Consider the following 57,671-nt stretch of genomic DNA (forward strand, 5'->3'; position numbering starts at 1 on the left):
CCTTAACGCCGTATAGGCGGTTTAGAAAATAGTGTCATCAGTGTATGTAACTAGATTAATCCTTAACGCCGTATAGGCGGTTTAGAAAAAATCGACGAGTAATTACTCGTGAAGCCGGGTCCTTAACGCCGTATAGGCGGTTTAGAAATTTCCAGTTAAAACGCTCTAACAGAGACCACGCCTTAACGCGCGCAGGCGTTTAATTAAAATAAATCATATAATTATAAAAAACATAATATCTTCCAAAAAAGATGGTTGTGTTGTTTGTTTTATTCCGGCGTCAGAATGTGCCGACAACAGAGCGAGGTTAGCACGCCAAACAGGGATGTTTGGCGAGTTTGTGCTGCGTCTGGAACGCATCACAAACGGTGCGTCAAGACCGAGCGACGGCGGACAAATTTGTCTGGAACAAATTTGAACACCTGAGCATAGTGAAGGTGGCCTCGAAGAGGCGAGTATCAGGATGATACGAGTAGCGTAGCCGCAGGCCACATTCTGCAGCCAAAGCGCGGGATTGCTAAGGGAATTCGCTTTAATTCCCTTAGCTCGGACGTGGTCACTGTAGCTATTTTATTCACCTAAGCTCAAAACGTCCGAAACCACCGCACCTAATTCATTCTATCCACCAACCCAAAAAAAGACCTGATTTTCCGCCAAAAATCGGTCAGAAAAGGTATTGATTTTATTAAAGTTTTTTGAGCTATTTTTTAACAAAAACCGCCTAATAAAAACACAACAACCCATCCCAAAAACGATAGTTATGTTGTTTGTCCTATTACGGTGCGAATAATTCCCTTAGCTCGGACGTGGTCACTGTAGCTATTTTATTCACCTAAGCTCAAAACGTCCGAAACCACCGCACCCAATCCATCCTATACACCAAAACAAAAAAAAGGCCTGATTTTCCTCCCAAAAATCGTTCAGAAAAGGTATTGATTTTATTAAAGTTTTTATTTAGTGGTTTTTCGTCAAAAACCATTCCCCAAAACAGACCAACGTAAGCTGACTCAAACCTTAACAAAACTTTATAAAATTTTAACAAAAAAACTAGCGCATTATTATTCAAGCGACTATAATTCAACCGCTTTTAAAGCAAAATAATGCTAGTCAGTTGAGCAGTTAATTATAAAAAATCCAAATAAAACAAAAAATTACTTGACAGGATAATCGAAATGCGCTATCATCTTTGGCATATGGCATATGGCATATGGCCTGCCAAACCTATGCCCTAAATTTTTTTCATTTTCACCGTAGCCCAAAACCGGCTCTATTCACTTTTTTATTACCTAGTCTAGCAAAATTGTCCGATTTATCGGCAATATTCTCGTCGAGAACGAGGCACTTATCCAAGTTGCTGTTAGCTTTTGCGCCATTGCTTTTACTGCCGTACTCGGGGAGTTTGCAGGCGTTGTCAGTCCAGTCCCAGCAGGTCATTCAAGGCTCCGCACCATATTTAAGTATTGATGGTGTAACTAAAGTTGCTAGTATGGAGGACTTATTGGGAATAAGACTGCCAAATATCAGCTATATTCCTCAGGGAGCAAATAGTGCACTTTATCCTAATGCAACAATAGATCAATCTAACGTTAATGCACCGATTGAGATGTCAAATATAACGGATACATTTGCCGATATACAAACAATAGTGCCATTGGTAAATTACCCTGAAATTCAATTAAATGACTTAGTTGTTTCACCTTATAATTATGGTCATGACGATGATGGCGATGATAATATAAATGCAACAGGACAGTTAACCATAAAATGGCAAGATAAAAATGGTATAGATATTACAGGAGAGGTTAAAGCCAATCCGAATAAACGGTTTAATCTTTGTGATGGGCCTTATAAACTTACCTTAACAGCAACTGCAGGCACTTTATCGACGCAATATGGTGTTCCCAATAGTAGCACTTTTGCGGGTAATGCCCACAGTTACTATATTAATGGCAATATGAATAGGCCAGTTGCTTGCTATGCGCAACCAAATTTAGCTTATGATGACCATGCTTTTGGTACCACCATTTGGGATATGGATGGTCCAAATTGGGTTTCGTTAAAAGGGTTTGCAGTCACAAATAATAGTAATATAGCAGAGAACTTTCCGACGACGGGATCAGATAGGTTATATTTCTATTTATTATTGGGCGGGATCTCCCCTGAACAAGTTATAGCTGCAAATGGTACAACGGTGAGTGCGGTTAGCGGTAGTGGTGTATCATTATCGTTAAGCAAAGAGAATACACAACACTGGGCTATTGACATGGAGAGGATATGTAGAACTTGTATTAGAGGTGGTAACCTTTATCCAGGTGGCGATGAAGCATTGAAGATTGTATTAAAAGGTCCTTCGATAAATTCAAGTAATAAGGCTTTTTCTCCTTCGTTATTTAAGCTTTATTCTGATGTAAATCATACAAAATTACTGTATAGCTTTAAGATAGAGCGTTGGTATATCTCTCAACCAGGATCGACAGTAAAATATGGGTATGCGGATGCTCAAAACTTTTGCCGTAGTTTAGGAAATGGTTATCGAATTCCCGATATAAATGACTATACCAATGGAAATGGAGCAGGCTGGACTGAAGGTTTACCAGGAAGAAGTATTAATAACTGTCAACGAAAAGTCAGTTATAAAGATATTAGCGGTAAATGGGTTGGGGGATTATTTAACGAGTGGGGGTTTACTGCCAATACTATGAATAATTTTTATGAAGGTAGTGATTGGAATCTTAGTATTGGTAACAATTGGGCTAATGATACAGGATATTGGGCTAATTCATATAATGGCAGTCTATATAGTGTTTATTCAGCCGATGGAGGTATTGACCTGCAGAGTACAGCTAATAGTCGCTTTATGGCTTGTGTTGCCCCTTAAATCTATGTGTGCTTTTTTGTCAAACGCGATATTGTTTTAATGCAATGATGAGAATGCACCTATTTGTAGGCCTTAATCTTAAACCTAGACCGGATTTGCGCTTTTGTTGTTAAACAGCAGAAGCGCTTTTTTCTCAAAGTAAGTTAAATTTCTAAGCAGAATTTTGGTGAAGAATGATTGTTTTTAGTTCATGGTAAAAAACATCCAGTTCCTTCAGTATTGGTTTAAGGTTGTTGTTTTTATTGTGTTTTTTCAAGAAATCTTCTCTTTCAAAACATCCTGCCTTTACAACAACCGCTTAATAATTCTATCCACTTTAATGCGGCTTAGCCGCTTTATTAATTTATGGACTTGGGTAGGATAAAATTGGCTCGCTTGGATTTGTTGAAAGTGTGTAACCAACGTTGTTTTTTGACGAATCGTGTTAAGTTCTTGATTGAACTTATCTCTTAATTCTTGTTTTGGATCGTGCACTAGTATACCGTTTTCAAGGTCAAGGCGCCACGCTCGTGGGTTTAGGTTGTTGCCGGTTATGAGTGCCCAATTGTCATCTGCCCAGATGCCTTTTAGGTGATAGGTTTGAGATTCGTCTTTCCATAATCTTATTGTGAGTTGCTCTTTATCAATAAAATTTTGTAGGCGTTCAATAAAGTGTCTTAAGTTGATTTCGTATAAATAAGGCAGTCCGCCCGATATGTTAAAGGGTTGGTCGGGAGGGATATAGAAGTCGTTGGCTTCTTTGTCGCCAATGATTAATTCAACTTGACGTCCTTTGCGTAGTAAGCGAATGATGTCGCGTACTAAAATATTAGGCAAATTAAAGTAAGGCGTGCAAAAAATGATTTTTTGTTCGGTTATATTTATTAGGTGATGGATAATTTTATTGAGTGAGTTGTTACGCCCAAGCCCCATTATTGGCGCAACCGATAATGTTTCGTTGTCGGCATTGCCGTTGTATTGGTAGCTAGCATCCATTAGGTGTTGGCGCAGGGTTTTTATTTCGGATTTGATTTGTTTGCGTGTTTTGTGTACGCCTGTATTGAGTAGTTGTAAAGCCTCATACGGCATAAAGTGGTCGTTGATGAACTGCACCATGCTATCGGCTAATAGTGGATTGGTAATTAAGTGGTAGCGGTCATAACGGTATTTTTCAAGTTTATGTAAATAGACGTTGTTGATGCTTGCACCGCTGTATATGACAGTATTATCAATAATAAAACCTTTTAGGTGCAGTACGCCAAGCACTTCTCGACGGTTTACGGGTACACCATAAATAGGGATGTCGATGTCAGGGTGTTGTTGTTTGAGCTGGTAGTAATAGTTGGCGTTGGTGTGGGCTTTGTCTTCACCAATTCGCCCCCGCTGTGCGCGGTGCCAGTCAACAAATATTTTGATATCTAAATTTGGACGCTGTTGTTTGATTTGATACAGTTCGTTAAGAATTTCTTTGCCAGCTTCATCTTGTTCTAGATAGAGCGCAACAATATAAATGCGATTTTGTGCTTGTTTTATGCTTTCAATTAAAGCAAGTCGATATGCTTTAGGATCATATAAAATTTGGTATTGGTCAGCATTTTGTTGAATTTTGGCTAATTCATCAAGATGCTTGTGATGATTGTATTTTATAAATGGTATTCGCATAATCTATTTATCGTTATAACTGACCAGTTACGTTAGGATTTTATCTAAGGTAATTTAAATAAGGCCAGTAAGAATAACACTCCTTTTTATTTGTGTGCATTTTTGCTAAGTTGCTTTAGGTTAGTGTACTACGTTATACCTTTAGCAACCTGTTTATGCTTTATTGTTGGTGATAATAAATGGTTTAAGATTGTTCATCAACCCATGTTTGAATTATTTTATAAGTTAATGCTAGTACCACTGGACCAATAAATAACCCCATTATACCAAAGCCAAGTAATCCGCCAATGACGCCAAATAATATGAGTAAAAACGGTAAGTCAGCCCCTTTTTTTATTAAGTAGGCTCGCATTACGCTATCTAATGTCGTTAATATGATCGCAACAACAATTAAGACGATACCTGCAATGGTATTGCCAGCCCAAAATTGCCAAAAAATGCACCCTAGCATCACAATCACAGGGCCAATTTGTGCCACACAGCAAATAAATAAGATTAGCGTTAGTACACCAGGCAATGGCATTTCGGTTAATAGAAAACTTAATCCGCCAATTAGGGCTAAGGTGATAGCAGTAACCACAACCCCAAGTGCTACTGCGCGAATAGATTGTCCTGCAAGAGTGACGGTGGTTGTGCCGTATTGTTTTGATAGTCGATTAGCAAGTAAGTAGACGTATTTTGTGATACTTTCGCCTTTTAAAAAAAGAAGTAAGCTAAATATAATCATGACGCCAGCATGAAAGATGAATATGCCAATGTTGGTGACTTGTTCAAGTAGCCAACCTATCATGGTGCCAATATAAGGTTGTATGCTTGAGACTAAGTCAGAACCATCAGTTTGAATCAGGTTTAACCATTTTTGGTGTAGTTCAGGACCAAAAGCGGGAATGTTATTTAGCCAGTCTAACTTTGGCAACTCTTGATGTGAAAGTGATTTTGCCCATTCAATAAGGTGGTGACCATTTTGGGCTACCGAGCTAATAATTAATATAAACGGTATAATGCAAACAAGTGCTAATATGAGTGCCATTATTAGTAACGATAACCAGCGTTTGTTAAATAGCTTTTGTTGAATTTTTATCATTAGTGGCCAAGTGGCAATGACTACCATTACCGCCCAGAAGAATCCAAATAAGAATGCTTCAATAACACGATAGGTAATAATGATTAGCAACCCGATGATTAACAGGTTTAAAATCAACTTGAGTAAATCAGTAGTGTTTTTTTCTGCTGGCATTTTTTTACCATATTTATTAATCTTGATGGCGTCATTATACGCATTATCACTTCAAATTAATACGATGGTGTTTATAATTAATTATTTTAATGGAGATTTTAAAATGAAAAAATTACTGTTATTAACATTATTAGGTGTTGCGTTAACCGCGTGTGCAAATTCCCCAAAAGTGAAGCCTGTTGCGCAAAATGCCAATGATACAGCGCCATTTCCTGCAGCTCAAGTTGGCTTTACGCGTTATGCTATCCATTTGCCTGCTATTGCTAATGAGAACAATACAAAAGTTGAAGTGATCATTGGTAAAGAGATGAATGTTGATTGTAATTTCCATAATTTAGGTGGCGTAGTTAAGCAAGAAGAGCTTAAAGGTTGGGGATACTCTTATTATGTGGTTGAAAAGACCGTTGGTAACCTGTCAACCTTAATGGCTTGCCCAGAAGGTTCTAATAAAAATCAATTTGTGACAATTAACCATAATTTAGGTTTATTGAATTATAACAGTAGTTTACCGTTAGTTTTTTATGTGCCAAACGATTTGCAAGTTAAATACCGCGTTTGGCAACCTAATACCAAAATCATGCAAGCTACTGCCGAATAATAGCGGTTAATTAATTGCTAAATGGTGGTCAATTACCCCTTGAGTGGTTAAAACATAGCCACTCAGTTGCGAAAGTTTTAATATTTGATTTTTTAAGTAGACATCTTGAAAAAAAAAGGTATTTTATCCCTCGTAATGCAAGGTTAGCTCTACTCGTTCATTTATTTTATTAATGACTTGTGATTGCCTGATTACCTCGGTTTCGCTCGGCGATTGTGATATTGGTTATTTATATCATTGTTAACATCGTCGATAGCAAAATTTGGGGGTCCGTTGTGTCTTTGCAATGGGCTTGTGTCTAACATGTAATATCCCTACAACTAGAGGAGAAGTGGTGAGCATGTTTACTCAACGTAAAACAATTCTTTCAATCGTGGCTGGTGTTTCACTAGCGTTATCTCAATCTGCTATTGCTAAAGATCGCGTTGTGCATTTTTACAATTGGGCAGGTCAAATTGGTTCTAATACTATTTCGGATTTTGAAAAGGCGACTGGCATCAAGCTTGTGTATGATGTGTACGATTCAAACGAAATCCTTGAAGGTAAATTGATGGCGGGCCATTCTGGTTTTGATGTGGTTTCTCCTTCTGATAGCTTTTTAGCTAAACAAATTAAATCAGGTGTTTATTTACCGTTAGATAAAAGCAAGTTACCAAATTGGAAAAATCTTGATCCAAATTTAATGAGATTAATGGCAACGCATGATCCCGACAATAAATATGCTATCCCTTATGTTTGGATGACAACAGGTATCGGCTATAACATTGATAAAGTGAAAGAGCGCTTGGGCGAAAACGCGCCAGTTGATAGCTGGGATTTAGTCTTTAAACCAGAAAATATGGAAAAACTAAAAGATTGCGGTGTGGCATTTTTAGATGCACCAACCGAGATCTTTGCAAGTGCACTTCAATATTTAGGTAAAAATCCTAACAGTACTGACGTTAAAGATTACACTGGTGCGGCTTATGAGTTGTTAGAAAAGGTAAGACCAAATATTCGTTACTTCCATTCTTCACAATATATTACCGATTTAGCAAATGGCGATATTTGTGTGATTTTAGGTTGGTCAGGTGATATTTTACAATCACGTGATAGAGCAAACGAAGCGAAAAATGGTGTGCATATTGGTTATCAAATACCAAAAGAAGGCGCATTAGTCTTTTTTGATACCTTTGCGATTCCAAAAGATTCAGACAACCCTGACGAAGCTCATGAGTTTTTAAATTTTGTTATGAAACCTGAAATTGCCGCACAAGTCACTAACGATGTGAACTTTGCTAGCGCTAATAAAGAAGCAAATGACAAATTTGTAAAACCAGCAGTGAAAAACGATCCAGCGGTTTATCCAAAACCAGAAGTGATGGAAAAACTATTCACTTTGCAAGTTAAAGATCCTAAACTTGAGCGCGTAATTACTCGTACGTGGACTAAACTCAAGACTGGTAAATAGTTGATATTTTGCATATCGCGTTAAAATGATAATTCTAGACGGATGGGCTATTGAGTCTTTCCGTCTCGTTTTTTTTGGCTTGTTGTTATGAGGAAAATAGAGTGAACAATAAAACAACAAATCAGGTACAGCCTAAAAAAAAGATGATAACTCCACTATTGGAGATCAAAAATTTAACCAAAGTTTTTAATGATGATTATTATGCCGTTGATGATGTTAATTTGACTATCTATACTGGCGAAATTTTTGCTTTATTAGGTGCGTCAGGCAGTGGTAAATCTACGTTATTACGAATGCTTGCCGGTTTTGAACAGCCTACGTCGGGGCAGATTATTCTTGATGGTAAAGATTTATCGCAAGTTCCACCTTATGATCGTCCAATTAATATGATGTTTCAATCGTATGCTCTGTTTCCTCACATGACGGTTGAGCAGAATATTGCCTTTGGTTTAAAACAAGACAAATTAAATAAAGCCGAAATCAAACAACGCGTTGACGAAATGTTAGCCCTTGTGCATATGGAGCAATTTGGTAAGCGTAAACCGCATCAATTATCTGGCGGTCAAAGACAACGTGTGGCTTTAGCCAGAAGTTTAGCCAAACGTCCAAAATTATTGTTGCTTGATGAGCCAATGGGTGCGTTAGATAAACAACTTCGCGATCGTATGCAACTTGAAGTAGTGAGCATTTTAGAACAGGTGGGCGCAACGTGTGTGATGGTAACTCATGACCAAGAAGAGGCCATGACCATGGCAGGGCGCATTGCGATTATGAATAAAGGCCAATTTGTACAAATCGGCGAGCCTGAAGAGATTTATGAACACCCAAATTGCCGTTATAGTGCTGAGTTTATTGGTTCGGTAAATGTTTTTGATGGTATTTTGCAAGAGACGCAAGAAGATGGTTTGATCATTAGCTGCCCTATGATTAAGCATCCATTAAAAGTCGATTATGATTCGCCTGCAGTTGAAGGTGTGCCAACACAAGTCGCACTACGTCCAGAAAAAATTAAACTATGCGACGAAATCCCAGAAGATGGCTACAATGTGGCAACTGGTGAAGTCGTTGAAATCGCTTACCTTGGGGATCTGTCGATTTATCACGTTAAATTACCAAGTGGACAAATTATCATTGCACAGCTACAAAATGAGCATCGCTATCGCAAAGGCATGCCAACTTGGGGTGACATAGTTAACTTAAGTTGGGAAGTAGATAGTTGTGTTGTGCTTACTGAATAAACATAAGAGGATATCATAATGCGATCCATTGTATTAGGATTGTTGTTAAATGCATTTGTGTTGCTCAATGTTTATTTGCGTTTTGCAACAACAGGGGCGTTTGATAACTTATTTTTAGATGCGCTATTTACCGCAATGACATTGAGCTTTTTATTGTCATGCTTGGGGTTATATTTAGTAAATTATAAACCATCTAGGTTTGCTTATAGGCTGATTATTGCTGGCAGTATATTATTTGTTCCTGCGGGGCTTGTGGCAATCTATTTTGCTTATAAAAAAATGCAACAACAACGCTCAGAAGCCGATCTAATGACTCTTTATGGACGGTTAATTGTTATTGCCATTCCTTATTTATGGATGCTTTTGCTCTTTTTATTGCCATTTTTAATTGTATTTAGGATTAGTTTTTCTGAAAAAATCTTTACGATTCCGCCTTATACTGATTTGTTTAGTTTCGATGACGGATTGCTAAATATTGCTTTGAACTTTGGTTATTATATTAACTTAGTTACTGATAATATTTATATTGAGTCTTATTTAGAATCATTAAAAATTGCGGCTATTTCAACCATATTATGTATTTTAATTGGTTACCCATTAGCATGGGCAATTTCAAAATGTAAACAATCTACACGTAATATTCTATTATTGTTGATTATTTTGCCGTCTTGGACATCATTTTTAATTCGAGTTTATGCGTGGATTGGTATTTTAAATCAAGAAGGCTTGTTAAATCACTTTTTAATGTGGTTAGGGGTTATTGATCAGCCGCTGGTGATTATAAAGACTTATTTGGCAGTTTATATTGGTATTGTGTATTCTTATTTACCGTTTGTTGTGTTACCTATTTATACTTCATTAAGTAAAGTGGATTCGACGTTAATTGAAGCCGCATTAGATTTAGGTTGTAAACCAATAAGGACCTTTTTCAAAATTATTGTGCCACTTACCAAAAATGGCATTATTGCAGGCGGTATGCTGGTGTTTATTCCGGCCGTTGGTGAATATGTGATACCTGAATTATTAGGACCATCTCAAAGTATCATGATTGGTACGCAAATTTGGACTATATTCTCTCGGGATACTGATTGGCCGGCAGCATCTGCTGTTGCGACAGTTATGTTGTTGATTTTAATAGTGCCAATTTACTATTTCAATAAGTTTCAAAGCCGACAAATGGAGGGTAAATAGATGAATGATTTACCTGTTATTTTGCGATCTTCTGTGATTGTATTTATCTCATTGTTATTGGGTTCGTTAGTACTATCGATATTGATTAGTTCGGCTGGGTTAAATCTGCTTAGCAATATGAGCTTATATGTTAACTGTTTGATCTTTAGTTTTATTGTGACAGTGATTGTGACATTATCGCTCATTTTTCGATGTCTTAAAGGACTTATTTTATTGGTGGTATTTTCTTTTTTATATATCCCAATGATTATTTTAATTGTTTATTCATTTAATAGTTCTCGCTTAGTTACGGTGTGGGCTGAATTTTCAACTAAATGGTACTTTGAGCTAATGCATAATGAAGAGCTATTTAAAGCTGTTGGCCTGAGTTTAGCAATTGCCGCATGTGCAGCAACTTTTGCAACAATTTTAGGTACGCTTGCTTCTTATGCTGTTGTTCGCTTTAAACGATTTAAAGGGGCAAACCTGTTTTCATTTATGACAACAGCACCGCTTGTTATGCCTGATATTATTACAGGATTGGCATTATTGCTTTTATTTGTCGGTATGGGACAAATTCTTGGATGGCCAAAAGACCGTGGCGCAATTACTATTTGGATGGCGCATACGACCTTCTGTATGGCTTATGTAACAGTGGTGATTAGTGCAAGGCTCCGTGAACTTGATAAATCAATTGAAGAAGCCGCTTTAGATTTAGGTGCTAATCCATTGAAAGTGTTCTTTATTATTACATTGCCAATGATTGCACCGGCATTAGTTTCTGGTTGGTTATTAGCCTTTACTTTGTCTCTTGATGATGTGGTGATTGCTAATTTCGTAACGGGGCCAGGAGCAATGACCTTACCGAAGTTGATCTTTGCAAAAGTGAAATTAGGCGTCGATCCGCAAGTTAATGCGCTTGCAACTATTATTTTATTGATAGTTGGTATTATCGGGTTTATTTCATGGTTATGGATGCGTCAAGCTGAACGACGTCGAATAAATGAATCTCGTATGCATTAATACACACCGTACTTTCTATGATTGCCGCGCTTTGCGGCAATATTTCGTTTTAAAATCTCCGTGTTTTTTTTATCATTTTGTATTATAGTGTGACTTGTCAATCTTTTTGGCAAAATTCTCAGGGCGGGGTGTAAGTCCCCACCGGTGGTATAGCCCACGAGCGCTTAATTTGTCTTGTTAACTGTGGTGATTTTTTTATTGTTCAGTTAATTTTGACGGGTTAAGGTCAAGCAGATTTGGTGAAATTCCAAAGCCGACAGTTAAAGTCTGGATAAAAGAGAGTTGCTTATCTTTCCAATATTTGCTGAAAGGCAAAACCATGCTAGTCGAGCACTGCCCTGATTCTGGTATTTTATTTATTTGTACTTAATTAATTTAATGGCTAAATAGATCATCGTTAAATGGTTATTTAAAGTTGATTAAGTAAATAATGAAATGAGCAAGTGAAAATATATAGGTATTTACCATGAATCAGTTTAATTTAAATGAGTTTGGCACGCCCATCGAACGTGTCAAAAAAGCGATCGCATCAATTCAAGCCGGTCAAGGTGTGTTGGTTTTAGACGATGAAGACCGTGAAAATGAAGGCGATATTATTTGGGCTGCTGAGTCTATCACTAGCCAGCAAATGGCGCTGACGATTCGTTACGGGAGTGGCATTGTTTGTTTATGTTTGCCACAAAAACGTTGTGACGAGTTACATTTGCCAATGATGGTGGCAAATAATACTAGCAAAAATAATACAGCATTTACTATTTCGATTGAAGCCGCTAATGGAGTTACAACCGGTGTATCAGCGGCTGATCGCGTTACAACTATTAAGGCGGCGGTGAATGACAATGCTAAGCCGAGCGATCTGAATCATCCAGGGCATGTGTTTCCTTTAGTTGCTAAAGAGGGCGGTGTTCTAGTTCGCCGAGGCCATACTGAAGCGTCGATTGATTTAGTGACATTAGCAGGTTTAAAACCTGCCGCAGTTCTGTGTGAGTTAACCAACGATGATGGTACTATGGCAAGAGCACCTGAAGTGGTTATGTTTGCTAAACAATATCATATGCCCGTTGTGACCATTGAAGATATTGTTGAGTATCGTAAATCAATGTAATACAACTGTACAATAGCAAATAGTACAGCGGTATAAATAGCTTAATAATATTATTGAACATCGCCATATTCTGCTGAATTGTAGGGGGAATATGGCTAGTTATTTAAGATTAAAAAAACGCTAGTTAATATAATAACTGTCATATAAAACTACGATTAATTGCATTGTTAATGTACAATTGTTAATAATTCTCATTATTAATTTAGGATGATGATGCAACGTTTGTTTCTTATCAATTTGTTTGCTTTTTTATTGCTTACTGCTTGTCAAGCAAACTCATCAAAATTTAATCCTCTTGTTATACAAAATGTAAGCGTGGAGAGATTTCATTCCAAATATATTGGTGATTATAAAATTACTATCTATTCACCAAATAAACCTATACCTAAAGATGGATGGCCTATTATTTATCTGTTAGATGGCGATAGTTACTTTTTAACGGCGAATAATATATTAACAACTCAAACGTGTGAACGCTGTATTATTCAAGATGGCATTATTGTTGCTATTGATTATTTTGGTGAAAGTAGACGAGCGCTTGATGATTTACCCAAACCAGAAGTATATACTTTAGAAGTGCTCCCAAATAAAGAAATCAACTTTCCTAAGCAGTATGGCGGTGCTGATGCTTTTTTTAGTTTTATTTCGCAAGAGCTCAAACCTGCTATGGAAAAAAGATTTGCTATTAATCCCCATAAACAATCTATTTTTGGACATTCATACGGTGGGTTATTTGCATTGTATTGTTTTTTTACCAAACCACCTGTTTTCAACACTTATGTCGTATCAAGTCCTTCGTTGTGGTTTAGTGGAGGATATCTTTTTGATACGCTTGATCAATTCATTAAGAATCCAAATAGCCATGTTTTAAAACAACCTACTAATCTATTAATCTCTGTAGGTGGTAGTGAACAATCTCTGAGTGAAGTTGAAAAAAGCCTATCCAAAATAAAACAAGAAGAATTATTAAAGCATCGACAAAACCGTAAAATGGTTGATTCTATAACAAAGTTATTTGAAAAACTAAAACAGGCTAATATTTCAAATTTACGTCTCAGTTATGTCGTTTATCCAAATCAAACACATAAAACTTCAGCGATGATTGCTTTACAAGATGGTATCCAAATTGGATTTCAACGTTAATTAGGTTTCAATCCTTTACAAAATTGATAATGATAATTATTATTAATTAAAGATGTGTTGAATCTTATTATAGGGAAATGTAATGTTAAAATATAAACAGACTTGTCTTTTATCCTTTTTAATTAGCTTAGTGTGTCATTGCGCTTATGCTGATGAACAAAAATCTTCAACGGATAAAATGGTTGATTCTGATGATGTTATGGTTATTACTGCCGCAGAACAAACAAGACAAGCGCTTGGTACTTCAATTATTACTCAGCAAGATATCAAAAAAGTGCCGCCAAAGAATGATCTTTCAGAAATTATCCGTACTATGCCCGGAGTTAATTTAACGGGTAATTCAACGAGTGGTCAACGAGGTAATAATCGTCAGATTGATATTCGTGGTATGGGCCCAGAAAATACACTTATTTTAATTGATGGTAAACCGGTAAAAAGCCGTATGTCTGTTCGATATGGATGGAGAGGTGAACGAGATACCCGAGGTGATAGTAACTGGGTTCCTGCTGATATTATCGAGCGTATTGATGTGATTCGAGGCCCTGCTGCTGCTCGTTATGGTGATGGAGCTGCGGGTGGGGTGATTAATATTATTACTAAACAACCTACAAATATATGGCATGGTTCATTAAATAGTTATATTAGTTTGCCTGTTCACAGTGAAGAAGGGAATTCTAAGAGAACTGATTTTTTATTAACTGGTGGATTGACTGATAATTTGAGTATGCGTTTATATGGTAATATTAATAAAACAGATGCAGATGATTGGGATATAAATCAAAAATATCAAATTAATCCAACATCAGTAAGTGCAGGTCGAGAAGGAGTTCGTAATAAAGATCTTAACGGGCTATTTCGCTGGGATATTACCGATAAACAATCTTTAGAGTTTGAAGCTGGTATTAGTCGGCAAGGTAATATTTATGCTGGTGATACGCAAAATAATAATCCAGATCAGTTAGTCAGTCGTCTATACAATCATGAAACCAATAGAATGTATCGTCAAAACTATGCTCTTACCCATCGAGGATATTGGGATAGTGGTATCAGTATGTTGTCTTATATTCAAAGCGAAAAAACGCGAAATAGTCGTTTAAACGAAGGATTAGCGGGTGGAACAGAAGGGCGATTTAGTGATAATGAATTTTCAACAATTAAATATAATAATGTCACCTTACATCATGAAACCAATTTGCCGTTAACTATTGTTGTACCTCAAACGGTGACTGTTGGTGCTGAATATAATCATCAACGTATGAAAGATCCAAGCTCAAACACGCAAGAAGTTAAAGAAGGTGGTCGTATTCCTTGGATTAAAGAAGTTGAACGTAGTGAATATTCTTCTGCAAATTTGTGGGGAGTATTTATTGAAAATAATATTGAGCTAACATCATCTACCATCTTAACTCCTGCATTAAGATTTAATTATCACAGTCAATCAGGTCGTAACTGGAGTCCTGCTTTAAATTTGGTGCAAGAATTAAATGATTATTTGTCGTTAAAGTTAGGGATTGCTAGAGCTTATAAGGCACCTAATTTGTATCAATCTAATCCTAATTATTTACTCTATAGCCGTGGACAAGGTTGTTATGGCGCTGGTGGTAGCTGTTATTTAATTGGTAATGACCATTTAAAAGCCGAAACAAGTGTTAATAAAGAAATTGGTTTAGAATTTCATGATAATAAGGGGATAATTGCCGGTGTGACTTACTTCCGTAATGATTATCGGAATAAAATCGAATCAGGAATAACCCCTATTGGACATGCAATAGGTGGTGATAAAAAATTTAGAGAATCAAATATATTTCAATGGCAAAATGTTCCTAAATCTGTTGTTGACGGGGTTGAAGGAAGTTTAACTGTACCTGTTACGAATAAAATTAATTGGCGTAATAATTTAACTTGGATGTTGCAGTCAAAAAACAAACAAACAGGTGATTATTTATCGATTATTCCCAAATATACTTTAAATTCATCATTTGATTGGCAAGTGACAGATAAACTATCATTTTTAACATCTGTCACGTGGTACGGTAAACAAAGACCTAAGAAATATGATTATTTTGGTGAAAAGGCGACTAATAGCTCAACGCATCAACTTAGCCCATATTCCATTTTAAATTTTAGTAGTCAATATCAATTTAATCAAAATGCTTCGTTGACATTAGGTGTCGATAATTTATTGAATAAACGTTTATTCCGTGAAGGAAATACTTCATCGCTCAAACATCCAAAAACAGGGAAAATTACGGTATCTGGTGCCGGTGCTGCAACTTATAATGAACCGGGTCGCACATTTTTTGTTAGTACCAGTATTTCATTTTAAGTTTATTTGAATCAAAAAATAAGCCGCCATGTAAAATAATTACTTGGCGGATATTTTAGAAGTTCCTTTTAAATCTATCTACAAAATAATTTCAATATATACAAAACGAAATATCGAGTACCTGTATAATTTGTATAGATGTTAGCTTTAGTTAACAAACTCCATCAGTTATTTGGTAAAGTAAAGATTATTTACCCAAAACTTTTAATGCACAGGCTTTTGTTATTTTGACGCCGTTTTCTAATGCTGAAGTGTCAAACTTCATTTCTGGATGATGTAATCCTGGGGTTAAATCAGCACCTAATCCCCAAAAGCCAGCTTTGACATTGCGTTGACATGGATAGTTGAAAAAATCTTCTCCACCTGGAGTAAAGATTGGATCTTTTAAACCTTCTTTTCCAAGTACATCAACAATTGCTTCGGCAATAATTTTGGTGACATCGTTATCAATTTCAGCAGCTGGGATCTCTTTAGTGACATTGATATCCACTTTGCCACCGATAGATTCAACACTGAGTTTTATTGCATTTAGAGTTTTGGCTTTGAGCTCATTCATAGCTGGGTTTGTTGAGGTTCTTAGATCCCAACATACATACGCTTCAGATGGAATGGCATTAGTTACTCCTGCATCACAAATACAACGTGTTGCTTTGACGCTATAAGTTAAACTTGGTGCAAGGTGAATGGTGTTAACCGCTTGAATGGCAAGTGTTGCTGCATCAAGTGCATTAATACCTAAATGTGGGCGAGCACCATGCGCAGGTATTCCATGAATACTTGCTTCAACGGTAGTGGATGCCGAATAGTACATGGCTGCTGAGGCAAAGTCTTTAGGACATTCATCTTTAGGGCGTAAATGTAAGCCGATAATCATGTCAACATCGTCAATAACGCCACCTTCAATCATGGCTAAAGCGCCTGAACCAAGCTCTTCAGCTGGTTGGAAGATCAGTTTTAATCGTCCTTTTTTGATGTTGTTTTCTTTTATTAGTTCTTGTGCCGCAGTTAATAATATTGATGAGTGGCCATCATGACCACATGTGTGCCTTGCACAATGCTTACCATCAATGATATGACCCAATGCATCCATATCAGCTCGTAAAGCCAGAACAGGACCCGGTTTTCCGCTATCATATTGGGCAACTATGCCAGTTGTGTTATTAACATTGCGAGTTACTGTATAGCCGGCTTGTTCAAGCTGCTGTGCAATATATGCCGATGTTTTGTGTTCTTCAAATCCTAATTCAGGAATTTGATGTAAATATTGATAATGTTCTAATACATTAGACATTGAGATCTCCTTTATCAAACAATAAATCGCATAATAACCATTGCAATTAGTGCATTAAAAATACTGTTTAACATGAGTAAAGGCCAGTATTTTTTAGGTACATCTGCAACGCCTAATAATCGTCCCATATATTGCAATTGTGAGCCCATTAAGAAAATAGCAGGAGCAAGAATGGTTATTGCTGTCGCATTGAGTGTGCCACTAGTAAATAAGTTAACGGCAACACCAGTTCCCGCTGATGCTGATAACCATGCGGTCAATAGTACGGTAATGGCTTCGCCTGGTAGGCCAAAAATTTCCATGACTGGTGCGCAATAAGTTCCAATAAATTGCATTATACCTAAACGTTTTAGAATTTCGGTGATAACAAATGCCATTAAGATGTTTGGCATTAAATTGTTAATGGCGATATTGAATCCTTTGCGTGCACCAATAACAAAGATATCTAAAGGGTTATTTGTTTGTTTTTGTGAATTACTCATTGATAAAATCCTTTTTATAAATTGAATTTAATACCAAGCGGACAAGTATAGCGCCAACAAATTTAAGCACTAACATAATGACAAGAGGAATAAAAATAGCCACGGTCATTGAGGCAAATAATGCTGAACCAATCGAAAAGTAGTTATTGATTAAACCTGCACCAGAATATTGCCAAGCACTAATGATGATTAGATCCTTTTTGGTAATTTGCTTTTCGTCATATAATTCTTTGGTTAATACTGCACCTGCATCAGTACTTTGTAGATCGGTAATTAATGCAAGTCCAGTTTTGCCCGGAACACCTAAGATTGGTTTTAATAATGGTGTTAACAATTTGTGTGCTGCACGGATTGTGCCGTAATGGGTAAAGATTTCTAACACGCCTAAAGCTAACATAACCGTTGGTATAAGAGATAAAGCAAAAATAAAGCCAGCTCTAGCACTGTTACCCCCTTCACCTACAAAGGTGTTCTTTTCAGGATGAAGCATGGTGCCAAATTTACCGCTTAAGCTAGTAAAATCAAATGCACCTAGCCATTCTTTTCCCTCTACATTAAAAAACAACCCCGAAAAAAACAAAATTGCCACTACCAGTGACACATAGGCTTTTATACCCACTTTGAACTCATTGTCCGATTTTTTTGACATGCTATCTTCCTTTTCATTTGATTTAAACTACTGATATATCCTATAAATGGTGATATTTTAGAAGTGTAAAAAAACGTCTACTTCATGTTTTACTTATAAAATAGCCCAAAAGTGCTATTTTATTATTCTATAACGATTCTAAATTAAATTGAAAAAGATATAACTATTTTTATTTTTTTCTAACAATTCATCTGTTTCGTTTATATCTTGCAAAAAAATCGGCCTATAAAGGTGGCAGAGGAGAGTTTGTATAAATGGTAAAATGTTGAATTATACAATTTTGTCCTTGCCATTTGTAATTCTTCATTATAGAATCATTTACTTATTTGAAAAATAAGAATAAAAATTGTTAAGATGTTTCATAAACGTTAAGCGATTTTGGTTTAATCGTTAGGAGTATATAACAATTGACATCTTTTGGTGGCAGATCCTTTTATTTGCGAACCATCTTTTGTTTTGTCATTGCTTATCAGCAATAGAGCATAATCAAGCATTATACTTAAAATAGATTGCAGTAAAAAAATAGATTGCTACGGCAAAAATAAAATAACGAAGCGAGGTAGCTATGTTTAGCGTGAATAGAGAGTGGGCATTTGTGATGCTGACCTGCTTTTTTGAATTATGTTGGATTCTAGGATTTAGTATCGCAACCGAGCTTTGGCAATGGGGTATTATTGTGTTTCTCATTGTTGTGGATTTTACGTTTTTGACTAATGCTTGTAAGACAATCCCTACAGGTACGGTTTATGCCATATTTTCGGGAGTTGGTGCAATTGGAGCAACTGCAATTGATATGTTGCTTTTTGGAAAAGAGATTAAATTAATTCAACTTTTTTTTGTAGCACTAATTATTATTGGTGTTATACAACTCAAACGAGCCGATAGTTAATATTATAATAAAGGACAATTTTAATCATGGGATGGCTGTTGATATTGATCGCTTCAGTTTTTGAAGTTGCTGGTGCGATTGGCCTTAAGTTATATGCTGAGCAAAAAAATTTGTTTAGACTTGCGTTATATTGGGGGGGATTTTTTGTTTCTTTTGTCCTTTTTTATTTTTCGCTTCATTATCTTGATTTAAGTATTGTATATCCTGTTTGGGTGGGGCTTGGTACATCGGGTGCTGTGTTAGCTAATATGTTGTTGTTTAATGAGCCTAGAAACTTTCCTCGTTTGTGTGGGCTTTCTATTATTATTATTGGTGTTGTGGGTTTACATGTTACTTTATGATTATTTTCTATTAATTTTTTGAGGATAAAAAAAAAACCGGAGATAAACTCCGGCAATGTAAAATGTAAATGAAGATCATTGGATGAATAAACAGAAATTAGATTTCGTTAGCATGCTCTTTTAAGAAACTAGCAACGCCGTTTGGATTCGCTTTCATGCCTTTTTTACCTTTTGTCCATTGCGCAGGACATACTTCGCCGTGCTCTTCATGGAATTGAAGTGCATCAACAATACGAATCATTTCGTCAATGTTGCGACCAATAGGTAAATCGTTAATAGTTTCATGACGTACAATACCTTCTTTATCAATAAAGAATGAAGCACGTAATGCAACACCGGCTTCAGGATGTTCAATACCATAAGCTTGCATAATTGAGTGTTTAACATCGGCAACAATTGGGAATTTTACTTCGCCAATACCGCCTTTATCTTGTGGGGTATTACGCCATGCATTGTGCACGTATTCTGAGTCCATTGAAACACCAATTACTTCAACTCCTCGTTTTTTAAATTCTTCTAGGCGGTGATCAAATGCAATAATTTCTGATGGGCAAACAAAAGTGAAGTCCATTGGCCAAAAGAATACAACAGCATATTTACCTTGAATATGTTGTGATAAATTGAAGTTGTTAACTATTTCACCAGAACCTAAAACAGCTGCTGATGTGAAATCTGGTGCTTTACGAGTGACTAATGTCATGCGTTTTTTCTCCTATGTATTAGTGCAAATTTGTTTCTACGTATTATAGCGATTTAAACTTATTGTCCAAGTTGTTATAAACAATTGATACCATAACTTTAAACTATTAATGTGTGAGTTATTGTTAGGCATTAATTATTGATTTTTTGGGTTTGCCTTTATTTTTGGTATCTCGATGGCGTTGCTTTACTTTTTTCTTTTTGACATCTTCTTTTTTGTTGGCGTTTTTTAATTTTGCCTTTTGTGAAGGCTTTTTCTTAGTTGCTGGTTTTGGCGCTTTTGTTTTAGGACGCAATTCGTCAATTGTTCTTAATTTGATCGGTTCTTGAATGTAACGCTCAATTTTTTGTAGTAATTCGTTATCATGTGCTTCGACTAGTGTTATTGCAGTACCTTTTTTCCCAGCGCGAGCTGTGCGACCAATGCGGTGCAAGTAAATATCGGCGGTTTTCGGGGCATCAAAATTAATAACGTGGGTTATATCGTCAATATCAATCCCACGCGCTGCAACATCAGTTGCAACCAGTACATTAACGGTATTATTACTAATTCTTTTGATTGCTTCGTTGCGTTTTGCTTGTACCATTTCGCCTTCTAAGTAGCAACTATGTATACCTGCTTGATGCAGCATGCTAACTAATTCGTGCACACGTTCACGTTTACGAACAAATACAATTGTTTTTTTAAATTCTTCTTGTTTTAACAAATGAGTAAGCAGTGCTACTTTGTGAGTGAGATCGTCAGCACGATAATAAAATTGTAAGATCTTTTTGCGTTCTTTACGCGACGGGTCGGCGTTGATTTCGATTGGTGCATTCAAAATTCGACTAGCAAAATTATGTAGTCCTTCGCCTTCAAGTGTCGCTGAGAATAATAAGGTTTGCTTACGCCAGCGAGTTTCGGCTGATATGGTTTCAACATCTTGCGAAAAGCCCATGTCTAGCATGCGATCCGCTTCATCTAAAATCAACATTTCAACAGCTCGACAATCAAAATTTTCTTCTTTTATATACTGTAATAAACGACCGGTTGTAGCAATAACAATATCTTGATTTTTGCTAAATACTTCGGCGTGATTCATATACGCAACACCGCCGGTAATAGTTGCAATGCTTAAATGTGTCGATTCTGTTAATAATTTGGCTTGTTCAGCAATTTGCATAGCAAGCTCACGTGTTGGTGTTAATATCAAAATGCGTGGTGGACCAGGTTTACGTCGTGGAAAATCCAATAAATGTTGTACAGCAGGAATTAAAAAAGCCAGTGTTTTACCGGTCCCAGTGGGAGCGGAACCTAAAATATCTTTGCCATCTAAAGCAACGGGAATGGTTTGCGCTTGTATAACTGTTGGAGTATTTATATTTTGTGCTTGAAGATTGTGAATTAATATATCATCTAATTCTAAATCAGAAAAAGTGTGTGCTGTCATAGTGTTCTTGTTATCTAAAATTATAGGGCACATTATAACGGCAATTGTTATAACTACAATCAATAAAAGTGTGATGGATTATTATTCGTTCTTTGTGAGGTGTTTAATTGCTGGTAATTTTTTGTGATTTAACAGTCTGTCTGTATGTCTGATAATTATGCGCTTTATTTCAGCAAAACTTATCATCATTGGTTATTTATGGTAAGATTAAGGCGTGGTTATGCCATACGAAATGATTATTTGTTTACACTGTAGACATTAAATTAATTTAAATAGTTTGGTGTTTAACCATTTTATAAGCTAACGCAAATTAATTTGGAATTTCATATTAAATAGTACTCCTATAATCACTACCAGATAATGACTATGACTGAATGTTTTTCGAATGATAACTATAATCAACAATTAGAAAAAAAAGTAGATAATTTAAAGGCATTGTTATCAGACTTTTCACTTCCCAAATTAGCAGTCTATTCATCGCCTATTAGCCATTATCGTATGCGTGCTGAGTTTAGAATCTGGCATGATGGCGAAGATCTTTATCATGTTATGTATGATAAAAAAACAAAAAAAAGGATTAGGGTCGATGAATTTCCTATCGCAACTAAACTCATTAATCGAGCCATGCAAGCTATTTTGCCTTTGTTGCAACATAATCAGTTACTTCGCCATTTATTATTTCAAATTGATTATTTTTCGACGTTAAGTGGTCAGCTATTAATTACGCTTTTGTATCATAAAAAGTTAAATGATGCATGGATTATTGAAGCAAAAAAATTAAAAATGCAATTAGCTGAGCAGGGGATAGATGTTCATATCGTTGGGCGAGCAAGTAATCAAAAAATTACCATAGATGTCGATTATGTTGATGAAGTTTTGCCTGTAATGGATAAAGTGTTCGTTTATCGTCAAGTCGAAAATAGTTTTACTCAGCCTAACGCTGCGGTAAATATTAAAATGCTACAGTGGGCTATATCAGTCACTAAAAACTCGTTAGGTGATTTACTTGAGTTTTATTGCGGTAATGGTAACTTTTCAATAGCACTGGCACAAAATTTTCGCAAAGTATTGGCTACCGAAATAGCTAAAGCATCGGTTTATTCAGCTCAGTATAATATTGCAGTTAATCATATTGATAACCTAATTATTGTACGATTGTCGGCCGAAGAATTTACTTGCGCAATTAAAAAAGAACGCGAGTTTAATCGTTTAAAAGGGATTAATTTAGATGATTATCAGTGTGATACGGTACTTGTTGATCCTCCCCGCAGTGGATTGGATTTAAATACCATTGATATATTGAAATCCTATAAAACTATTATTTATATTTCGTGTAATCCTTATACACTGCGCGACAATTTGCAGCTACTGACTAAGACTCATTCAATCCAACATTTTGCTATGTTTGATCAGTTTCCTTATACCGATCATATTGAAACAGGTATTGTGTTGTGTAAAAAGTAAAAGAAAGTAAAAGAATGTAGAATATAGAGTATTATTTGCTAAAATACTCCGACATCTATACCTAATTGCTTGCTGTTTCCAGTTTATATGCAAACTTTTACATCAATTTAGAATAAAAAAAAACCCTAGATAAACTAGGGTGCATTAAATTGCAAGGAATGGATGAAAGGAAATAAAACAATGAAACAGTAATGTCTAGCTTCATGAATCATTGTGTGGCTACTATAACAAAGAAAAACCAACTAGTTGATGACATTATTATTACAAAATAGTCATAAATTTATCATGGTTGGTTTAGCGTCTGTCATTTATTCTATAGCATTGTTATGCAATTTCGGCAATCAGATAAATAACAAAGGAAGTATTCAAATATGAAATTGTTAGTAGTTGAAGATGAGCAAAAAACAGGTGAATATCTTCGCCAAGGTTTAGTTGAATCTGGATTTGTTGTTGATCTAACAAATAATGGCCTTGATGGCTATCATCGAGCCATGACTGAAGACTATGATTTAATCATTTTAGATGTCATGTTGCCAGATATTGTTGGTTGGAAAATTGTTCAGTCATTGCGTGAAGCAGGTAAAGATGTCCAAATTATGTTGCTCACAGCTATGGGTAGTGTGGATGATAAAGTAAAAGGTCTTAACTTAGGTGCAGATGATTATTTAGTAAAACCTTTTTCGTTTGCCGAATTATTAGCACGAGTTAAATCTCTGCTTCGTCGTAATGTTCCTCAGGTCAATAATTCTCAATTGAGTATTGCTGATTTGGTCATGGATCTTCATAAACGAACAGTAACTCGTGGAGATAAACGTATCGATTTAACTAATAAAGAATTTTTATTGTTAGAGTATTTTTTACGGTATCCAGGAGAGGTGTTGCCTCGTTCCTTAATTGCGTCTCAAGTTTGGGATATGAATTTTGATAGCGACACTAATGTGATTGATGTCGCGATTCGACGATTACGTAATAAAATTGATGCCGATTTTGAACCAAAGTTAATTCATACAGTTCGTGGAATGGGGTATAAGTTAGATGTCTTGGATGAAAACGAGTAAGTTAATCTCATTTCGTTTGCCGCTTGCTGTTTGTTTGTTAACAAGTGGTCTGCTTTATTGTTTCAGTTTTTTAATTGAACACTCTTTTGAAAAAATATCAATTCAACACAATGTCTCCGAACTTAATTCGGTTATTGATTCTATTGAACGCGAGCTTGTTTACTATTCTCCAGATGAGAATCGTGATGAGTTTATTCAGAATTTATTACTAATTTTAACTGGTCATCATCGTTTGTTTGTTTATGTTATTGATGATACAGGTAAAATTGTTTATCGAACCCGTGGTCCAAATTTAGCCTTTGCTAAAACTCAAATTGATTTTGATGCTATTATTAAAAATCACAGCACAGCTATTTGGAATCAAGATAAAGCATCGTATCGGGTTGCTGCGTCAAGCGTTGTTATTGAAAATGGTAAAAAATATACTACTATAGCTGCTGTTGGTCGTGACTTATATATTGAATTTATTCATCGATTACACGATGGTTTAGGATTACTTATTGGTATTGCTTGTATTTTGGCATTAATTGGTTCTTTTATTAGTATCTATTTTACTCAAAAACCCATAAATCGATTGATTAAAAAGATCGAGAAAATTAATCTTAAAAGCTTGAATTACCGTATTCCTACATCTTTGGTTCCCATTAAATACGTTAGCTTAGTGAAAGCATTTAATCATATGCTTAATCGTATGGAGGATGTGTTTCAGCGTCAACGAAATTTTACGGCAGATATTGCCCATGAAATGCGAACACCTATTACCAATCTAACAACACAAACACAAATTGTGCTTAGTAATGCTCGATCGACTAACGAATACCGTGAGATTTTATATTCTAATTTAGAAGAATACGAAAAAATGTCGCAGATGATTTCTGATATGCTATTTTTAGCACAAGCAGATAATCGTCAATTGGTACCCAATTTAATTGATATTGATTTACATAATATGATCACAATGATGTGTGAGTATTTTGAACCACTGGCTGATGAGAAAAATATCGTCTTTAACCTTGAAGGTAACTGTTCCCATATTCAAGGGGACAAGATGATGTTAGGGCGAGCAATTAGTAATATTTTATCCAATGCAATTCGTTATACACCAGAAAACCAAATTATCACAATAACTTTAAGTCAAGTCAGCGAAAAACGCATTAGGATCATTATTGCTAATCCGGGTAAAAAAATTGATAGTAAACATTTACCACATCTTTTTGATCGGTTTTATCGGGTTGATGAGTCACGCCATCGTAATGGTAATGATAGTTCGGGTACAGGCATAGGGCTTGCGATCGTAAAATCCATTGTTGAAACGCATAAAGGCTCGATTTATGCTGAATCCGATGAGCAATCTACGAGATTTATTATTAGTTTACCAGCGACTATTTAACATCAAAGTCGCTGATCAATAAATTAGCTGCTGCATAAGCAGCTTTATCTTTTAGTTCTTGCGGTACGTGATCGTTACGAACAATGTCATCCAAAACTTGCATAACAGCCCCTAAGGCATCTTCAATGTAACCTAGATCATTACTGCCAATTTGTGCGTATTTTTCGCAAATAAGTTCGCTATATTTATTCATTGCATACTTTCCTTTTGGTTAACTTATAAAAAATTAGCTAATTGTTGATAAACTTGTTCGGCTTGAATGGTTTGCATGCTTTTTTCGTTTGAGATAATGCTGAATTGATTTTTTCCATATCCTCCGATTAGTTTAGGATCTGTTTTGCCAAATAAAGTAATATTGGGACGATCTAATGCAGCAGTTAGGTGACTTAGTCCTGTATCAACCGAAACAACCGCTTTTGCTCCAGCAATAATGGTTGCTATGTCAGAAAGTGGACATTTTGGAAGTACTTCGACATGTTGAAATCCCTGAGCTAGGCGAATTGCGCGTGCTTGTTCATGTGGTGCCCCCCAAGGTAGCTTTATTCTTAATCCTGTCGGTTCAACTAATTTAATTAATTTTCGCCAAGCGTCTTCACTCCAATGTTTTTCATCGCGGGTTGTTGCGTGTAAAAAAATTAGATACTGTTGATTATCGCTAGGTAGTGAAGATAAAAAGTGGCGTGCAATGGCATAATCACCCATTGAATTAGGTAGTTGGTACTGTAGACTTTGCGCAAACAGCAATCTAATGCGCTCAATGGCATGCATCTGTTTGGGTACATTGTGTTTTACATCATAAAACCAACTGGCAATGGGCTCTTTGATGCTTTTTCGATCCAAACCGTGCTTAATGCCTTGAGCTTTACGAGTAATAAGAAATGCACTTTTAATAAGTCCTTGCGCATCAATAATCACATCATATTGTTGTTGCCTTAAGGTTTGAATAAAGTCATGACGTTCTTGGCGAGTTGTTTTGGCAAACCAGCTTTTTCGCCAGCGTCTTATTGCAACAGGGATCACTTTATTTACTGCATAGTGCCAACTGGGTATTTGGGCAAAATTTTCTTCTACTACCCAATCAAAAGTTATATTTGCTAAGTTGTTGGACGCATCAGTTAATGCTGGTAAAGTATGAAGTACATCCCCCATGGATGATGTTTTAACAACTAGTACACGCATTATCCATTACTCTTTTCACAACGCATAATGAGTTTCATTAATGTTTCAAATACGTTATCAGGTTTAATATCAATTAAGCTTTGATGATAGCCCTGTTCAGCATCCCCCTGGCGCACACGTTGGTAGCCAGTAATTAGACGAATAACTTCGGCTTTATTTGATAATGGTGGTGTGAAATCAGGGCTACTTGGTCCATAAAGTGCCACCAGTGGTCTATCTAATGCAGCAGCAACATGCATTAATCCCGAATCATTAGTAACAATCGCTTTACAAGCGGCAATTAAACTCACTGCTTGTTCTAATTGGGTTTGTCCAGCTAAGTTAATACATTGATCGCCATGTGTCATTTTTGCAATAATCTGTTCACCAACGTTGCGATCTTTTACGGAACCCAAAATAATAATTTTAGCATGTTGTTGAACTAGCATATCGGCAAGAGCTGCGTAATGATAATCTGGCCAACGTTTTGCTGGGCCAAATTCAGCACCTGGGCAAAAACCAATTAATGGTTTATCTTGTGCAATTGTAAAAGTTGAAAGTGCTTGCGTTATTTCATCTTGTTCAACATTGAGTTTAGGCCATAACAGAGGCTGTGGTAAGTCCGATGCCGAGTGAATTTGATCTTTAGGATAAGCAAGTGCAACATAGCGTTCAATCATTAGCGGAAAAGCCTGCTTATCAAGTTTTCGTATATCATTTAATAATCCATAACGCATTTCGCCTTTCCAACCTGTACGTTTAGATACTTTTGCAAAAAATGGGATTAATGCGGATTTAAATGAGTTAGGTAACACAATTGCTTGATCATAATGGCTATCACGTAGTGATTTTCCTATTTCGTGACGTTTTGCTAAGGCAAACTCACCATGCCCTAATGGCATTGCAATTGCTTGATTCACTTCTGGCATTTTATTTAACAGCGCTCGACACCAAGCAGGTGCTAAAACATCAATTTGGTTATTAGAATCAAGTTGTTTTAATGTACGATACAGACTTTGCGACATCATCATATCGCCAACCCATGAAGGACCAATAATGAGTGTTTTCATTTAATTAATTCCGTTTTATTGTTCATTTAACCATTTCATATATTCAGCAGTGCCTTCTGCAACGGTTTTAAATTCGATTGAACATGTTGTTTGTCTAAATTTAGTCAGATCAGCTTGGGTATAGCTTTGATAGCGTCCTTTTAGATGATCAGGGAAAGGAATATAATCAATTTCGCCTTTTTTATGGTAGTTAAGTACTGCATCAGCAACGGCTTGAAAGGATTCTGCTCGACCTGTTCCACAGTTATAAATGCCCGAGATTTTGTTTTTCCAGAACCACAAATTGACCGCAACGACATCACCAACATAAATAAAGTCACGCTTAAAATTCTCACTGCCAGCAAACAGTTTTGGTTTTTCACCTTTGTTAATCTGTTCATTTAAGTGAAATGCAACACTCGCCATGCTGCCTTTGTGCGATTCGCGAGGTCCATAGACATTAAAATAACGGAATCCACAAACTGGTGAATTAGCTTGGGGTAATACTTGTCTTACGTATTGGTCAAATAAGAATTTAGAATAACCATAAACATTTAAAGGTTTTTCGTAAGTACGATCTTCAATAAAGTTATCACTGCGTCCGCCATACGTCGCAGCTGATGATGCATATAAAAATGGAATGTTGAAGTCTAAACAATAATGCAATAAGTCCTTTGAATAGTCATAATTGTTTTCCATCATAAATTTACCATCCCATTCAGTGGTTGATGAACAAGCACCTTGGTGAAAAACAACATCAATATCAAGATCTTCATGACTAATAATAGCTGCAATAAACTCGTCTTTATCCATATAATCGGCAATATCTAGATCAGCCAAATTGGCAAATTTAGTGCCGTCGGTTAAATCATCAACAACCAAAATGTCTTTATGTCCTAGATCATTCAGACCTTTAACAATATTACTACCAATAAATCCTGCACCGCCCGTTACAACAATCATGATTATTTTCCTTAACCAATAAAACTAATCTGCTTATGATAACGATTTATGATAAATTTTTCGAGTGCTCATTTTAGTTTATATAGTTATTTTAATAAGGTTCCACTAGCATAATTTGCAAGACATTATTTTTGATAAAAATAAATTTTAATGATGAATGTCTGTAATATGCATCATCCCAAGAAAATGATTTTTATCATCAATTACAGGTAAAACAGTGATAGGTCTAGGTTTATGGTGTTCCATAACTAAAATTGCTTCACTAACATATTGATTTTCATTTATTGTTGTAGGATTGGTTATCATTATTTCTTTTACATTTTTATTTAGTAAATCGGGATAAACTTTGAGCTGTCTTCTTATGTCACCATCGGTGATGATGCCTAGTAAAATATTGTTTTTATCTATCACACCAACTGCGCCAATGCCTGAATCAGTCATTACAAAAATAGCGTTATATATATTTTTTTCTGATGTTATAAATGCTTTTCTATTCTGCATTTTAACCAAATTTTTAACCGTCTTTAATCGTATTTTCCCTAAGTTACCACCAGGATGATAAAACGCAAAGTCTTTATCGGTAAATCCTTTTGCTTGCATTATCGTTATAGCTAGTGCATCGCCTAGTGCTAATTGTACTGTGGTGCTGGTTGTTGGCGCTAAATTATGTGGACAAGCTTCTTGTTGAACTTGTGCGTTTAAATGGCAGCTAGCAAATTGAGCCAGTGTTGATGATGCATTACCACATATTGAAATTAACGGTGCACCGATTAATTTAATAGTTGGTAAAATATTAACAATTTCAGAAGTTTCACCACTATTTGATATAGCAATGATGATATCATCTTTGGTAATACTCCCTAAATCACCATGAATGGCTTCAGCTGGATGCAAATAAAATGAAGGTGTTCCAGTACTCATTAATGTTGCTGATAACTTGTGTGCAATATAACCGGGTTTGCCTATACCAGTAACAATAACTCTCCCTTTAGTTGTTAGAATTAATTCGACAGCTTTAACAAAATTTTCGTTGATCGTGCTGATAATTGATTTAATACCTTTTGCCTCTGTGTGTAAAACCTGTTTTGCTGTTTGAATGATTTCATTTTTATTTAGCATATGATTATTCCATTTCTTTATTTAAAGTATATTTTTTTGAATTATTTATATAAATGTACTGTTTACTTAGGTTTGTTTCTATAGCAGTTTCTATGAATAATTTTATGTGTAATGGTGAAAATAATCTCAATGATTAACAAAAATCTATCCATCAAAACATTAAAGTTTGACTGTGATCACAATTGTTAAATTATGGTGTGAAAGTGTTAAATGATTAACATATTTTGCATTATTAACTATTTACAATTAATCCAACTTAACAGAGAGATATCTTATGAACCAAGAATTACCAAGATATAAACGAATTCTCGAATATTTAGATGAGTATGATGTTGCTACTATTAATTTGTTATCGAATCTATTTTCGGTTTCACATATGAGTATACGTCGTGATTTAAAAATTTTGCAAGAAAAGGGGCTAGTTAGAGTTTCTTATGGTGGTGAAATAAAGCGAAGTTTTTTAAATGGTACTCCGCTTTACAATGTCAAACAAAGCCGTTTTTCAGAAAGTAAAAAAAAAGTGGGTAAAATTGCAGCCGGCTTATTACAACCTGGTATGGTTATTTTTATTGATGCGGGAACCACTATGCGAGAATTTGCTCTTAACATCAATGTTCCTATCACTGCTATTACACCTGATTTACATATTGCGATTGAATTAACTCGTCGTCCAGAGATCAATACTATTATTTGCCCAGGGGAAGTACAAAACTCCATTGTTGCAACTTATAACACTCAGACAATGAAATATTTATCTGAACAGGTTATTGATTTGGCATTTATTGGTGCTGATGGTTTTAATTTTGAAGATGGTGCACTTACTACAACACAAATTAAAGCTGATTGTAAATGGATGGCTGTATCAAGATCGATTCAATCAGCATTATTAGTTGATAGTAGCAAATTAGGATTACGTTGTCGATTTAAGATCTGTGATTTGAATCGATTTAATTATTTAATCACAGAAAAAAAATTTCCTGAAAGTTTCGAAAAAAAATTAGTGAATCAAGATATTAAGTTTATTTATTAAGGAGGGTATTAACCATATTTGAGAATACCGTTTTGTGAAGATGTATAAAAATGAGTTCATTTAATGAACTTAAGTATCGATAGGGAGTAAATATATGAAAGTAGCCGTTGTAGCCGATGATTTAACAGGCGCCAATGCCACGAGTGCATTGTTAAGCAAAAAAGGGTTCAATGCAATTACATGTTTAGAAAGTTTTAATGAAGATTTAACTAGATTTGATGTGATTTCGTTTGCAACAGACTCTCGCTCAATTCCATATAAGGAAGCTTATTCTCGTGTTGTTAATTGTATCAGTCAGTTTAAACAATATCGTCCCCTTATTAGTAAACGTATTGATTCAACATTACGTGGTAACTTAGGAGCTGAAGTCGATGCCGTCATTGATAATGATCCTGACTTAATGGCATTGGTTGTACCAGTTTATCCTTCAAGTGATAGAATTTGTGTTGGTGGTTCTCTATTAGTCAATGGCATTCCTTTACAAAATACTGCCATGCGTAATGATCCTAAAAATCCTATGACTGAATCATCTATTCTTGAATTATTTCGATGCCAGTCTCGTTATCCTATTTCACATATAGCCCTAAAAGATGTTTTAGAAGGTAAAGAAAGAATAGAGCAAAGGCTAAAGCAAGTTTATCAGCAAGGTGGACGTATTGTGATCTTTGATGCAACAACCGATACCGATATAAGTGTTATTGCGCAAGCTGCAAATAATGCCGATTTACCTGTTTTTTGTGTTGATCCTGGTCCTTTTACTGCACAATTTGCGCATTTGCGCTATTCAAGTGAGCGAAAGATGGCAAATAAAGTTTTTATTGCAATTGGTAGTGTGTCTGAATTAACCCAACGACAAATTAAAAAGTTGAAATACGATCGAAAAGTGTGGTTAGAAACAGTGTTGGTAAGTGAATTAATTGAGATATCTAAAGATACCAAAAAAGCCGAACCGATTGTAACTAGATTATTAACCAAAATAGAGCAGTTTGATGTAATTGGCATTGATACGGTCGAAACACCTGAGCAGGTCTCTAATCTGACTAGCCTTGCGGAAGGCTACAATATGAGCATAGTTGAAATAAGTAATGCATTAAATAAAGGAATTGCAGAAATTACTGCTCAAGTTTTGTTTCATCCTGAATCAATCATTCGCGGTATTTACACGAGTGGTGGAGATGTAACAGTGAATGTTGTTAATCGTTTGGGGAGTAGTGGTTTTTTGTTAAAAGATGAAATTGAACCTTTAACAGTTTATGGGCATTTGGTGGGAGGAAAATGTGATGGTTATTCAATTGTAACAAAAGGCGGATTTGTGGGTAATGACAATACTCTAGTTCACTGCATTGATTATTTAAGTACTAAGATTTCATCTCATGAAAGTCAAAAGTCTAATCCATAATTATGTAACTGATTTATTTAAAAATTATTCATTTTATTTTTTTTATTACTATTTCTAAGGAGTCGAAAAATGAGTCGTCGTTGTATGATCGGGGTACCAATGGGTGATCCTGCTGGAATAGGACCAGAAATTGTTGTTAAAAGTATCGCCGAACCAGAAACATATCAATATGGTTGTGTGGTAGTCACTGGGGATAAAAAAATTTTAGCCGATGCGTGTAACTTTTCCAAAGTTAACCTACACATCAATGTTATTAACGATTTATCGCAAGTGCGGGATGAACCAAATAATTTAAACCTTATTCAGTGTGGTGAGTTAAATTATAGTACATTCAAAAATGGAAAAATTGAAGGTCAATGTGGGAAAGCAGCATTTGATTATATCAAAAAAATTACTGAGCTAGCTATGCAAGGTAAGCTTGATGCTATAGCTACAACGCCAATTAATAAGGAATCATTAAAAGCAGGTCAAGTTAACTATATTGGTCATACTGAAATTTTAGCTGACTTAACCAATAGTCAAGATCCTTTGACTATGTTTCAGGTCAAAGATCTACGAGTGTTTTTTTTAACTCGCCATGTGTCTTTAGTTAATGCCATTCAATCTTTAACTCCTGAAAGAGTTTGTGATTATGCTGTTCGTTGTAATGATGCTTTGATCAAATTAGGTATTAAAAATCCTAAAATGACGGTAGCTGGTATTAATCCTCATTGCGGTGAACATGGTCTATTTGGTCATGAAGATGACGATATTTTGTTACCTGGTATTGAGATGGCACAGCAGAAAGGAATTAATATCAGTGGTCCTAAACCAGCTGACAGTGTTTTTTATTTTGCTATGGGGGGAGCTTATGATGCTGTTTTATCTCCTTATCATGATCAAGGTCATATTGCGACTAAAATGGTTGATTTCCATCGTACTATTTCAATTACTAATGGTATGCCAATTCTTCGGACTTCTGTTGATCACGGTACAGCAAATGATATCGCAGGAAAGGGGATTGCCAATGCAGTTAGTTTAATTGAGGCAATTCGTTTAGCTGCATTGTATGCACCAAAATTCAAATGCTAATCAATGTGGTTTCTGCTTTAGATAATTTCATATTCGATAGCATTTGTTCTCTATCGAAAGGAGAATTTATATGTCAAAAAAAAATAATCCAAAAAAGACACTTTATCCTTACGTCATGCTTAATGGTATTATTTTGCTTGTAGTGGGACTGATTGTCTTTTATCTAGGTAGTTTAGAAACTATAGAGAAAAATAGTTGGAGAATGATTGCAGGGTTATTAGTTGCCATCACGTTATTACTTTTTATGATTTTGAAAACAAGAATTCAAGCTTTCCCTGCGTTGATTATTTCAGCCTTTATTACAGGGTCACTTGGTGGTATGCCAGGTCAATTTATGATAGCTACCATTAGTAAAGGATTTGGCAATACACTAGGTAATATTGGTATTGTAATTGGTTTTGGTGTCATGATGGGGGCCATTTTACAAATGAGTGGCGCAGCACAAAAGATGGCTCAAGTCTTCATTAATTTACTAGGAAAAGGCAGAGAAGAATTAGCGCTAGTAATTATTGGCTTGTTAGTAAGTTTAGCTGTATTTTGTGATTCAGCCTTTATTGTTTTATTACCTTTAGTTAAAGCAATTTCACGGAGTACTGGTAAATCGGTTGTTGGTTTAGGATCAACATTAGCAATGGGGTTAGTTATAAGCCATAGCATGATTCCACCAGCTGTTGGCCCATTTGGTGTTGTTTCTCAATTTGGCATTGGACTTGGTGAGTACATGCTTTGGGCAATGGTACTTGCTATTCCTATTACGATTGCAGGATTTATTTACACGCGTTATGTGGGGCGTAGTATTTATCAAATTCCAACAGAAGATGGTGAAAATTTTACTCGTGAACGATTGACTATCAAACCTAATGATATCGAAGATGATCAACACTTACCCAGTGCTTTAGCATCGTTTTCTCCAATTATTACTCCTATTATTTTGATTCTAAGTGCTACATTAGTCGGTGAAATGAAATGGGATAATACCATTGCGGTTATGATAAAAACAATGGGGCATCCTATTGTCGCAGTTGGTATTGGCTTATTGATTGCAATAATGTCCTTGACAAATTCATTTCCACGTAAGGATGTTGTTCATCAAATGGAAAATTCTATACGTTCAGCAGGCATTATTCTATTAGTTATTGGTGGCGGTGGTGCTTTGGGCATGGTACTACGTGATTCTGGAACAGGCCAAATTATTGCTCAATATATTGTTCAAATTGGTGTGCCAGGTATTTTATTACCATTAACTATTTCAACTTTAATTCGCTTAATTCAAGGGTCGGGTGTTGTTGCAATGATTACCGCTGCAAGTATTACTGCACCAATGATTGGTACGTTAGGAGTTAATCCAATTATGGCGGGATTAGGTTGTTCGATAGGTTCATTTATGTTTTCACATTTCAATGATGCCTATTTTTGGGTAGTTAATCGTTCATTAGGTGTGACTGAAGTTAAAGAGCAAATTAAGGTATGGAGTATTACCTCAACAGTCCTTTGGGCTTCAGGAACGGTATCTTTGTTAATAGTGAATGCGGTATTCTTCTAAATCAATGGGATATAGCGGTTAAGGCTATATCCCATTGATTAAATCTCTAAATACAAATTTAGTTTTTTGCAGTAACTAATATATATCTTGCTAAATTAAGATAAGGTTCAGTTTGGCAATATGTTTGTTCAAGTTCTAATAGCTGTTCAAAGTGAGTTTCCGCTTTGGATTTATTGGTAAGATAATCATGAAAAATGCGAATCCCTGTTTTTTGTAAGATAGTAAAATCCAGTTGTGTAAGCCAGTGATATACGTCGGTTGGAACTCTTGGAAAATCGGGAGAAAGTGTTTTCTTTTTGCGTTTAGCTAACCCCGATTGGGTGTAACCAAAATTGCCTAATGTGACAGTTTTAAATAAAAGCGCATGATAATTATAAAACATTAACGATAAATAGCCTTCGGGTTTGAGATGTTTTTTTAATGATGCTATTAATTCAATTGGCTCTGCTACCCATTCTAATACCGCATGGCAAATGACTAAATCAAACTTTTGGTTAATTAAGTTATCAAGCTGTTGGATAGGGCAGCAAAGGCAATTTATAGTTACCTTTTCTGCTTGGGCCTTTTGTTTTGCTAGTTCTAGCATCTGTTCTGAGATATCACAAAGTGTTACCTGATGTCCAAGCTTGGCAAGCCTGCCGGCGATTTGACCTTGCCCACCACCAGCATCAAGTATGGTTAGTGGCTTATTGGTTGGATAAGTAGCTAAAATTTTTTCTAATTCTTGCCATACTATCGCTTCGCGAATTTTTCCTTTGGTTGTGCCATAAATGTTTTGTGCAAACTTATTGCTGATGTCATCAAAATTACGATCTTGTTTATTCATGAGTTATTTTTGATTATTTAACTGTTTTGCTTCATCATTTATTTGCGCTATTTTAGCAGCCATTTGGTTATAGCATTGTTCCATTAAGGTTCTAGCATCCTCTTTGCTTAGATCTTTTGTTTCTATAGGCTCTAGCATTTCAACAATAAAATGCCCATTATTTAGACGATTTAATTTGATATCATTAGTTTGCGATACACAAATTGGCACAATGGGTACTCCAGCTGCAATTGCGGCTTTAAATGCCCCAGTTTTAAACGGTAACAATCCACGTCCGCGGCTACGAGTACCTTCAGGAAACATCCAAATAGATATGCCACGTTTTTTGATTTCATTAACAACTTGTTCAATTGTATCTCGAGCTTTTGATTTATTATTACGATCAATAAGAATGTTGCCAGTAAGGTAATAAAGTTGCCCAAAAAATGGAATCCAAGCTAAACTTTTTTTACCGACGGTGACTGTTTTAGGTTGTACGACATCTGATGCTACGATGATGTCATAGTTATTTTGATGATTAGCAATATATACACAACTACCTATTTTATTAATATTAGGGTGAATGCGAGTATCAACTTTTACGCCAAATATAGGTTTAAAGAAAAAACCAAATAAATGGGCAAATCTTGCCACGTTTTTGGGATTTCTTGGATTAAATAAGCAAAAAATAGTGCCTAACACACAAATAACAAGACCAATGATAACCACACTAATTAAGCGGAAAAGAAATACCATAATTTACCTCATAAGTTAACTTAGCGTATTATATACATAATTAACATTAATATACAGTTGTTAAATATAGCTGTTTAAAGGAAATTTATGCATAAATCGACAATTATTTGGAATGAAAATCAGACGCCTATTTCTGTTCATTTTGATGATGTGTATTTTAATACGGAAGGCGCTATTGAGGAAACAAGGTATGTATTTATTGACGGTAATGATTTACCTCAGCGTTTTTTACAGCATAAGCAAGATACATTTATTGTTGGTGAAACAGGTTTTGGTTCAGGTTTAAGTTTTTTAATTTTATGGCAAACGTTTTTAAATTTTAGAAGTGAGCATCCAAATCATATACTGAAACATCTTGCCTTTTTCAGTGTCGAAAAATATCCATTATCTTTAGATGAACTAATAAAGATACATGATAATGTGGTTTCTAAAAATGAAACGTTATTTTCGTTAGCAAAACAACTTCAGGCTAGTTTGATTGATTCTACCTGCCAATTTGACAACGTTAGTTTGACAATATGCTATGATGATATTAGGCATTTTTCAGATTTTCTAGTTAAGAAAAATGTATTGATTGATGCTTGGTTTTTTGATGGTTTTTCACCGGCTAAAAATCCTGATATGTGGTCAGAATGTTTATTTAACAATTGTTTTAGCCTAACAGCCCCAGGCGGTAGTTTTGCGACTTTTACGGCTGCTGGTTTTGTTCGTCGTCATTTAATGAGTGCCGGATTTACCGTTGAAAAACGAAAAGGGTTTGGCGCAAAACGTGAAATGTTAGTAGGGTATAAGTGAGTTTGCTTTTTACCTGTATCCACTACCGTCATTTCTCAAATTACGGAAAACAAAACAAGCCATTCCCAAAATTAAGCAATTTTCTAGAAGAGATAAGCTAATTCATGTAACATATTAATCAATAATGACAATTTATTATTGATTAATATAGTTATAAAAATAAAAGTAAATTAAATAGGAGAACAAATGAAAGCCTTAAAAAACGTTTTAATTATATTAACCACCGCTATGATTTTAACGGGTTGTGAAGAAAAAAACGAAGAATATTATTTAAACAATATAGACTCAGCAAATAAAAAAGTAGAGCAATGTAATCAGGATTTAGAAAAGGCATTTATAGCAAATGATAAAGGCGGTATCGAAAAGGTAGAAAAAAATCCTGAATGTCGTGCTGCAATGTCTGCAATTGAAAAAGACAGAAAGATAAAATATGAATTAGAAAAAAAACGGAAAGAAGACGAAAAAAAACAAGCGGTAGAATCTGAAATGAGCGCCATCAGACAACAAGTTTCTGGTATGTCATGGGGCGAATCAGTTGATGAATATTTAAAGGTAGATGAGTGTAAGAGTAGTTTTTCGTTTAATAAAAGCCCGAAATGTGAAGCTTGGGAAACGGTTTATAAAGAAAAAGTAGATGAAGGCAAAAAAGAGTTAAAACAGCTATCTTTTAATGAAATTAAAGAAAAAATGCAGTCTTTATGTAAATTAGATAAAAGAACTGGCTCTAAGTGTAGTGTTGCCCAAAAAGCACTAGAAGAAAAGGCGGCTGATGAATTAGCCAATGTTGATATTCAAACCATTGAATCAAAAAAATCACTATACTGTGCAGAGGATCTGGTTTTTCAATCAGCTTGTAACGTTAGTTGGGAAAAAGCATGGAAAAAAGAAAGTGATAAGTACGTCAAATTCTATACAGAAAATAATGCGGAATTTGTTGCTACATATAACTCATGCATAGATAAATTAGAAGCCGTTAAAGCTCAGAAGTTAAACTGGAATGAAGAAAATAAATTACAAAAAGCAATAAAAGAAGGATACCCTTGTAGTCAAGTGAAAGATGCTTACACGAAAAGAGGAATGGGATATTCTTGGTTTTATCAGAAAATTGAAGAATAACCCAATTTAGTCGTGTTCTATTAGAATGGAATCAATTGTTGACAAAGAACTCGCTTTTCGCGAGTTCTTTGCGCTAATAGATTTGTAAACTTAGTAAATAAAAATTTTAATAAAATAAATGATTTTTCTTCTTTAAATCAGGTGCTGTTTTGGGGAGGGTCGATTTGGTTTTGTGTGATGGTTTCGGATGTTTTGGCTTTAAGTGATTAAAATGGCGACAGTGACCACGTCCGAGCTAAGGGAATTTGAAGCGAATTCCCTTAGCGAACTCACACTTTGTCTGCATAATGTGACCCCGCAATTACTTGTATCATCCTGACATTGCCTTTACGAGGCCATCTTCGCTTTGCTCAGACATTCAAATAGTACAGCACAAACTAGCCAAACGTTCCTGTTTGGCGTGCTAGTCTCGCTCTGTCGTGGCACATTCTGACGTCAAATAAGACAAACAACATAACCTTGGGTTAGATTTTGTGGAGGTGTTTTTGGTTAAAGAGATCTAATTACTAGCCCAAAAACAGTCAGGAAAGGTATTGATTTTATTAAAGTTTTTTTGGTGTTATGAGGTTATGTACCATTGGACAAAAATAAATGCTGATAGCACTATTTTATCACTGAAATGGCATAATCTGATATACAGCCTAACTAAAGCATCAGTTAGCACGCTTTAGCTAGGCTGGTGTTAGCATTTTACTCCATTGGGGTTCTGCATAAGGTAATGGGCATAGAGTCCTTTGGGGTAATGTTAGAAATCAAACTGATAAATCAGATCCAATGTTTGCGCTAAGCTTGATGCTGCATCTAAATAAAGATTCGGCATAAGCCTATAACGTAAAGTAAACGTTGCCAATGAATCAAAAATGCCGACACCATATTTTAGTTGTAAGTTAGGTAATATATACCCGCTAACCACAACTTTAGAATTGTTACCCGCACCTTGCGTATCAAGCGTTAGATTTTTGATACCAAATGCATTACCTATATCACCAATATATTTACCGGTTTTTGCTGTGCCAATACCAACGAGTAATGCGGTCATCATGTCACTATCACTTTGTTCCGCACTATCAAGTCCTTGACCTCGAATTAAGTAGGAAAGGGCTTCTTGCTGTGACATGGCAGGATCTGAAAACACTTCAATCTTAGGTGATTCCGACGATCCTGTAACACGAATCCCCGCCATGATGTTATTATTTTCCATTGATTCTGGATTGCGGATTGCTTCAATGTCGAGCATAGCTTGATCGGTTGCACCTGAAAATGTGATGATACCTTTGTGAATAATCAAGTCTTGCCCATAGGCATGGAATCGACCTGTTGGAATTGAAATCTCTCCATGTAGATCGAGTCCTTTATTGGTTTGTGTTGCAATTAAATTACCTTTAAGCGATGCATTTAATCCAAAGGCATCGACAGTCACTTTATCCTCAATATTAATTTCAATATGTCCATTGATTTTCATGCCAAATTCTTGGGCCTTAATTTCTTTTCGATTTGCACCAAGCATGACCTCATCTGGCGAAACATCAACGCTTGATGAGGGTAGCGATTCAACCGTTATTTTACCTTTTGGAATACTTACTTTTCCTAATAACGTTAATTCGTCTGGTGTTGCATTGATTTTAATATCAGGAATAATGGTCATAACAATCATTGGAGGCACCGAAACTTCCATGGCTGCACCATTAACTGTTAGCGAAGCTTGCCATTTATCTAAGGTATTCCAGCTGGCATTACCATTAATATTAACGTTACCTGCTTGAGTGGTTAAAACACCTTTTAATGTGGATGATTTTCCATTGAAATTGATATCAAACTTAGCTGATTTAACGTCAATGGGTAATTGGCTTGATTGTATTTCGCTATGTTTCAAGCTAATAGTACCAGTTAGCAATGGGTCATTTAGTGATCCAGAAAATTTAACCGTACCATTAATGGCACCTTTAGCATAATCTTTACTGTCTAATAATGGATTAATAATTGCTAACGCTAAATGATCGATATTTAATTGGCCACTTAATGTTTTTTGATTGGTTGGATCTGTTATCACTATATTTCCGCTAATTTTTCCTAGTTTATTTAGGCCAAAAATCCAATCTAATTTAGCTTGTTGTTCATTAAATTCTGCATCAATCTTAAAAAGATCGAAAGGCAGTGGCAACGACTGTGAGGTAACAATTTGTTGAATATAAACATCACGACTGGTTATATTCGCTTTTATTGATGGTATTTTATTGTCATTTTTAAATTGTATGATTATTTTGCCATTTACATTACCAGTAAGTTTGGTTTCACCATCGTTAGGTATTGGTAGTTTAGATAGATTAATTTCTTTTAACGTAATACTTGTATCGGTGTTTTTAGTTAGCGAAAATTGTTTATCAAGGCAAATAGTTGACTTTTCATTTATCCAGCAATGGGCATTAATGGCTGGTATTTGATTCTTTATGTCATAAGATAAGTCCAACGATTTAGTAAGTTGCCAATTATTGTTTTTGCCTAAATTAAGTAGAGCATGCGCAATGGTCCCGCTCCATTTTGTGCGATCTTTATCAAGTTGCCCTGTTAACGAAGTCGTCAATGATGCTGGATCACCATCAATATTTGCCGTTAAAGTATGGTGATTTTCACTGCCTGATAACTCAATATTTGCTTTTTTGATGATTTGGCTTGGTAGCTCTATTGTTTGACCAGTGAGCTTGATATTGCCACTTAATTGGTTTTTATACCGAACTTTGCCAACAAGATTAGCTTTAGCCACTTTGATTGTGTCAAAAGAAAATGAGTTAACCGATAAATTGGTATCAATAGCGGCATTGTTAGCAGTACCGTTGAGTTTAATATTACCTGCAACAGATCCTTGCATGCCATCAATCAATAACGATAGTGATTCGAAATTTAAGTTCGCAAGTAAATTGCCACTTTCACTTGAGCCATTTAAATTTAGCTGATTTTTCCCCCATTTAATCGCAAAATCATCTGCAGTGGCTTTATTTTCAGAGTTAACAGATAGATTACCTGATGCAAAAAAATCGGCGTGATTGATATTACCTTTTAATTGTAAACCGGACAAATTAAACGCCCATTTATCACTTTCTAGCGAGCCTGTTGTTTTCAATTGACCGTTTAATCGAACTGGATAATTTGGCAATTCTTTGGTGATATCAACGTTATTGAGTTTTATGTTGGTATCCCATTGCAGGGCTTGTTGCCAATTTGCAGTTCCTGCTATGTTAATTTCACCTTGGGGTAATTTAATTATTCCATGGTCGATCATTGCACCTTGATTGGTGCCTGTACCGGCAATATCAAACATCGTGTTGGCTAATTCATCTCCTTTTATATGGCCTTTAGCTGACATTTGATACTGCTGCACGTTACCCTCTATTGATGCAGAAAAATCATTTAATTCATATTGCGCTTGTCCTTCAATTGGCCATTGAATATGCTTACCTTCGAGGTGAGTCATGATAGGCAAGTATTTTTCTATAAAATTGATGCGCCCATTTATTTTTATTTGATTCAAGCCATCAAGAGTTGCGTTAGTTAATAGCTCTCCAAGCAATTTACCTGAAAATTGTGCATCGAATTGGTTTTGTTCGGTATTTGCTTTCACTAATGCTAATACTGGCCAGTCGTCATGTAATGTAATTTCGCCCGAAACCGAAGCATGTCCGCTTGCGTAAGGGGTGGTAGCATCTGTATCGACTTGTTTTACAATGATACGACTATTGACGATATTAGTCTGAATTATAACATTATTGAATCGATAATCTTGCCCTCCCATATGTAATAACCAGTTATTACCGGTTAAACTTGTTACATTAATATTTAATGGAATATTAACTTGAGGTAACGAATCAATCAGTGGTTGATTAAAAAGTTGGCTGATTTTTTCATTAAGAGCGATATCTTCGTTTGTTGCTTCAACAGGTAAATTGGTTGTTTTATTATCCGCAAAAATAGCGCTTAAATCTGTTGCTACAGCTGGATAAACATAAATTTGATTATTAATCCACGTTGCTTTACCAGTAAAGTCGGACATACCAAATTGCATATCATCAACGGTGACTTTTATATCTGTTAAGTGGGTATTTTTAAGATCTATAGGTAACGGTGTTGTGAGTTCAAAACGTTTTTCTGTGCTGGGCTCTTCGCTAGGCGAACTATCTATTTGTCCAGTATTAATTGAAACTTTTACACCATCGGCATTAAATTGACTTACACAGACTTGGGCTTTTAATAAACAATGTCCAGCTAATGAAAATGAAGCATCATTAACTTGAACATTAACATTCGGTAATTCAAGCGAAAGTCCTTGTATATGCAGATTATGTAATGTGCCTTCAATTTGAGCTATCTTTAGCTCAGGTAGAAATTTATTTAAAACATAGGTAGTTAGTTTTACACCAAGACTGGTATATATAAACAAGATAACAAAAACAATTAGAAAGCCGATAACAGATAAAATGGCTATGCTTCGCTTTTTCCATTTACGTATCTGTTTTAATTTTTTTACTTTTTTTATTCTAACTAAATTTTTAGCCATATTATAACTCGCTTCCTAGACCAATATATAGGTGAATAGAACCGGTGTTTTTGTTTAATGGTGTTGCTAAATCGATTTTTATTGGCCCAACAGGCGAAGCCCAACGAATGCCAAATCCTGTTCCTGTGTAAAATTTGGTTGTATCAACTTTGTCTATGGCTTCGCCAGTATCAACAAAGGCAGCTCCCCACCATGGACCTGATAAATTATACTGGTATTCAATTGAACCAGTGATGAGTTTAGAGGCACCTTTTAATTTGCCTTTTTTATCTTTAGGTGAAATAGACTGATAGCTATAACCACGAATACTGCGCTCACCACCCGCAAAAAATCTAAAAGATGGTGGAACTCGATCAAAATTGCTCGCTTGTATAATACCGAAATTACCACGAGCAATAAATCGATGTGACTTATGTAGTGAACGAATCCAAGCTTGTTGAGCTTGAAAGCGAACTAAATTAATATCTGACCCTAATGATTCTCCAGCGGCTTCGACAGAATAACGTTGGGAATCCCCCCACATTGCTAATAAATCACCATCAGAGCGGATTCTTGATAAGCTAAGTGATGGATAATACAAAAATGTTTTGAAACTTGCATCACCTTGAGTAAAATCATCACGTAACAGATTAAAACCTAGTGCCGTTTGCCATCCATAAAAGTTATCCCAGTTGCGCAATGCTCCAAACGTATAAGAACGTGAGTAGGTGTCGTTATTATCTATTTTTTTATAACCACTTTGAATGGTATAATACTGCTCAAGAGGCGATTTTTTTAATGGAATTTTGTAACTCATAGTGACCAGTTGTTCTGGTGAAGATAGCGATAAGTTACTTTGAAAACTTTGTCCTCGGCTATTAATCCAAGGTTTGTTCCAACCAATTTTCCCATGTACACCGTTATCTGTTGAAAAGCCTAAACCTAAGTCCATATTATTTTTTTTGCGAGGCGAGGTTTCAACATCAATAGGTAAAACTTTGTCTTTTGTTAAATGTGGAAAGTCAGGTACAACAACCACTGAATTAAACCAGTTTGTTGAGGTAAGGCGTCTATTTAATAATGACAATTGTTCGGCTGTATATTCCTCACCATCTTTAAATGGCACAATATTTGCTAAATAATCGTCGCGGATTTGGGCGTTATGAAAAGTGACTTTACCTAATCGATAACGTTTACCTGTAGTGTAATCAATATTCCAAAAGGCTTTATTTTCATCTGTCGAAACAGCTAATTGATGTTTAGGCATATCGGCATCAAAGTAACCTTTTCTTAGTGATAAATTTTGCAGGCTTTTCTTAAATGACTCATAAATGCCATGATTTAACACATCGCCAATTTTGGGTAAATTATTTTTTAGCAAATATTCAAAATCGGGATCTTTTTGTCCATCCCCTGTAATATTGACATTGAGCTGCTCAACTAATACGGGATCCCCTGGTGATATGTTAACGACAAGGACTTTGGGATCTTGTGCATTATATTCAAAAGTTGGCGAATAGTAACCTAATGCGCGTAGTGCTTTTTGTACCTCACTTTCAAAATACCGCTTAAAAGCGGGCGTATCAACCACTTTATTGGGGGAAATTAATGAAACACGTGTATTGACATTGTCAGCTAATTCTCCTGATAATCCTTTAATGGATAATTTCATGTCAGCGTAACTTGATGTTACTGTCATCACTAACAGTAGACCTAATGAACAGGAAAATCGCGACACATACACCTCGTATAATATTAAGATTCAAGTAAAGTGACATGACCAATATAAGGTAAGTGACGGTAGTGTTGAGCATAGTCAATACCATAACCCACGACAAATTCGTCAGGAATCGAAAATCCGATATATTTCACTGGAACGTTCACTTCGCGCCGTGAAGGCTTATCTAGTAGTGTACAAATTTCAATACTACGAGGATGGCGTAATTTTAAAATAGCCATAACTTTGCTAAGTGTATTACCCGTATCTATAATATCTTCGATAATCAATACATCTTTATCACGGATATCTTCGTCTAAATCTTTTAATATTTTAACATCACGGTTACTAATAACAGCATTACCATAGCTTGACGCTGTCATAAAATCAACCTCGTGTCCAACGGTAATTGCTCTGCTCAAATCGGCCATAAAAATGAAAGAGCCACGTAAAAGACCAACTAAAATAAGTTCATTTTGGCTATGTTGATAATCTTGACTAATTTGTTGACCTAGTTCAATCACGCGCTTTTGGATATCATCAGTAGATATCATCATTTCTAATGTGTGTTTTTTCATTAATAATGCTCAAATTAAATTTTTAAAAAATTAAATGAGATTCTAGCAATTTTCCTTGGTAAAAAGAATAAGCGAACCCATTTTTTATTAAACTAACATGGGAATAGATTTTCGTATTTTATACTCAAACACCTAGTTACCTGAAACTTTTTGACAACAATTTTTAGTCACTTTTTTTTGTAAGCGCCGTTTTTTAAAAAAATCACTCAAAATAGTACTACATTCGTTAGCTAGTACTCCGCCTGTCACTTCTGCATAATGGTTGATGCCTTGCTGAGCAAGAATATCGATAAAAGAACCTGCTGCGCCAGTTTTGTAATCACGTGCACCATATACTACACGTTTAATACGGCTATGAATAATGGCACCAGCACACATAATACAAGGTTCAAGAGTGACATATAAGGTTGTATTAATTATGCGATAGTTATTCAAAAATTTACCCGCTTGTTCAATAGCTAGTATTTCGGCGTGAGCAGTGGGATTATGCTTACTAATGGGTTGATTAAAGCCTTCACCAATAATTTGATTATTTTCATCAACAATCACCGCACCGACCGGGATCTCTCCTATCGATTCGGCACGATTAGCAAGCATTAATGCACGGCGCATCCAAATTTCATCTGACATTTTCAAATTACAAATTATTGAGATTTAGGACATCACGCATGTCGTATAAACCAACAGGTTGTTTGGCAAGCCAGAGTGAAGCTCGTACAGCACCATTAGCGAATGTCATACGGCTGGATGCTTTATGACTAATTTCAACACGTTCACCAATATCGGCAAAAATAGCGGTATGTTCTCCTACTATATCCCCAGCTCGGATAGTTGCAAAGCCGATAGCGCCTTGTGGTCTTTCCCCTGTGTGACCTTCGCGACAGTAAACTGCACGCTCTTTTAAGTTGCAATCAAGTGCATCTGCTATTGCTTCACCCATGGCTAATGCTGTACCAGACGGCGCATCAACCTTGTGACGATGATGCGCTTCAATAATTTCGATATCAGTATAACTGCCCATAATTTTGGTGGCTTTTTCCAATAATTTCAGCACTAAGTTAACACCGACACTGAAGTTTGCGGCAAATACAATGGCAATGTTTTTAGCTGCATCAGCAATAGCTTGTTTACCTGCATCATCAAAACCAGTTGTGCCAATGATTATCATTTTTTTATTTTCAACACAAAAAGCTAAGTGTTCAAGGGTGCCTTCAGGTCGGGTAAAATCGATCAGTACGTCAAATAGGTCTTTAGCTTGTGCTAGATTATCGGTGACTTTAATGCCACACATACCGATCCCTGCAAGTTCACCAGCATCACTACCAATTAATGATGAACCTGCTCGTTCAAATGCTGCACCTAAGGTAACCCCTTCGATTTGCGAAACAGCTTGGATAAGTTGCCGTCCCATTTTGCCACCAGCGCCAGTTATCGCAATACGAATCATGTTTGTTGACATATAACTTTCCTTAACTTTTTGTGAATGTAGATAAATAAATATTATAGCGGAAAATAAATAACTTATACACATCAGCTAAACTTAAATGCTACAATTTTTGATCCGTTTTCTATAAAAAATAAACAGGAGTTATTATGCGATCTCCGTGGTATTTTGGTTGGAATATCGTTATTGCAGCATCTTTTCTCACTTTGCTTTCTAGTGGGTTGAGAATGAGTATGGGTGTTTTTTTCCTCCCCATTGCAAATGATCTTGGGTTTAGTCGTAGCGTCCTTTCTGGCATTATTGCTATAGGCATGCTTTTTTCAGGTATCGCAATGCCAATAGCCGGATATTTAGTGGGCAAATATAGCACTCGTTTTGTCCTAATATTAGGCACGATCATTATTATTCTCTCGACAGTTTGGTCAGCTAACTCAACTGATTATTGGAGCTTTTTACTATCTTTCGGTATTGCATTATCTTTTGGTACTTCTTTTGTGGGGTCAGTTAGCTTTACGCCTATTGTAGCGCGTTGGTTTATTAAACGCAGAGGATTGGCCTTATTTATTTTATCAACAGGAAGTATGGCAGGTATTGCTGTGATGTTACCTGTTTTTGCATTCTTCATTCCTATTTATGGATGGCAAACAACGCTAATTTCGTTTGCTGTGATTTTTATGATTATCGCCTTGCCTATTGCTTTGTTTATTATGAAAGATAATCAATCTGAGATCGAAAATTCTAGTATAGAGCCTGTTATCAATCAAAAAATAGAGCCTAGTATCAAACTTATAGATGTGTTAAAAACACGTCCATTTTGGCAACTGAGTTTTGGGCTTTTTACCTGTGGCTTTAGTATGAATTTATTAGGAACACACGGTGTCCCAATGCTTATCGATCATGGATTTGATCCTATCACCAGTTCTAATGGTATTGGTTTGATTGGTTTAGTCGCTATTTTTAGTACCTTAGTTTTGGGTTATCTATCTGATATAGTACAACGAAAAAACATTTTGATGATGGTTTATTTAATACGAGGCTTAGGTTTTATTGCTCTTGTTTTAGCATCAACTAAATGGCAGCTTTTTACTATTGCAGCAGTGGGTGGTTTGGTTTGGGCTGGCGCTCTGTCAATGTCTGGGGCCATTACAGCAGATATTTATGGTGTAAAAATCGTAGGATTACTTTCTGGATTAACCTATTTTGGGCATCAAATTGGTGCGATGATTGGTTCATGGTTAGGAGGATGGGCTTACGATCATTTACACACTCATTTAGTTGCGTTTGGTACGGCAAGTATTTTATTGTTACTGGCGGCATTTAGCTCCTATCTTCTTCCTAAACAATAATAGTTTAAAACAAATGGACGCCAAGTAGCGTCCATTATTACTTATAAAACCTTTATTAATTCAACATCAAATATTAATGCACTGTATGGTGGAATTGATGCACCAGCACCTTGAGCACCATAGGCTAACTCTTGAGGAATATATAAACGCCATTTTGAACCTGCAGGCATCAGTTGGAGCGCTTCAACCCAGCCTTGAATTACGCCATTGACAGGAAACTCAGCCGGTTGTCCACGCTCTACTGAGCTATCAAATACTGTGCCATCAATTAATTGACCCGTATAATGGACTTGAACGCGATCTGTTGCTTTAGGTAAAGCGCCATCACCTTGTTTGATGATTTCATACTGTAAACCAGATTCAGTCGATTTAATGCCATCTTTATCAAGGTTTTTGGCAAGAAAATCTTTACCTGCTTGAGCAATTTTTTCTGCTTGTTTGGCTTTTTCTTTTGTTGCTTGTTCGTGTACATGACGTAGTGCATCATGTAATTCTTGCAAGGGTAGTGCAGGCGGATTACCGGCTAAAACATCTTCCATTGCTTGTTTTAATGCATTGAGTTCTAAATTATTTAAGCCTGATTCTTTCAATTGTTGCCCAATTTGTAATCCAATGGCATAACTTGCTTTTTGATCTATTGTTTCTAGTTTCATTTTGTACCTTAATTGTTTAAAAAAAGCGTCTATCATGACTGTATTAAGTTGGTGGATACAAGGGTAAAAGTCAAGTGATAATTCGTATCATTACTTGATGGTAATTTGATTATTAGCTAATTGCTAAAGAATTTATCAATTTGGCTAGCACTCAGGCAAAATATCAGCGATAATATAGCCTATTATTTTTTTAATGGATAAAGTTAGATGCTGTTTCGTAAATTTACCGCCTTTGCAATTGTAACGAGTGTTTTACTAACTGGTTGTTCGGTTGTTGAGCATTGGATATATAGACCGGATATCAACCAAGGTAATTATGTGACACAAGATGCTCTTGATCTATTAAAAGTAGGTCAAAGTAAAGAACAAGTTGTGTTTATTATGGGGTCACCAATGTTAACTTCTGTTTTTGGTGATAATGTTTGGTATTATGTTTTTCGCCAACAACCTCAGCATGGTGACGTTAGCCAAAGAAGTTATGCTGTTTATTTTGATGAAATGGGCCTAGTAAAAGATATTAAAGCATCAGAACTAGACGGTTCCAAATCATTAGAAGAAATGAATAAACAAGGTATATCAGACCCGATTGATAAAAAATCTGATGATGATAATCCTGACTCAGACTCTTAATCAAAAACCTCGTTATTTAACGAGGTTTTTGATTTTTGTTTACCTATTTTAATTTTATACATATAAAAGGTAATAAGTTGTAACGATTATTAGTAATAACTACCGTATAAAGTAATAATAATTGGCATGGTATTATAAAAAGTAGTATTGAAGCGACAGATGTAATTAAAAATATTTAAAATAGCCGTATATTGAGATACTTGTTTGGTTTGTATCCATTCTTATTGTTTATATTGTGGTTTTATTTGAAAACGTCGAGTAAAATAACAAATTTTTAATTGATGTCGAGGTTTTTTTGCATAATAGTTCAAGTCTAAATCGTTTTTCCATTGCCCCTATGCTTGATTGGACCGATAAGCATTGCCGCTATTTTCATAGAATTTTAACTAAACAAACATTACTCTATACCGAAATGGTGACCACTGGCGCGATTTTATTTGGAAAAGGGGATTATTTAGCTTTCAATAATGAAGAGCATCCAGTCAGCTTACAACTAGGTGGTAGCGATCCTAAAGCATTAGCACAATGTTCAAAATTAGCACAAGAACGTGGTTATGACGAAATAAATTTAAATGTAGGTTGCCCATCCGATCGTGTACAAAATGGCATGTTTGGTGCTTGTTTAATGGGAAAAGCCGATTTAGTTGCAGACTGTGTTGCACAAATGCAAGATCAGGTTGATATTCCCGTCACAGTAAAAACCCGAATTGGCATTGATAATTTCGATAGCTATGCATTTTTATGTCAATTTATTGAAAAAGTCATGCCCTATACTAATACATTCATTGTGCATGCACGTAAAGCATGGTTATCAGGGTTAAGCCCAAAGGAAAACCGAGAAGTCCCTCCGCTCGATTATGAGCGTGTTTACCAACTTAAACAAGATTATCCCGACTTAACTATCGCGATTAACGGTGGTATTAAAACCATTGACGAAATAAAGTACCATCTACAGTATGTTGATGGTGTAATGGTTGGGCGAGAAGCTTATCAAAACCCACTATTACTGACTCAAATAGATGCACAAATTTTTGGATTAAACTCTCCAACAATCGAACCTAAATCAGCAATTCGGGCACTTTATCCTTATATTGAACAGCAATTGACACAAGGTGTACAGCTAAATCATATCATGCGCCACACCTTAGGGTTATTTAATGGACGCAAAGGTGCAAGGCAATGGAGACGTTATTTGAGCGAAAATTCCCACAAAAAAGGTGCGGGTGTTGACGTTGTTGAACAGGCTTTAACATTCATCAAGTAGATGACAAAAACTAGCGGTTATGATCGATAAATATTGATGATAATTGGACGCAACTAGTATATCGTTATATACTAATCCACATTTTTCATAATGGTTTTTATTCAGTGCGTTTAAATTCAAGTCAACAAAAAGCTGTCGAATATGTTTCAGGCCCTTGTCTTGTATTAGCTGGCGCAGGTTCAGGAAAGACTCGGGTTATCATCAACAAAATTGCTTACCTAATTCGTGTTAAAGAGTATTTACCACGCCACATTATTGCCGTCACTTTTACCAACAAAGCCGCACGTGAAATGAAGGAACGTATTGCTCAATCGCTCAGCAAACAAGAAGCTAGAGGGCTAAAAATATCGACATTCCATACTTTAGGGTTAGATATTATCCGCAAAGAATATAAACACCTTGGTATTAAGTCGAACTTTTCATTATTTGACGATCATGACCAAACTGCACTATTAAAAGAGCTCACACAACAATGGTTAGATAATGACAAAGACCTTATCAACCAACTACGTGCCACTATATCAAATTGGAAAAACGACATTATCGACTCAACCACTGCCATGGCAAGGGCGCAAACTAACAAAGAAAAGCTCTTTGCACACTGCTATCAACTTTACGAAAAACAACTAAAATCGTGTAGTATTTTAGATTTTGATGATCTGATCTTACTACCTACGCTATTATTAAAAAACAACGAACAAGTCCGCGAAAAGTGGCAAAACAAAGTTCGTTACTTGCTAGTTGACGAATATCAAGACACTAACACTAGCCAATACGAATTTATCAAATTACTTGTTGGCAACCGGGCTAAATTCACTGTGGTGGGCGATGATGATCAATCAATCTACTCTTGGCGAGGTGCACGTCCACAAAACTTAGTTTTTCTTAAACAGGACTTCCCAAATTTAGAAGTAATCAAACTCGAACAAAATTACCGATCATCGGGTCGTATTTTAAAAGTTGCCAACATCTTAATCGAAAATAATCCACATATATTTGAAAAAAAACTCTTTTCAGAGCTTGGCTATGGTGAAGTTATTAGAATCATCTCAGCCGATAGTGAAGAACACGAGGCCGAAAAAGTTATTAATGATCTTATTGGTCATCGTTTTACGAATAATAGCCAATACGGAAAATATGCCATATTGTATCGTGGTAATCATCAAGCGCGTCTTATTGAAAAAATGCTAATGCAATACCGAATACCGTATCGAATATCGGGCGGAACCTCGTTTTTTGCACGTGTTGAAATCAAAGACTTAATGGCTTATTTACGGTTATTAACTAACCCTGATGATGATAATGCGTTTATTCGCATTATTAACACACCAAAACGAGAAATTGGCCCAGCAACCATTCAAAAATTAGGGGAGTGGGCAAATCACCGAGGTATTAGCCTATATCAGGCAAGTCATGATATGGGGTTAACTCAACTACTATCTGGCAAACGCATGGAATCGCTACAGGTATTTATCCATTGGTTTGATACGCTTATTCAAAAATCACATCATGAACCGATGGACGCGATTTATGAACTACTGCATGGTATCAATTATGAAAGCTGGATTTATGAAACATCCACATCCCCAGCATCAGGCCAAATGCGTATGCGCAATGTTGAACAGCTAGTTAGCTGGTTAAATGATATGTTAAAAGGCGATGATATTGACGAAGCTATGACACTTGAACAAGCTGTTGCCAGATTCACCTTACGAGACATGCTAGAACGCAATGAAACCGAAGAAGAGCTCGATCAAGTTCAGCTTATGACACTGCATGCTTCGAAAGGGCTAGAGTTTCCTTATGTGTATTTGGTGGGCATGTCCGAAGGCTTATTACCCCACCAAAACAGTATTGATGAAGACAACATTGAAGAAGAGCGTCGCCTAGCCTATGTAGGCATTACTCGAGCTCAACAAGAGCTCACATTTTCATTTAGCCGACAACGTAAACAATTTGGAGAGACAATACAAGTCGAACCAAGTCGATTCTTATTAGAACTGCCACAAGATGACTTGGCATGGCAAGAACAACGCAACGAACTATCTCCTGAAAAAAAAATGCAACAAGGACAAAGTCGCCTAGCCATGCTAAAAGCGCAAATTGCCAAGGCTAAATAAGCAAATATTAATCATGACAATGTAAGGAATACAAAATATGAAGTTAATGATAAGTGCCATATTAATATTAATCAGTTGCTTTGCGCATGCGATAGACTTTAATTATCACTCTGACAACACGCAGTTTTATCTATTAATTAAACAAATTGAATCTCAAAAAACATTACCTAGATTAGATACAGCAAAAGGTAAAGCAATCCTTAGCAAATTCACCGATCCCAAACTTATTGGAAATTTTTCAAACGATAAATTAGACGAACAATTGCAAATCACCAACTATATTAATTATATAGTAGAAATGTATTTAATCTTTTCGCCAAATAAATCAAACCAATTAACGAGCCAAGACCTAACCAATAACCTAAAAAAATTCCAAGCTGAAATCATTCTATTAAGTAATTTTAATATAAAATATTTTGCGGCAATATCACAGCAGGTTAACCAGTTTTATAAAGAACTTCCAGAAGCGGAGAAGGGTGGAGTTATAAAATATAGTACAAAAATGATACAAGCAGAAATGTTAAAATACTATTATGGTGGATTTAAGTGGATGGAACTACCGGACTGTCTAACTGAACAATCCAAACTTAATATTATCACCACTCTAGAACAATCGGCTGAAAATTATGCAAATGTGATAACTGAACAACAAAAGCTACAGATTATCGAAAAGGCTGAAACGCTAATAACCCAACAACCGGCATTTGAAGCACAGTTATCACACATTATTGAAGTGATGAAAAAAAGCAAATGCGAAGAACTATGCCAAATAGCCAACAAAAAAATAAAGCAACCTGAAAAAATAGAGGAAAATAACTAAAATCAAAAACGATTAACAAATAAAGCGCTATATATCAAATAGTCATCAAATCAAATTGCTTATAGGTCGTCTATATTCATGACCAAAACAAAAAATAAACACCTAGATTGGTGATATTTTGACAATCCAACGCAATAAACCATTAAAAATCATTGACGGATAGAAATAGCTTTATATAATACACAGCGTCTAACCAACAAATCCAATCCCAGTCTCCTTAGCTCAGCTGGATAGAGCAACGGCCTTCTAAGCCGTAGGTCACAGGTTCGAATCCTGTAGGGGACGCCATTAAAATCAATAAGTTAAACCAATTTCTAATGTTTTATAAAATTTAACTGCTTAAGTTGGATTTTACAGATTAACTGTGCTTTAATTTTTATTCTGAATAGAATTCAAATTCATTATTATGAAAAGATATCAGATACATTTAAAAGTAGCCGTGTATTTTGCCAAAAATTAAAGATAATTGATAAACAGAATATTAGAGGATAGGAGACATGGCTGCAAATTGAGTTTTCTTATTACTTAACTGAATTAGAAGACAATATTGGGAATGGTTAATGACCATCTAAATACAATAAAAATATCAATGTTCGACGACAGCATCTGATATAAAGAGTATTTGCTAAATGTTATTGAGAAGTATACTAAAAACAAATAATAAATGAGCTATCTAGAATGATTTGTTATAATTTAACTTTATAATAATAAAAAAGGAATAATAATGTTAAAAAGGATAGTTGCATTTTTACTAATGGCATTTGCTTTGTCTGGATGTTCGCCTGAAGTTACAGAAGATATGCTAATTGGGAAATGGATATGTCATAACCAAGGGGTATACAATATAGGAAAAAATGCCAATGACGAAAGAAATTATGAGATAAATGACATCCCCGTAAGATATGAAAAACATGAAGACAACTCAATGACGAAACAATCTTATAATTTAGTACCGGAAAAATTTTCATTTAAACGCTATAGAAAAGAGCATCATAATCTAGATAAAAACATTGAGTATGAATATATATGGGAATATCAATATGTTTCAGATGATGAATTTAAATATGTACACACTTATAGTTCTAGATATATTCAAACAAAAAAACCTAGCGAGCTAGATGTTTGGACAACAACATGTTTTAGGCAAAAAAATTAGCGATCAAAATGGTAGCAATTGTTGAGATACCTATGCTTGTAAATAGCTAATTTATGCTTATATGATGAGAATTGATATAAGGTTCCATCAGTATGTGATAAGAACCTTGAATAAGGTAATTCAGTAAATAATGGATTTTGAGCTACGAGTATCAGACGAAAAGATTAGTTAAAAGAATGAAAAAATAGGGCATTATTAGATCGCATTGATTTAGATGCAGAACCTGAAATCAAGTAGCCAGAAAAACCACCGTAATAATCAATTATTCTGGATAATTGTATTTGTTTTTTGCGTATAAACAGTGCAGTTATCTGGAATATCTTTATTTACAAATGACATTGCACCAATCACGACATTATTTCCTATTTTTATTTTTCCACCTAATATACAGACATTAGCGCCAATAGTAACATTATCCCCCAAAATAAAGCACGCCCCCTCATCTTTACTGCCTATAGTTGTATTTTGTCGTATGCTTAGGTTTTTACCTGCTCTTATGTTGTCATAAAAAACTATTGATGAATAATGCGTAATAGAGAATCCTACATCAATAAAAGTATTTTCTAATCCTATTTCTACAGCGTATCGCACTATTAAATATTTATTTATTTTGTACGCTAGCTTTCTTTGCTTTTTATTTCCATATTTTGCCATTTCACTAGCTAATCGCCACCACGCAATATATGTGTTTTCTTTTTCTATTAATTTTTTTAATAAATGTTTCCAGCTAAATTTTGATTTTTTTAAAAATTCAACGCGCCAACACTCTTTAAGAAAAGTCAAATCATGAGTCATTAAAAATTTAATTATATGTATATATTTCATAGCGCCACTCGATTCAATTAGATGATTGGAATATTAACAAACACACTATCAATCTTCAACTTACAATATTCAACAGCATCATGTAGCATCACAAAATCAGCGATATCGTATAGTGTTTTCTGCGTTTGATAGAATACATAATTGTGCTCGTCGTCGCTGTTGATAATGTAGCACTCGCCTGATAGCTCAATTTCAAAATCTTCGGGCATCATACACATATAAAACGAAAGTAAATTTATTTTGCATTATTTTATGTTGATTGCTTTTTGATGTGAAATTTTGGAGGGTGGGTCGTAAGATGTATAGCAATTATTAGAAAAGATAAAGCCGCTATTATGTTTAATTTATTTCGTTGAATGATTTTAAAAAAATATCTGTATGATTACTTGATGAGGATTTTTCATTGCTATTAATTGATAAGTTTCATACTATTATCTAGATTTAATTAAGGAGATGGTATGAAAAAAATATTTTTAGTTGCTTTTTTGGGAATAATTTTATCTGGTTGTGGTGAAAAACGAGTATCGGATGAAATGTTTGTAGGCGAATGGAGTTGTAAAGTGACATTCTATAACTCTGATTGGAATGGCAATGGTTTTGAGGAATTTAAAAAAAAATATAATGATGAATATGTGTTAATGTCATTTAAATATGAGAATAATTCTTTATATTCTAAAAATCTAAAAACAGGACATTGGGACAAAGAAAGCCTTGTAGAAACTTATGATAATAAAACAAAACAAGAAGAAACGGATTACTTTTTTAGCAAAAAGACACGATCATTACAAAAAGAAAGCAATGATAAATTTATTTTGACTTATGAGCGAGAAACAATAACTAAAGATATCGAATATAGTTCATCGAATAATAAAATTAAAGAAGAGGCAAATTGCACCAGAATGAAATAACAGTTATAGACAAACCCTTTAAGAGGGTTTGTCTATAATATATTTAATATTTTTGTAAGTTAAATAAACATTCTATTTTTATTGGAACAGTGACCAATAATGTGATTTATTTCAGATTGCGTTTAACTTACAAAAATAATTAAAAAGTTAGAAACAATTTGTCAAAATCATCAGACCCAAATTAAGGCTTTTAGCGTTAACAAAATGGTTGATAAATATTTAGTTTTAAGGTCATGAGTTATCAAAGATATTACCTTAAGGCAATTCTAAGCCATAGTTCACAAATTAGAGTTTTGTTGAGGATAAAATTAACATTAATCAAATCAACTTAATAAAAACTAAAATTCTTTCTTTAAATTGAAATATATATTATCCTTTGATTTCACTATAAAAATAACGAGGGAAAATAATGTATAAATTATTAAAATTATCCACTTTTATTATCTGTTCGCTATTAATCACATCGTGTGCACAAGATACTTCAACAAAACAAGCTGATAGCGCAAAAAAAAAGCAAGAAGAATATTTAGCAAAAGCTCGTTTTTATTCAGATGTTGAGCCAAAAGGTAAACAACCTAAGGCTAGGATTACTGTAGTACAAGTGGGCTCAGATGATTTTACTGCAAGCAGATTAAGTGTATTTGACCTAACAAATACAAGCAAATTAGGATATTTCATGGCTTATCGATTTGGTGATGAAACTTATGCGCCCATTGTTACCGACATTCATGGCGTACAGGTTTCGGATGAAAATGCAAAACCAATAAATCAGCTCAATATAGTGCCAGATAAGCCGTTTATTTTTAATGTGGCTGTTTATAGATATAAAAAACAAGAACCGGGATGGTTCCATCGTGGTTACACTGAATTGGTTACATGTAAATGGAATAACAAAAAAATAGTATTTATACCGAAAAAAGATACCGATTACTTGCTATCTATCGGCGCTAAGCCAACAGAGGATAAAAAGAAATTCTTTTGTATATTCAAATTACAAGAGTGGGATAAAAAGACAAAAGAATATAAAGAAACAGCGGTTATGCCGTTACCAGAAAAATAATCGTTTCCAATCTTTTATAGAAAAAAAAACAGCACGATATTTTTTTGCATTATGAATATATAGCACAAACTAAAAATAGTTGCTGATAGTAATAATGAAAAGAGAATATATAATGAATAAAAAATATTAATGGATGATAAATTAAATGTACGAATGGGACTTAGTTAACATATTTTATTTTTTGCTTAGAGTTATCTTTGTTTATGCACCAATGCATTTCTGGTATTTTTATCTTTCCTTATTGATTGTAGGAATTATACTTGTAAAATCAAGTAAGAATAAGTTTTCTTATGGTTTAGGTATTTTTTCTATTATG

At 35.2% G+C, this 57,671-nt stretch carries 50 protein-coding genes, 1 tRNA gene and 1 riboswitch; of the genes, 29 read left to right on the top strand and 22 right to left on the bottom strand.

Annotation, left to right across the window (positions count from 1 at the left end; genetic code table 11):
• Positions 1 to 1,186: 1,186 nt before the first annotated feature.
• The gene (locus GA0061081_RS08170) at positions 1,187 to 2,878 is read left to right on the top strand and encodes a hypothetical protein (protein WP_141683355.1); all 1,692 of its coding nucleotides are present in this window, start codon (positions 1,187 to 1,189) and stop codon (positions 2,876 to 2,878) included.
• Positions 2,879 to 3,163: 285 nt separating this feature from the next.
• Here GA0061081_RS08170 and pssA read toward each other — a convergent pair whose 3' ends face one another.
• Both pssA and ydiK read right to left on the bottom strand, forming a co-directional pair.
• Complete coding sequence (gene pssA / locus GA0061081_RS08175) at positions 3,164 to 4,519, bottom strand: CDP-diacylglycerol--serine O-phosphatidyltransferase (RefSeq protein ID WP_091349561.1); 1,356 nt, start codon at positions 4,517 to 4,519, stop codon at positions 3,164 to 3,166.
• 184 nt (positions 4,520 to 4,703) lie between these two features.
• Positions 4,704 to 5,756, bottom strand: a complete 1,053-nt coding sequence (gene ydiK, locus GA0061081_RS08180; protein WP_091349564.1) for an AI-2E family transporter YdiK — start codon at positions 5,754 to 5,756, stop codon at positions 4,704 to 4,706.
• Positions 5,757 to 5,859: 103 nt separating this feature from the next.
• Between ydiK and eco the strand changes: the two genes are divergently transcribed.
• The 8 genes from eco to GA0061081_RS08220 all read left to right on the top strand — a co-directional run bounded on the left by eco (position 5,860) and on the right by GA0061081_RS08220 (position 15,809).
• The gene (gene eco, locus GA0061081_RS08185; protein WP_091349749.1) at positions 5,860 to 6,354 is read left to right on the top strand and encodes a serine protease inhibitor ecotin; all 495 of its coding nucleotides are present in this window, start codon (positions 5,860 to 5,862) and stop codon (positions 6,352 to 6,354) included.
• Positions 6,355 to 6,694: 340 nt separating this feature from the next.
• Positions 6,695 to 7,804: an extracellular solute-binding protein gene (locus tag GA0061081_RS08190; protein ID WP_091349568.1), complete on the top strand. Its 1,110-nt coding sequence runs from the start codon at positions 6,695 to 6,697 to the stop codon at positions 7,802 to 7,804.
• A 101-nt stretch (positions 7,805 to 7,905) separates the two neighbouring features.
• Positions 7,906 to 9,042, top strand: coding sequence for a putrescine ABC transporter ATP-binding subunit PotG (potG, locus tag GA0061081_RS08195; RefSeq protein ID WP_245176386.1), 1,137 nt, complete (start codon positions 7,906 to 7,908; stop codon positions 9,040 to 9,042).
• Between the two features lie 279 nt (positions 9,043 to 9,321).
• Complete coding sequence (locus GA0061081_RS08200) at positions 9,322 to 10,233, top strand: ABC transporter permease subunit (protein ID WP_091349757.1); 912 nt, start codon at positions 9,322 to 9,324, stop codon at positions 10,231 to 10,233.
• Positions 10,234 to 11,235 carry an ABC transporter permease subunit gene (locus GA0061081_RS08205; protein ID WP_209435396.1) on the top strand — a complete coding sequence of 334 codons (1,002 nt, stop codon included), beginning with the start codon at positions 10,234 to 10,236 and terminating at the stop codon, positions 11,233 to 11,235.
• A gap of 110 nt (positions 11,236 to 11,345) precedes the next feature.
• A riboswitch (FMN riboswitch) is annotated at positions 11,346 to 11,522 on the top strand.
• A gap of 179 nt (positions 11,523 to 11,701) precedes the next feature.
• Positions 11,702 to 12,340, top strand: coding sequence for a 3,4-dihydroxy-2-butanone-4-phosphate synthase (ribB, locus tag GA0061081_RS08210; protein WP_091349572.1), 639 nt, complete (start codon positions 11,702 to 11,704; stop codon positions 12,338 to 12,340).
• Positions 12,341 to 12,553: 213 nt separating this feature from the next.
• The gene (locus GA0061081_RS08215) at positions 12,554 to 13,483 is read left to right on the top strand and encodes an alpha/beta hydrolase (RefSeq protein ID WP_160402435.1); all 930 of its coding nucleotides are present in this window, start codon (positions 12,554 to 12,556) and stop codon (positions 13,481 to 13,483) included.
• An 82-nt stretch (positions 13,484 to 13,565) separates the two neighbouring features.
• Complete coding sequence (locus GA0061081_RS08220; RefSeq protein WP_091349578.1) at positions 13,566 to 15,809, top strand: TonB-dependent siderophore receptor; 2,244 nt, start codon at positions 13,566 to 13,568, stop codon at positions 15,807 to 15,809.
• Positions 15,810 to 15,996: 187 nt separating this feature from the next.
• On the opposite strand, the gene GA0061081_RS08225 is transcribed toward GA0061081_RS08220, so the two are convergent.
• From GA0061081_RS08225 to GA0061081_RS08235, 3 genes are read right to left on the bottom strand one after another with little or no spacing between them, the layout of a single operon-like run.
• Positions 15,997 to 17,100: an amidohydrolase gene (locus tag GA0061081_RS08225; protein WP_091349581.1), complete on the bottom strand. Its 1,104-nt coding sequence runs from the start codon at positions 17,098 to 17,100 to the stop codon at positions 15,997 to 15,999.
• Between the two features lie 14 nt (positions 17,101 to 17,114).
• Positions 17,115 to 17,582, bottom strand: a complete 468-nt coding sequence (locus GA0061081_RS08230; RefSeq protein ID WP_091349585.1) for a YjiG family protein — start codon at positions 17,580 to 17,582, stop codon at positions 17,115 to 17,117.
• Positions 17,575 to 18,231 carry a nucleoside recognition domain-containing protein gene (locus GA0061081_RS08235; protein WP_065639206.1) on the bottom strand — a complete coding sequence of 219 codons (657 nt, stop codon included), beginning with the start codon at positions 18,229 to 18,231 and terminating at the stop codon, positions 17,575 to 17,577. The genes GA0061081_RS08230 and GA0061081_RS08235 overlap by 8 nt, the downstream gene beginning before the upstream one ends.
• A gap of 565 nt (positions 18,232 to 18,796) precedes the next feature.
• On the opposite strand from GA0061081_RS08235, the gene GA0061081_RS08240 reads away from it, so the two are divergent.
• Both GA0061081_RS08240 and GA0061081_RS08245 read left to right on the top strand, forming a co-directional pair.
• The gene (locus GA0061081_RS08240; protein ID WP_180214320.1) at positions 18,797 to 19,120 is read left to right on the top strand and encodes a DMT family transporter; all 324 of its coding nucleotides are present in this window, start codon (positions 18,797 to 18,799) and stop codon (positions 19,118 to 19,120) included.
• 26 nt (positions 19,121 to 19,146) lie between these two features.
• Positions 19,147 to 19,461, top strand: a complete 315-nt coding sequence (locus GA0061081_RS08245) for a DMT family transporter (RefSeq protein ID WP_091349588.1) — start codon at positions 19,147 to 19,149, stop codon at positions 19,459 to 19,461.
• A 97-nt stretch (positions 19,462 to 19,558) separates the two neighbouring features.
• Here the strand turns inward: GA0061081_RS08245 and GA0061081_RS08250 are convergent, their stop codons facing one another.
• A complete protein-coding gene (locus GA0061081_RS08250) occupies positions 19,559 to 20,161 on the bottom strand; it encodes a peroxiredoxin C (RefSeq protein ID WP_091349591.1) in 603 nt (200 codons plus the stop codon).
• Positions 20,162 to 20,285: 124 nt separating this feature from the next.
• Positions 20,286 to 21,590 (bottom strand): ATP-dependent RNA helicase SrmB, encoded by a 1,305-nt coding sequence (srmB, locus tag GA0061081_RS08255; protein WP_091349593.1) that lies wholly within the window; start codon positions 21,588 to 21,590, stop codon positions 20,286 to 20,288.
• A gap of 366 nt (positions 21,591 to 21,956) precedes the next feature.
• On the opposite strand from srmB, the gene trmA reads away from it, so the two are divergent.
• From trmA to GA0061081_RS08270, 3 genes are all read left to right on the top strand, one after another.
• A complete protein-coding gene (trmA, locus tag GA0061081_RS08260) occupies positions 21,957 to 23,054 on the top strand; it encodes a tRNA (uridine(54)-C5)-methyltransferase TrmA (RefSeq protein ID WP_091349596.1) in 1,098 nt (365 codons plus the stop codon).
• Between the two features lie 371 nt (positions 23,055 to 23,425).
• Positions 23,426 to 24,112, top strand: a complete 687-nt coding sequence (locus tag GA0061081_RS08265) for a heavy metal response regulator transcription factor (RefSeq protein WP_091349598.1) — start codon at positions 23,426 to 23,428, stop codon at positions 24,110 to 24,112.
• A complete protein-coding gene (locus GA0061081_RS08270; RefSeq protein ID WP_167349334.1) occupies positions 24,099 to 25,502 on the top strand; it encodes a heavy metal sensor histidine kinase in 1,404 nt (467 codons plus the stop codon). Before GA0061081_RS08265 ends, GA0061081_RS08270 begins: the two co-directional genes overlap by 14 nt.
• Here GA0061081_RS08270 and GA0061081_RS08275 read toward each other — a convergent pair.
• The 5 genes from GA0061081_RS08275 to GA0061081_RS08295 all read right to left on the bottom strand — a co-directional run bounded on the left by GA0061081_RS08275 (position 25,495) and on the right by GA0061081_RS08295 (position 29,791).
• Entirely contained in the window at positions 25,495 to 25,695 is a 201-nt protein-coding gene (locus tag GA0061081_RS08275; protein ID WP_091349603.1) for a YaeP family protein, read from the bottom strand. The genes GA0061081_RS08270 and GA0061081_RS08275 overlap by 8 nt on opposite strands.
• A gap of 23 nt (positions 25,696 to 25,718) precedes the next feature.
• Entirely contained in the window at positions 25,719 to 26,681 is a 963-nt protein-coding gene (gene rfaC, locus GA0061081_RS08280; RefSeq protein ID WP_091349607.1) for a lipopolysaccharide heptosyltransferase RfaC, read from the bottom strand.
• Positions 26,681 to 27,730: an ADP-heptose--LPS heptosyltransferase RfaF gene (gene rfaF, locus GA0061081_RS08285; RefSeq protein WP_091349611.1), complete on the bottom strand. Its 1,050-nt coding sequence runs from the start codon at positions 27,728 to 27,730 to the stop codon at positions 26,681 to 26,683. Before rfaF ends, rfaC begins: the two co-directional genes overlap by 1 nt.
• A 15-nt stretch (positions 27,731 to 27,745) precedes the next feature.
• Positions 27,746 to 28,672: an ADP-glyceromanno-heptose 6-epimerase gene (gene rfaD, locus GA0061081_RS08290; protein WP_091349614.1), complete on the bottom strand. Its 927-nt coding sequence runs from the start codon at positions 28,670 to 28,672 to the stop codon at positions 27,746 to 27,748.
• Between the two features lie 147 nt (positions 28,673 to 28,819).
• Positions 28,820 to 29,791 carry a KpsF/GutQ family sugar-phosphate isomerase gene (locus tag GA0061081_RS08295; protein ID WP_091349617.1) on the bottom strand — a complete coding sequence of 324 codons (972 nt, stop codon included), beginning with the start codon at positions 29,789 to 29,791 and terminating at the stop codon, positions 28,820 to 28,822.
• A gap of 274 nt (positions 29,792 to 30,065) precedes the next feature.
• Here GA0061081_RS08295 and GA0061081_RS08300 point away from each other — a divergent pair, with 274 nt between their 5' ends.
• The 4 genes from GA0061081_RS08300 to GA0061081_RS08315 all read left to right on the top strand — a co-directional run bounded on the left by GA0061081_RS08300 (position 30,066) and on the right by GA0061081_RS08315 (position 34,834).
• Positions 30,066 to 30,821 (top strand): DeoR/GlpR family DNA-binding transcription regulator, encoded by a 756-nt coding sequence (locus GA0061081_RS08300; protein WP_091349620.1) that lies wholly within the window; start codon positions 30,066 to 30,068, stop codon positions 30,819 to 30,821.
• Positions 30,822 to 30,915: 94 nt separating this feature from the next.
• The gene (locus tag GA0061081_RS08305; protein WP_091349623.1) at positions 30,916 to 32,220 is read left to right on the top strand and encodes a four-carbon acid sugar kinase family protein; all 1,305 of its coding nucleotides are present in this window, start codon (positions 30,916 to 30,918) and stop codon (positions 32,218 to 32,220) included.
• Positions 32,221 to 32,289: 69 nt separating this feature from the next.
• On the top strand, positions 32,290 to 33,291 hold the full coding sequence (pdxA, locus tag GA0061081_RS08310; protein ID WP_091349627.1) for a 4-hydroxythreonine-4-phosphate dehydrogenase PdxA: 1,002 nt from the start codon (positions 32,290 to 32,292) through the stop codon (positions 33,289 to 33,291).
• Between the two features lie 202 nt (positions 33,292 to 33,493).
• On the top strand, positions 33,494 to 34,834 hold the full coding sequence (locus tag GA0061081_RS08315; RefSeq protein ID WP_370516525.1) for a GntP family permease: 1,341 nt from the start codon (positions 33,494 to 33,496) through the stop codon (positions 34,832 to 34,834).
• Between the two features lie 58 nt (positions 34,835 to 34,892).
• On the opposite strand, the gene GA0061081_RS08320 is transcribed toward GA0061081_RS08315, so the two are convergent.
• Together GA0061081_RS08320 and GA0061081_RS08325 are read right to left on the bottom strand one after the other, a co-directional pair.
• Positions 34,893 to 35,660, bottom strand: coding sequence for a methyltransferase domain-containing protein (locus GA0061081_RS08320; RefSeq protein WP_091349634.1), 768 nt, complete (start codon positions 35,658 to 35,660; stop codon positions 34,893 to 34,895).
• Positions 35,661 to 35,663: 3 nt separating this feature from the next.
• Entirely contained in the window at positions 35,664 to 36,395 is a 732-nt protein-coding gene (locus GA0061081_RS08325) for a 1-acylglycerol-3-phosphate O-acyltransferase (protein ID WP_091349637.1), read from the bottom strand.
• A gap of 87 nt (positions 36,396 to 36,482) precedes the next feature.
• Between GA0061081_RS08325 and mnmC2 the strand changes: the two genes are divergently transcribed.
• Together mnmC2 and GA0061081_RS08335 are read left to right on the top strand one after the other, a co-directional pair.
• Entirely contained in the window at positions 36,483 to 37,190 is a 708-nt protein-coding gene (gene mnmC2 / locus GA0061081_RS08330) for a tRNA (5-methylaminomethyl-2-thiouridine)(34)-methyltransferase MnmC2 (protein ID WP_091349641.1), read from the top strand.
• A gap of 186 nt (positions 37,191 to 37,376) precedes the next feature.
• Positions 37,377 to 38,306, top strand: coding sequence for a hypothetical protein (locus tag GA0061081_RS08335; RefSeq protein WP_091349644.1), 930 nt, complete (start codon positions 37,377 to 37,379; stop codon positions 38,304 to 38,306).
• Between the two features lie 745 nt (positions 38,307 to 39,051).
• On the opposite strand, the gene tamB is transcribed toward GA0061081_RS08335, so the two are convergent.
• From tamB to dapB, 5 genes are all read right to left on the bottom strand, one after another.
• Entirely contained in the window at positions 39,052 to 42,855 is a 3,804-nt protein-coding gene (tamB, locus tag GA0061081_RS08340; protein ID WP_091349647.1) for an autotransporter assembly complex protein TamB, read from the bottom strand.
• 1 nt (position 42,856) lies between these two features.
• Positions 42,857 to 44,578 carry an autotransporter assembly complex protein TamA gene (gene tamA / locus GA0061081_RS08345; RefSeq protein ID WP_425337794.1) on the bottom strand — a complete coding sequence of 574 codons (1,722 nt, stop codon included), beginning with the start codon at positions 44,576 to 44,578 and terminating at the stop codon, positions 42,857 to 42,859.
• A gap of 11 nt (positions 44,579 to 44,589) precedes the next feature.
• Positions 44,590 to 45,129, bottom strand: a complete 540-nt coding sequence (hpt, locus tag GA0061081_RS08350; protein WP_085247860.1) for a hypoxanthine phosphoribosyltransferase — start codon at positions 45,127 to 45,129, stop codon at positions 44,590 to 44,592.
• 132 nt (positions 45,130 to 45,261) lie between these two features.
• Positions 45,262 to 45,759, bottom strand: a complete 498-nt coding sequence (tadA, locus tag GA0061081_RS08355) for a tRNA adenosine(34) deaminase TadA (RefSeq protein WP_091349654.1) — start codon at positions 45,757 to 45,759, stop codon at positions 45,262 to 45,264.
• 7 nt (positions 45,760 to 45,766) lie between these two features.
• A complete protein-coding gene (dapB, locus tag GA0061081_RS08360; RefSeq protein ID WP_091349658.1) occupies positions 45,767 to 46,588 on the bottom strand; it encodes a 4-hydroxy-tetrahydrodipicolinate reductase in 822 nt (273 codons plus the stop codon).
• 134 nt (positions 46,589 to 46,722) lie between these two features.
• Here dapB and GA0061081_RS08365 point away from each other — a divergent pair, with 134 nt between their 5' ends.
• Positions 46,723 to 47,919: an MFS transporter gene (locus GA0061081_RS08365; protein ID WP_091349662.1), complete on the top strand. Its 1,197-nt coding sequence runs from the start codon at positions 46,723 to 46,725 to the stop codon at positions 47,917 to 47,919.
• 41 nt (positions 47,920 to 47,960) lie between these two features.
• On the opposite strand, the gene bamJ is transcribed toward GA0061081_RS08365, so the two are convergent.
• A complete protein-coding gene (gene bamJ, locus GA0061081_RS08370; protein ID WP_091349665.1) occupies positions 47,961 to 48,572 on the bottom strand; it encodes a BamJ family beta-barrel-assembly machinery protein in 612 nt (203 codons plus the stop codon).
• A 207-nt stretch (positions 48,573 to 48,779) separates the two neighbouring features.
• Here bamJ and bamE point away from each other — a divergent pair, with 207 nt between their 5' ends.
• The 6 genes from bamE to GA0061081_RS08400 all read left to right on the top strand — a co-directional run bounded on the left by bamE (position 48,780) and on the right by GA0061081_RS08400 (position 54,562).
• On the top strand, positions 48,780 to 49,202 hold the full coding sequence (gene bamE / locus GA0061081_RS08375) for an outer membrane protein assembly factor BamE (RefSeq protein WP_091349668.1): 423 nt from the start codon (positions 48,780 to 48,782) through the stop codon (positions 49,200 to 49,202).
• 337 nt (positions 49,203 to 49,539) lie between these two features.
• The gene (gene dusA, locus GA0061081_RS08380) at positions 49,540 to 50,466 is read left to right on the top strand and encodes a tRNA dihydrouridine(20/20a) synthase DusA (protein ID WP_091349765.1); all 927 of its coding nucleotides are present in this window, start codon (positions 49,540 to 49,542) and stop codon (positions 50,464 to 50,466) included.
• Between the two features lie 104 nt (positions 50,467 to 50,570).
• Positions 50,571 to 52,586, top strand: a complete 2,016-nt coding sequence (rep, locus tag GA0061081_RS08385; RefSeq protein ID WP_091349671.1) for a DNA helicase Rep — start codon at positions 50,571 to 50,573, stop codon at positions 52,584 to 52,586.
• A 37-nt stretch (positions 52,587 to 52,623) separates the two neighbouring features.
• Entirely contained in the window at positions 52,624 to 53,406 is a 783-nt protein-coding gene (locus GA0061081_RS08390) for a hypothetical protein (RefSeq protein ID WP_091349675.1), read from the top strand.
• 211 nt (positions 53,407 to 53,617) lie between these two features.
• Positions 53,618 to 53,694, top strand: a tRNA-Arg gene (locus GA0061081_RS08395).
• Between the two features lie 436 nt (positions 53,695 to 54,130).
• Positions 54,131 to 54,562, top strand: coding sequence for a hypothetical protein (locus GA0061081_RS08400; RefSeq protein WP_091349677.1), 432 nt, complete (start codon positions 54,131 to 54,133; stop codon positions 54,560 to 54,562).
• A gap of 258 nt (positions 54,563 to 54,820) precedes the next feature.
• Here GA0061081_RS08400 and GA0061081_RS08405 read toward each other — a convergent pair whose 3' ends face one another.
• Positions 54,821 to 55,387 carry an LbetaH domain-containing protein gene (locus GA0061081_RS08405; protein ID WP_091349681.1) on the bottom strand — a complete coding sequence of 189 codons (567 nt, stop codon included), beginning with the start codon at positions 55,385 to 55,387 and terminating at the stop codon, positions 54,821 to 54,823.
• 17 nt (positions 55,388 to 55,404) lie between these two features.
• On the bottom strand, positions 55,405 to 55,596 hold the full coding sequence (locus tag GA0061081_RS08410) for a hypothetical protein (RefSeq protein WP_091349685.1): 192 nt from the start codon (positions 55,594 to 55,596) through the stop codon (positions 55,405 to 55,407).
• Positions 55,597 to 55,845: 249 nt separating this feature from the next.
• On the opposite strand from GA0061081_RS08410, the gene GA0061081_RS08415 reads away from it, so the two are divergent.
• Both GA0061081_RS08415 and GA0061081_RS08420 read left to right on the top strand, forming a co-directional pair.
• The gene (locus tag GA0061081_RS08415) at positions 55,846 to 56,295 is read left to right on the top strand and encodes a hypothetical protein (protein ID WP_091349688.1); all 450 of its coding nucleotides are present in this window, start codon (positions 55,846 to 55,848) and stop codon (positions 56,293 to 56,295) included.
• A gap of 409 nt (positions 56,296 to 56,704) precedes the next feature.
• Complete coding sequence (locus tag GA0061081_RS08420; RefSeq protein ID WP_091349692.1) at positions 56,705 to 57,355, top strand: hypothetical protein; 651 nt, start codon at positions 56,705 to 56,707, stop codon at positions 57,353 to 57,355.
• The last annotated feature ends 316 nt before the right edge of the window (positions 57,356 to 57,671 follow it).

Origin of the sequence: Gilliamella bombicola (genome assembly GCF_900094945.1) — a bacterium.
Classification (GTDB): Bacteria; Pseudomonadota; Gammaproteobacteria; order Enterobacterales; family Orbaceae; genus Gilliamella; species Gilliamella bombicola.

Coding starts and splice junctions, on each gene's coding strand:
- GA0061081_RS08315 (WP_370516525.1), top strand. CDS start 33,494: ATGATTGCAGGGTTATTAGTTGCCATCACGTTATTACTTTTTATGATT.
- ydiK (WP_091349564.1), bottom strand. CDS start 5,756: ATGCCAGCAGAAAAAAACACTACTGATTTACTCAAGTTGATTTTAAAC.
- GA0061081_RS08410 (WP_091349685.1), bottom strand. CDS start 55,596: ATGCCCGAAGATTTTGAAATTGAGCTATCAGGCGAGTGCTACATTATC.
- GA0061081_RS08205 (WP_209435396.1), top strand. CDS start 10,234: ATGAATGATTTACCTGTTATTTTGCGATCTTCTGTGATTGTATTTATC.
- pssA (WP_091349561.1), bottom strand. CDS start 4,519: ATGCGAATACCATTTATAAAATACAATCATCACAAGCATCTTGATGAA.
- GA0061081_RS08245 (WP_091349588.1), top strand. CDS start 19,147: ATGGGATGGCTGTTGATATTGATCGCTTCAGTTTTTGAAGTTGCTGGT.
- GA0061081_RS08325 (WP_091349637.1), bottom strand. CDS start 36,395: ATGGTATTTCTTTTCCGCTTAATTAGTGTGGTTATCATTGGTCTTGTT.
- eco (WP_091349749.1), top strand. CDS start 5,860: ATGAAAAAATTACTGTTATTAACATTATTAGGTGTTGCGTTAACCGCG.
- GA0061081_RS08365 (WP_091349662.1), top strand. CDS start 46,723: ATGCGATCTCCGTGGTATTTTGGTTGGAATATCGTTATTGCAGCATCT.
- GA0061081_RS08405 (WP_091349681.1), bottom strand. CDS start 55,387: ATGAAATATATACATATAATTAAATTTTTAATGACTCATGATTTGACT.
- GA0061081_RS08240 (WP_180214320.1), top strand. CDS start 18,797: ATGTTTAGCGTGAATAGAGAGTGGGCATTTGTGATGCTGACCTGCTTT.
- dapB (WP_091349658.1), bottom strand. CDS start 46,588: ATGTCAACAAACATGATTCGTATTGCGATAACTGGCGCTGGTGGCAAA.
- GA0061081_RS08250 (WP_091349591.1), bottom strand. CDS start 20,161: ATGACATTAGTCACTCGTAAAGCACCAGATTTCACATCAGCAGCTGTT.
- trmA (WP_091349596.1), top strand. CDS start 21,957: ATGACTGAATGTTTTTCGAATGATAACTATAATCAACAATTAGAAAAA.
- GA0061081_RS08275 (WP_091349603.1), bottom strand. CDS start 25,695: ATGAATAAATATAGCGAACTTATTTGCGAAAAATACGCACAAATTGGC.
- GA0061081_RS08305 (WP_091349623.1), top strand. CDS start 30,916: ATGAAAGTAGCCGTTGTAGCCGATGATTTAACAGGCGCCAATGCCACG.
- tamB (WP_091349647.1), bottom strand. CDS start 42,855: ATGGCTAAAAATTTAGTTAGAATAAAAAAAGTAAAAAAATTAAAACAG.
- GA0061081_RS08415 (WP_091349688.1), top strand. CDS start 55,846: ATGAAAAAAATATTTTTAGTTGCTTTTTTGGGAATAATTTTATCTGGT.
- GA0061081_RS08390 (WP_091349675.1), top strand. CDS start 52,624: ATGAAGTTAATGATAAGTGCCATATTAATATTAATCAGTTGCTTTGCG.
- rfaD (WP_091349614.1), bottom strand. CDS start 28,672: ATGATTGTTGTAACGGGCGGTGCAGGATTTATTGGTAGTAATATTGTT.
- GA0061081_RS08295 (WP_091349617.1), bottom strand. CDS start 29,791: ATGCTAAATAAAAATGAAATCATTCAAACAGCAAAACAGGTTTTACAC.
- hpt (WP_085247860.1), bottom strand. CDS start 45,129: ATGAAAAAACACACATTAGAAATGATGATATCTACTGATGATATCCAA.
- GA0061081_RS08400 (WP_091349677.1), top strand. CDS start 54,131: ATGTTAAAAAGGATAGTTGCATTTTTACTAATGGCATTTGCTTTGTCT.
- GA0061081_RS08220 (WP_091349578.1), top strand. CDS start 13,566: ATGTTAAAATATAAACAGACTTGTCTTTTATCCTTTTTAATTAGCTTA.
- GA0061081_RS08235 (WP_065639206.1), bottom strand. CDS start 18,231: ATGTCAAAAAAATCGGACAATGAGTTCAAAGTGGGTATAAAAGCCTAT.
- GA0061081_RS08335 (WP_091349644.1), top strand. CDS start 37,377: ATGAAAGCCTTAAAAAACGTTTTAATTATATTAACCACCGCTATGATT.
- mnmC2 (WP_091349641.1), top strand. CDS start 36,483: ATGCATAAATCGACAATTATTTGGAATGAAAATCAGACGCCTATTTCT.
- tadA (WP_091349654.1), bottom strand. CDS start 45,759: ATGTCAGATGAAATTTGGATGCGCCGTGCATTAATGCTTGCTAATCGT.
- ribB (WP_091349572.1), top strand. CDS start 11,702: ATGAATCAGTTTAATTTAAATGAGTTTGGCACGCCCATCGAACGTGTC.
- GA0061081_RS08215 (WP_160402435.1), top strand. CDS start 12,554: ATGCAACGTTTGTTTCTTATCAATTTGTTTGCTTTTTTATTGCTTACT.
- GA0061081_RS08320 (WP_091349634.1), bottom strand. CDS start 35,660: ATGAATAAACAAGATCGTAATTTTGATGACATCAGCAATAAGTTTGCA.
- pdxA (WP_091349627.1), top strand. CDS start 32,290: ATGAGTCGTCGTTGTATGATCGGGGTACCAATGGGTGATCCTGCTGGA.
- GA0061081_RS08270 (WP_167349334.1), top strand. CDS start 24,099: ATGAAAACGAGTAAGTTAATCTCATTTCGTTTGCCGCTTGCTGTTTGT.
- GA0061081_RS08265 (WP_091349598.1), top strand. CDS start 23,426: ATGAAATTGTTAGTAGTTGAAGATGAGCAAAAAACAGGTGAATATCTT.
- bamJ (WP_091349665.1), bottom strand. CDS start 48,572: ATGAAACTAGAAACAATAGATCAAAAAGCAAGTTATGCCATTGGATTA.
- GA0061081_RS08420 (WP_091349692.1), top strand. CDS start 56,705: ATGTATAAATTATTAAAATTATCCACTTTTATTATCTGTTCGCTATTA.
- dusA (WP_091349765.1), top strand. CDS start 49,540: ATGCTTGATTGGACCGATAAGCATTGCCGCTATTTTCATAGAATTTTA.
- rfaF (WP_091349611.1), bottom strand. CDS start 27,730: ATGAAAACACTCATTATTGGTCCTTCATGGGTTGGCGATATGATGATG.
- GA0061081_RS08230 (WP_091349585.1), bottom strand. CDS start 17,582: ATGAGTAATTCACAAAAACAAACAAATAACCCTTTAGATATCTTTGTT.
- GA0061081_RS08225 (WP_091349581.1), bottom strand. CDS start 17,100: ATGTCTAATGTATTAGAACATTATCAATATTTACATCAAATTCCTGAA.
- GA0061081_RS08190 (WP_091349568.1), top strand. CDS start 6,695: ATGTTTACTCAACGTAAAACAATTCTTTCAATCGTGGCTGGTGTTTCA.
- rfaC (WP_091349607.1), bottom strand. CDS start 26,681: ATGCGTGTACTAGTTGTTAAAACATCATCCATGGGGGATGTACTTCAT.
- bamE (WP_091349668.1), top strand. CDS start 48,780: ATGCTGTTTCGTAAATTTACCGCCTTTGCAATTGTAACGAGTGTTTTA.
- GA0061081_RS08200 (WP_091349757.1), top strand. CDS start 9,322: ATGCAACAACAACGCTCAGAAGCCGATCTAATGACTCTTTATGGACGG.
- srmB (WP_091349593.1), bottom strand. CDS start 21,590: ATGACAGCACACACTTTTTCTGATTTAGAATTAGATGATATATTAATT.
- GA0061081_RS08300 (WP_091349620.1), top strand. CDS start 30,066: ATGAACCAAGAATTACCAAGATATAAACGAATTCTCGAATATTTAGAT.